Origin of the sequence: Streptomyces sp. SID5464 (genome assembly GCF_009862985.1) — a bacterium.
GTDB classification, from domain to species: domain Bacteria; phylum Actinomycetota; class Actinomycetes; order Streptomycetales; family Streptomycetaceae; genus Streptomyces; species Streptomyces chartreusis_D.
The window spans coordinates 23,671-79,403 of record NZ_WWIQ01000055.1; the positions used below are offsets into that span (position 1 = coordinate 23,671).

At 71.1% G+C, this 55,733-nt stretch carries 52 protein-coding genes, 9 tRNA genes and 1 other RNA gene (1 of these 62 running past the window's edge); 30 read left to right on the forward strand and 32 right to left on the reverse strand.

All coding sequences use genetic code 11. The annotated features are described in order from the left end of the window. Nucleotides 1-75 precede the first annotated feature (75 nt). Nucleotides 76-1,206, reverse strand: coding sequence for a dihydrofolate reductase family protein (locus GTY47_RS26810; protein ID WP_010044970.1), 1,131 nt, complete (start codon nt 1,204-1,206; stop codon nt 76-78). A gap of 90 nt (nt 1,207-1,296) precedes the next feature. Between GTY47_RS26810 and GTY47_RS26815 the strand changes: the two genes are divergently transcribed. From GTY47_RS26815 to GTY47_RS26825, 3 genes are all read left to right on the forward strand, one after another. Next, nucleotides 1,297-1,812, forward strand: a complete 516-nt coding sequence (locus GTY47_RS26815) for a MarR family transcriptional regulator (RefSeq protein ID WP_010044972.1) — start codon at nt 1,297-1,299, stop codon at nt 1,810-1,812. Nucleotides 1,813-1,954: 142 nt separating this feature from the next. Further along, nucleotides 1,955-2,596, forward strand: coding sequence for a GTP cyclohydrolase II (gene ribA / locus GTY47_RS26820; protein ID WP_010044973.1), 642 nt, complete (start codon nt 1,955-1,957; stop codon nt 2,594-2,596). A gap of 116 nt (nt 2,597-2,712) precedes the next feature. Then, a complete protein-coding gene (locus tag GTY47_RS26825; protein WP_029181533.1) occupies nt 2,713-3,210 on the forward strand; it encodes a MarR family transcriptional regulator in 498 nt (165 codons plus the stop codon). On the opposite strand, the gene GTY47_RS26830 is transcribed toward GTY47_RS26825, so the two are convergent. The 5 genes from GTY47_RS26830 to GTY47_RS26850 form a co-directional block, all read right to left on the reverse strand. Beyond that, nucleotides 3,192-4,262 (reverse strand): ATP-binding SpoIIE family protein phosphatase, encoded by a 1,071-nt coding sequence (locus GTY47_RS26830; protein ID WP_040903850.1) that lies wholly within the window; start codon nt 4,260-4,262, stop codon nt 3,192-3,194. The two genes, GTY47_RS26825 and GTY47_RS26830, sit on opposite strands and share 19 nt — an antisense overlap. Further along, nucleotides 4,262-4,705 (reverse strand): anti-sigma regulatory factor, encoded by a 444-nt coding sequence (locus GTY47_RS26835; protein ID WP_010044976.1) that lies wholly within the window; start codon nt 4,703-4,705, stop codon nt 4,262-4,264. The genes GTY47_RS26830 and GTY47_RS26835 overlap by 1 nt, the downstream gene beginning before the upstream one ends. Beyond that, nucleotides 4,705-5,118, reverse strand: a complete 414-nt coding sequence (locus tag GTY47_RS26840) for an STAS domain-containing protein (protein WP_010044979.1) — start codon at nt 5,116-5,118, stop codon at nt 4,705-4,707. The genes GTY47_RS26835 and GTY47_RS26840 overlap by 1 nt, the downstream gene beginning before the upstream one ends. Beyond that, nucleotides 5,115-6,020 carry an STAS domain-containing protein gene (locus GTY47_RS26845; protein WP_040903852.1) on the reverse strand — a complete coding sequence of 302 codons (906 nt, stop codon included), beginning with the start codon at nt 6,018-6,020 and terminating at the stop codon, nt 5,115-5,117. Before GTY47_RS26845 ends, GTY47_RS26840 begins: the two co-directional genes overlap by 4 nt. Before the next feature lie 102 nt (nt 6,021-6,122). Then, nucleotides 6,123-7,307, reverse strand: a complete 1,185-nt coding sequence (locus GTY47_RS26850) for a PP2C family protein-serine/threonine phosphatase (protein WP_173937395.1) — start codon at nt 7,305-7,307, stop codon at nt 6,123-6,125. 175 nt (nt 7,308-7,482) lie between these two features. Between GTY47_RS26850 and GTY47_RS26855 the strand changes: the two genes are divergently transcribed. After that, a complete protein-coding gene (locus GTY47_RS26855) occupies nt 7,483-7,977 on the forward strand; it encodes a MarR family transcriptional regulator (RefSeq protein WP_086012571.1) in 495 nt (164 codons plus the stop codon). A gap of 330 nt (nt 7,978-8,307) precedes the next feature. Further along, a complete protein-coding gene (locus tag GTY47_RS26860; RefSeq protein ID WP_010044987.1) occupies nt 8,308-9,168 on the forward strand; it encodes an RNA polymerase sigma factor SigF in 861 nt (286 codons plus the stop codon). 120 nt (nt 9,169-9,288) lie between these two features. Here the strand turns inward: GTY47_RS26860 and GTY47_RS26865 are convergent. From GTY47_RS26865 to GTY47_RS26880, 4 genes are all read right to left on the reverse strand, one after another. Beyond that, a tRNA-Lys gene (locus tag GTY47_RS26865) sits at nt 9,289-9,361 on the reverse strand. Nucleotides 9,362-9,546: 185 nt separating this feature from the next. Continuing rightward, nucleotides 9,547-11,622 (reverse strand): DEAD/DEAH box helicase, encoded by a 2,076-nt coding sequence (locus tag GTY47_RS26870; protein WP_010044990.1) that lies wholly within the window; start codon nt 11,620-11,622, stop codon nt 9,547-9,549. Nucleotides 11,623-11,941: 319 nt separating this feature from the next. Continuing rightward, entirely contained in the window at nt 11,942-12,481 is a 540-nt protein-coding gene (locus GTY47_RS26875; RefSeq protein ID WP_010044992.1) for a hypothetical protein, read from the reverse strand. An 87-nt stretch (nt 12,482-12,568) separates the two neighbouring features. Beyond that, a complete protein-coding gene (locus GTY47_RS26880; RefSeq protein WP_010044994.1) occupies nt 12,569-12,919 on the reverse strand; it encodes a metallopeptidase family protein in 351 nt (116 codons plus the stop codon). A gap of 83 nt (nt 12,920-13,002) precedes the next feature. Between GTY47_RS26880 and GTY47_RS26885 the strand changes: the two genes are divergently transcribed. The 4 genes from GTY47_RS26885 (at nt 13,003) to GTY47_RS26900 (ending at nt 14,952) form a co-directional block, all read left to right on the forward strand. Beyond that, nucleotides 13,003-14,589 carry a metallophosphoesterase gene (locus tag GTY47_RS26885; protein WP_010044995.1) on the forward strand — a complete coding sequence of 529 codons (1,587 nt, stop codon included), beginning with the start codon at nt 13,003-13,005 and terminating at the stop codon, nt 14,587-14,589. Nucleotides 14,590-14,669: 80 nt separating this feature from the next. Continuing rightward, a tRNA-Glu gene (locus GTY47_RS26890) sits at nt 14,670-14,742 on the forward strand. 37 nt (nt 14,743-14,779) lie between these two features. Beyond that, nucleotides 14,780-14,854, forward strand: a tRNA-Asp gene (locus tag GTY47_RS26895). 24 nt (nt 14,855-14,878) lie between these two features. Further along, nucleotides 14,879-14,952 (forward strand) — tRNA-Phe (locus GTY47_RS26900). A 76-nt stretch (nt 14,953-15,028) separates the two neighbouring features. On the opposite strand, the gene GTY47_RS26905 is transcribed toward GTY47_RS26900, so the two are convergent. Beyond that, on the reverse strand, nt 15,029-15,217 hold the full coding sequence (locus GTY47_RS26905; protein WP_010044996.1) for a hypothetical protein: 189 nt from the start codon (nt 15,215-15,217) through the stop codon (nt 15,029-15,031). 149 nt (nt 15,218-15,366) lie between these two features. Between GTY47_RS26905 and hrpA the strand changes: the two genes are divergently transcribed. From hrpA to GTY47_RS41260, 3 genes are all read left to right on the forward strand, one after another. Beyond that, nucleotides 15,367-19,311, forward strand: a complete 3,945-nt coding sequence (gene hrpA, locus GTY47_RS26910) for an ATP-dependent RNA helicase HrpA (protein WP_010044997.1) — start codon at nt 15,367-15,369, stop codon at nt 19,309-19,311. A 93-nt stretch (nt 19,312-19,404) separates the two neighbouring features. Continuing rightward, nucleotides 19,405-19,479 (forward strand) — tRNA-Asp (locus tag GTY47_RS26915). 350 nt (nt 19,480-19,829) lie between these two features. After that, the gene (locus GTY47_RS41260) at nt 19,830-20,030 is read left to right on the forward strand and encodes a DUF6274 family protein (RefSeq protein ID WP_010044998.1); all 201 of its coding nucleotides are present in this window, start codon (nt 19,830-19,832) and stop codon (nt 20,028-20,030) included. A 459-nt stretch (nt 20,031-20,489) separates the two neighbouring features. On the opposite strand, the gene bldC is transcribed toward GTY47_RS41260, so the two are convergent. Together bldC and GTY47_RS26930 are read right to left on the reverse strand one after the other, a co-directional pair. Continuing rightward, nucleotides 20,490-20,696, reverse strand: coding sequence for a developmental transcriptional regulator BldC (gene bldC, locus GTY47_RS26925; RefSeq protein ID WP_003949541.1), 207 nt, complete (start codon nt 20,694-20,696; stop codon nt 20,490-20,492). 596 nt (nt 20,697-21,292) lie between these two features. Then, nucleotides 21,293-22,138: a hypothetical protein gene (locus tag GTY47_RS26930; RefSeq protein ID WP_010045025.1), complete on the reverse strand. Its 846-nt coding sequence runs from the start codon at nt 22,136-22,138 to the stop codon at nt 21,293-21,295. A 223-nt stretch (nt 22,139-22,361) separates the two neighbouring features. On the opposite strand from GTY47_RS26930, the gene GTY47_RS26935 reads away from it, so the two are divergent. After that, a complete protein-coding gene (locus GTY47_RS26935; RefSeq protein ID WP_029181534.1) occupies nt 22,362-23,465 on the forward strand; it encodes a Glu/Leu/Phe/Val dehydrogenase dimerization domain-containing protein in 1,104 nt (367 codons plus the stop codon). 299 nt (nt 23,466-23,764) lie between these two features. Further along, nucleotides 23,765-24,016, forward strand: coding sequence for a DUF3073 domain-containing protein (locus tag GTY47_RS26940; protein ID WP_010045029.1), 252 nt, complete (start codon nt 23,765-23,767; stop codon nt 24,014-24,016). 69 nt (nt 24,017-24,085) lie between these two features. Here the strand turns inward: GTY47_RS26940 and purM are convergent, their stop codons facing one another. From purM to purS, 9 genes are all read right to left on the reverse strand, one after another. Then, entirely contained in the window at nt 24,086-25,153 is a 1,068-nt protein-coding gene (gene purM / locus GTY47_RS26945; protein ID WP_010045031.1) for a phosphoribosylformylglycinamidine cyclo-ligase, read from the reverse strand. A 45-nt stretch (nt 25,154-25,198) separates the two neighbouring features. Further along, on the reverse strand, nt 25,199-26,728 hold the full coding sequence (purF, locus tag GTY47_RS26950) for an amidophosphoribosyltransferase (RefSeq protein WP_010045033.1): 1,530 nt from the start codon (nt 26,726-26,728) through the stop codon (nt 25,199-25,201). A gap of 63 nt (nt 26,729-26,791) precedes the next feature. Then, a complete protein-coding gene (locus GTY47_RS26955) occupies nt 26,792-27,571 on the reverse strand; it encodes an META domain-containing protein (protein WP_010045035.1) in 780 nt (259 codons plus the stop codon). A 37-nt stretch (nt 27,572-27,608) separates the two neighbouring features. After that, nucleotides 27,609-28,406 carry a maleylpyruvate isomerase family mycothiol-dependent enzyme gene (locus GTY47_RS26960; RefSeq protein ID WP_010045036.1) on the reverse strand — a complete coding sequence of 266 codons (798 nt, stop codon included), beginning with the start codon at nt 28,404-28,406 and terminating at the stop codon, nt 27,609-27,611. A gap of 5 nt (nt 28,407-28,411) precedes the next feature. Beyond that, on the reverse strand, nt 28,412-29,245 hold the full coding sequence (locus tag GTY47_RS26965) for a M23 family metallopeptidase (protein WP_010045038.1): 834 nt from the start codon (nt 29,243-29,245) through the stop codon (nt 28,412-28,414). A gap of 22 nt (nt 29,246-29,267) precedes the next feature. Beyond that, nucleotides 29,268-29,768 carry a winged helix-turn-helix domain-containing protein gene (locus GTY47_RS26970; RefSeq protein WP_010045041.1) on the reverse strand — a complete coding sequence of 167 codons (501 nt, stop codon included), beginning with the start codon at nt 29,766-29,768 and terminating at the stop codon, nt 29,268-29,270. A gap of 103 nt (nt 29,769-29,871) precedes the next feature. Beyond that, complete coding sequence (gene purL, locus GTY47_RS26975; protein WP_010045043.1) at nt 29,872-32,130, reverse strand: phosphoribosylformylglycinamidine synthase subunit PurL; 2,259 nt, start codon at nt 32,128-32,130, stop codon at nt 29,872-29,874. Next, nucleotides 32,127-32,807, reverse strand: a complete 681-nt coding sequence (gene purQ, locus GTY47_RS26980; protein ID WP_010045044.1) for a phosphoribosylformylglycinamidine synthase subunit PurQ — start codon at nt 32,805-32,807, stop codon at nt 32,127-32,129. The genes purL and purQ overlap by 4 nt, the downstream gene beginning before the upstream one ends. After that, nucleotides 32,804-33,067, reverse strand: a complete 264-nt coding sequence (gene purS, locus GTY47_RS26985) for a phosphoribosylformylglycinamidine synthase subunit PurS (protein ID WP_010045045.1) — start codon at nt 33,065-33,067, stop codon at nt 32,804-32,806. The genes purQ and purS overlap by 4 nt, the downstream gene beginning before the upstream one ends. 267 nt (nt 33,068-33,334) lie before the next feature. On the opposite strand from purS, the gene GTY47_RS26990 reads away from it, so the two are divergent. The 8 genes from GTY47_RS26990 to GTY47_RS27025 all read left to right on the forward strand — a co-directional run bounded on the left by GTY47_RS26990 (nt 33,335) and on the right by GTY47_RS27025 (nt 37,928). Beyond that, a complete protein-coding gene (locus GTY47_RS26990; protein ID WP_010045046.1) occupies nt 33,335-33,652 on the forward strand; it encodes an Lsr2 family protein in 318 nt (105 codons plus the stop codon). Nucleotides 33,653-33,787: 135 nt separating this feature from the next. Then, nucleotides 33,788-33,859, forward strand: a tRNA-Gly gene (locus tag GTY47_RS26995). An 82-nt stretch (nt 33,860-33,941) separates the two neighbouring features. Then, a tRNA-Gly gene (locus GTY47_RS27000) sits at nt 33,942-34,014 on the forward strand. Between the two features lie 130 nt (nt 34,015-34,144). Then, nucleotides 34,145-35,113: an ABC transporter ATP-binding protein gene (locus GTY47_RS27005; RefSeq protein ID WP_010045047.1), complete on the forward strand. Its 969-nt coding sequence runs from the start codon at nt 34,145-34,147 to the stop codon at nt 35,111-35,113. Next, entirely contained in the window at nt 35,110-35,913 is an 804-nt protein-coding gene (locus GTY47_RS27010; protein ID WP_010045049.1) for an ABC transporter permease, read from the forward strand. The genes GTY47_RS27005 and GTY47_RS27010 overlap by 4 nt, the downstream gene beginning before the upstream one ends. A gap of 22 nt (nt 35,914-35,935) precedes the next feature. Next, the gene (locus GTY47_RS27015; RefSeq protein WP_010045050.1) at nt 35,936-37,213 is read left to right on the forward strand and encodes a histidine kinase; all 1,278 of its coding nucleotides are present in this window, start codon (nt 35,936-35,938) and stop codon (nt 37,211-37,213) included. Continuing rightward, the gene (locus GTY47_RS27020) at nt 37,210-37,830 is read left to right on the forward strand and encodes a response regulator transcription factor (protein WP_010045051.1); all 621 of its coding nucleotides are present in this window, start codon (nt 37,210-37,212) and stop codon (nt 37,828-37,830) included. Before GTY47_RS27015 ends, GTY47_RS27020 begins: the two co-directional genes overlap by 4 nt. Nucleotides 37,831-37,852: 22 nt before the next feature. After that, a tRNA-Gly gene (locus GTY47_RS27025) sits at nt 37,853-37,928 on the forward strand. A gap of 55 nt (nt 37,929-37,983) precedes the next feature. Here GTY47_RS27025 and GTY47_RS27030 read toward each other — a convergent pair. The 6 genes from GTY47_RS27030 to ffs all read right to left on the reverse strand — a co-directional run bounded on the left by GTY47_RS27030 (nt 37,984) and on the right by ffs (nt 46,973). Continuing rightward, complete coding sequence (locus GTY47_RS27030) at nt 37,984-38,883, reverse strand: phosphoribosylaminoimidazolesuccinocarboxamide synthase (RefSeq protein ID WP_010045054.1); 900 nt, start codon at nt 38,881-38,883, stop codon at nt 37,984-37,986. Nucleotides 38,884-38,952: 69 nt separating this feature from the next. Beyond that, a complete protein-coding gene (locus GTY47_RS27035) occupies nt 38,953-40,428 on the reverse strand; it encodes a N,N-dimethylformamidase beta subunit family domain-containing protein (protein ID WP_010045057.1) in 1,476 nt (491 codons plus the stop codon). A gap of 203 nt (nt 40,429-40,631) precedes the next feature. After that, complete coding sequence (locus GTY47_RS27040; RefSeq protein WP_010045059.1) at nt 40,632-42,500, reverse strand: hypothetical protein; 1,869 nt, start codon at nt 42,498-42,500, stop codon at nt 40,632-40,634. A gap of 390 nt (nt 42,501-42,890) precedes the next feature. Further along, nucleotides 42,891-44,141, reverse strand: coding sequence for a phosphoribosylamine--glycine ligase (purD, locus tag GTY47_RS27045; protein ID WP_010045061.1), 1,251 nt, complete (start codon nt 44,139-44,141; stop codon nt 42,891-42,893). Nucleotides 44,142-44,310: 169 nt separating this feature from the next. Beyond that, nucleotides 44,311-46,821 (reverse strand): DNA polymerase III subunit gamma and tau, encoded by a 2,511-nt coding sequence (locus tag GTY47_RS27050; RefSeq protein ID WP_010045063.1) that lies wholly within the window; start codon nt 46,819-46,821, stop codon nt 44,311-44,313. Nucleotides 46,822-46,874: 53 nt separating this feature from the next. Continuing rightward, an RNA gene (ffs, locus tag GTY47_RS27055) (signal recognition particle sRNA small type) lies at nt 46,875-46,973 on the reverse strand. A 72-nt stretch (nt 46,974-47,045) separates the two neighbouring features. Between ffs and GTY47_RS27060 the strand changes: the two genes are divergently transcribed. Continuing rightward, nucleotides 47,046-47,133: transfer RNA gene (locus GTY47_RS27060), tRNA-Ser, on the forward strand. Nucleotides 47,134-47,244: 111 nt separating this feature from the next. On the opposite strand, the gene GTY47_RS27065 is transcribed toward GTY47_RS27060, so the two are convergent. Further along, complete coding sequence (locus tag GTY47_RS27065; protein WP_010045065.1) at nt 47,245-47,667, reverse strand: arsenate reductase ArsC; 423 nt, start codon at nt 47,665-47,667, stop codon at nt 47,245-47,247. Between the two features lie 91 nt (nt 47,668-47,758). On the opposite strand from GTY47_RS27065, the gene GTY47_RS27070 reads away from it, so the two are divergent. From GTY47_RS27070 to gap, 4 genes are all read left to right on the forward strand, one after another. Then, nucleotides 47,759-48,067, forward strand: coding sequence for a metalloregulator ArsR/SmtB family transcription factor (locus GTY47_RS27070; RefSeq protein WP_010045067.1), 309 nt, complete (start codon nt 47,759-47,761; stop codon nt 48,065-48,067). Continuing rightward, nucleotides 48,064-49,176 carry an ACR3 family arsenite efflux transporter gene (gene arsB / locus GTY47_RS27075; RefSeq protein WP_010045071.1) on the forward strand — a complete coding sequence of 371 codons (1,113 nt, stop codon included), beginning with the start codon at nt 48,064-48,066 and terminating at the stop codon, nt 49,174-49,176. The genes GTY47_RS27070 and arsB overlap by 4 nt, the downstream gene beginning before the upstream one ends. A gap of 9 nt (nt 49,177-49,185) precedes the next feature. Beyond that, the gene (locus GTY47_RS27080) at nt 49,186-50,142 is read left to right on the forward strand and encodes a helix-turn-helix domain-containing protein (protein ID WP_010045073.1); all 957 of its coding nucleotides are present in this window, start codon (nt 49,186-49,188) and stop codon (nt 50,140-50,142) included. Nucleotides 50,143-50,305: 163 nt separating this feature from the next. After that, the gene (gene gap / locus GTY47_RS27085) at nt 50,306-51,304 is read left to right on the forward strand and encodes a type I glyceraldehyde-3-phosphate dehydrogenase (protein ID WP_010045075.1); all 999 of its coding nucleotides are present in this window, start codon (nt 50,306-50,308) and stop codon (nt 51,302-51,304) included. A 34-nt stretch (nt 51,305-51,338) separates the two neighbouring features. On the opposite strand, the gene GTY47_RS27090 is transcribed toward gap, so the two are convergent. Continuing rightward, nucleotides 51,339-51,716, reverse strand: coding sequence for a metalloregulator ArsR/SmtB family transcription factor (locus tag GTY47_RS27090; RefSeq protein ID WP_029181536.1), 378 nt, complete (start codon nt 51,714-51,716; stop codon nt 51,339-51,341). A 153-nt stretch (nt 51,717-51,869) separates the two neighbouring features. Here GTY47_RS27090 and GTY47_RS27095 point away from each other — a divergent pair, with 153 nt between their 5' ends. Together GTY47_RS27095 and GTY47_RS27100 are read left to right on the forward strand one after the other, a co-directional pair. Then, nucleotides 51,870-53,243, forward strand: coding sequence for an NAD(P)-binding domain-containing protein (locus tag GTY47_RS27095; protein WP_231911247.1), 1,374 nt, complete (start codon nt 51,870-51,872; stop codon nt 53,241-53,243). A gap of 29 nt (nt 53,244-53,272) precedes the next feature. After that, nucleotides 53,273-53,713, forward strand: coding sequence for an ArsI/CadI family heavy metal resistance metalloenzyme (locus GTY47_RS27100; protein WP_010045080.1), 441 nt, complete (start codon nt 53,273-53,275; stop codon nt 53,711-53,713). 14 nt (nt 53,714-53,727) lie between these two features. Here GTY47_RS27100 and GTY47_RS27105 read toward each other — a convergent pair whose 3' ends face one another. After that, complete coding sequence (locus GTY47_RS27105; protein ID WP_010045081.1) at nt 53,728-54,447, reverse strand: cation transporter; 720 nt, start codon at nt 54,445-54,447, stop codon at nt 53,728-53,730. Next, entirely contained in the window at nt 54,447-54,782 is a 336-nt protein-coding gene (locus GTY47_RS27110; protein WP_010045082.1) for a metalloregulator ArsR/SmtB family transcription factor, read from the reverse strand. Before GTY47_RS27110 ends, GTY47_RS27105 begins: the two co-directional genes overlap by 1 nt. Before the next feature lie 122 nt (nt 54,783-54,904). Between GTY47_RS27110 and GTY47_RS27115 the strand changes: the two genes are divergently transcribed. After that, on the forward strand, nt 54,905-55,733 hold the 5' portion of the coding sequence (locus GTY47_RS27115; protein ID WP_010045083.1) for a ribonuclease H. Its footprint extends 305 nt past the window's final position; the window shows 829 of its 1,134 coding nt (coding positions 1-829); the start codon lies at nt 54,905-54,907; the stop codon falls past the right edge of the window.

A 55,733-nucleotide genomic window follows, 5' to 3' on the forward strand; every position in this document is an offset into this window, starting at 1 on the left:
CCCCGCGTCGTTGTGACACCAGTGTACGCCATCCGCGGGACAGCTCGCGCACACCCGGTTCTCGGCGGCCCGCGCTCAGTGCGGCAGGTGGCGGTTCGGGGCCTTGGCGCGCTCCTCGTGCTCCGGGAGGACGAGGACCCGCACTCCCCCGGCCGCCAGGAGGCCGCTGCCGTCGGCGCCCGCCACGAAGGTGTCCGGCTCGCGCCAGGCCGTGACCACGCGTCGCACACCCGCGTCGAGGATCAGCCGGGCGCAGGGTGCGGGGCGGGAGGCCCGGCGGGCGCAGGGCTCCAGGCTGCTGTAGACCGTCGCGCCGGCGAGCCTGGGATCGGCCGGGTCGGTCTTCGCCAGGGCCGCCTCCTCGGCGTGCACGAGCGGGTCGCCGCCCTCGCGGGAGTGGCCGCGGGCCAGTTCCGTGCCGTCGGCCGCGACCACCACCGCGCCGACGCTGAACGCCGTGTCCGACGGCGGGCACTGTGCCGCCAGTTCGCAGGCGAGGGCCAGCCAGTGGTGGTCGGCGGCGGTGGGGAGGGAGCCGGTGCCGGGGGCGGTCGGCTCGTAGCGCATGAGGACCACGTCCTCGATCCGCCGGGTCTCCAGCAGCCGGAGCCGGCCGGACTGGTAGCCGCCGGGGCCGAAGAGGCGGGGTGCCTCGGGGTCGCCCACGAAGAGCGGGGCGAGGACCAACTGGAGTTCGTCGGCGAGTCCCTGGGTGAGGAGCTGGGTGTGGATCAGGCCGCCGCCCTCGACCATGAGCCGTCGTACGCCCCGGTCGTCGTGCAGGTGGGTGAGGAGCCGGCGCCAGTCGATGTCGGCGCCGAGCGGGACGACGCCGGTAGCGAGACCGAGGGCACGGGCGCGCTCGGCGCCCTTGTCGGTGGTGTACAGGACCTTCTCGCCGCCGGTGTGCCAGAACCGGGCAGCCGGGTCGAGGTCGCCGGAGCCGCTGACGGTGACCTTGAGGGGGTACTCCGGCCGGCCGGCGGCCGTGCGGGCGGCTCGTCGCCCGGGTGAGTTGACCAGCAGGCGGGGGTTGTCGGCGCGGATGGTGCCGGCGCCGATCAGGATCGCGTCGACGGACGCCCGGACCTCGTCGACCCGGTCGAAGTCGGCCGGGCTGGACAGCAGCAGGCGTTCGGGGCCGGTGTCGTCCAGGTAGCCGTCGAGGGAGACGGCGGCGGACAGCAGGACGTACGGATGGGGCATCGACGCTCCCGGTGGACGACGGGCGACTGGAAATCGGCGGACCGACGGGACGGCCTTGGTTCAAGTTTGAAACAAACCTACACTGGCGGCATGACGACTCGCTGGCTCACCCCCGAGGAGCAACGCGCCTGGCGCGCGTACATCGCCGCCTCCTTGCTCCTGGAGGACGCGATCGACCGGCAGCTCCAGCAGGACGCCGGCATGCCGCACCTGTACTACTCCATCCTGTCCGTCCTGTCGGAGTCCCCGGAGCGGCGGCTGCGCATGACCGATCTCGCCGAGCGGCTGAAGATCACGCGCAGTCGGCTGACGTACGCGGTGACGCGGCTGGAGAAGGACGGCATGGTGCGGCGCGAGGCCTGCAGGTACGACAAGCGGGGCAGCATCGCGGCCCTGACGGACGACGGCTTCGCCGTGCTGGACCGGGCGGCGCCCGGGCATGTCGAGACCGTGCGGAGCTTCCTGTTCGACCGGCTCAGCGCGGAGCAGGTGGGACAGCTGGAGGAGATCTCCAAGGCGATCGCACAGGGGCTCCAGGAGGACGGGACGCGGCCGGCGTCGGACGACGTGCCGTGGCGACGGAGGTCTTCCACGGCCTGTTCGTGACCCACATCACAACGCACTACGATCTCGTTGCTTCAAATTTAAAGCAAGGGTAGGGTTCCGGACGTGGATCTGCTTCAAATCTGAAGCAGACTGCAAGCCGACGGCTGTGCAGCCGAACAGGAACGGAACCCGGAGGCCCCGCATGCCCGACACCCCCGCTGTCATCGCCACCCCGCGCTCCCGCGTCCGGGTCCCGCTGCGCTTCCACGACGGTTACGAGGTCGACGCCGAACTCGTCACCTTCCACGGCCTGGCCGACGGCCAGGAACACGTGGCCGTCGTCCTGGGTGAGCCCGGCCCGGTTCCGCTGGTGCGGCTGCACTCCGAGTGCCTGACCGGGGACGTGTTCGGCTCCGCCCGCTGCGACTGCGGCCCGCAGCTGCGCGAGGCCGTCGAGCGCATAGCCGAGCGCGGCGGCGTGCTGCTCTACCTCCGCCAGGAGGGCCGGGGCATCGGCCTCTACAACAAGCTCGACGCGTACGCCCTCCAGGACGAGGGCCTCGACACCTACGAGGCGAACGCGGCCCTGGGACTGCCGGAGGACGCCCGCGACTACACGGCGGCGGCCCAGATGCTCCGGGCCCTGGGCATCGGCGAGCTGGACCTGCTCTCCAACAACCCCGACAAGGCCGATCAGCTGCGCGACCTGGGCGTGGGCGTCCGCGACCGCGTCCCCACGGGCGTCTTCACCACCGCGCACAACGTCCGGTACCTGCGCGCGAAGGTCCTCCAGACCCAGCACACCCTGCCGCTCGCCGCACTGACGGGGCTCAGCGCCGGCTGAGCCTCCGGCCCGGCCGGGCGCTCGAACGAGGCGGCTTGCCCCTCGGCTCATCGGGTACAGCCTTTGAAAGAGGGCGACCTCGGCAGTACCCGGAGCTTATGGAAAGTGACCGTTTCGTGACCGATCTCGACGGCCCCGGCGACCCCCGGGCGAGGAGACCGGGCGATGGCCCGGAGGCCGTCGCGGCACAGATCGCCGATGCCGTGGAGAGTCTGACGGCCCTGTGGTCGGTCGCCGCCCAGGACGCGTCCCTGCGGCTGTCCCTGCACCAGCTGCGGGCGCTGCGCACCCTGGAGGCGGCACCGGGCCTGAACCTGACGGCCCTGGCGGACCGGCTGGACATCGGCCTCCCCACGGCCAGCCGTCTCTGCGACCGCCTGGCGGCGGCCGGCCTCCTGGAACGCGCCCCGCACCCGGACACCCGCCGCGAGGTACAACTGCGGCTCACCGCGCACGGGCAGCACGTCCTGGGCGACGTCGCCGGCCGCCGGGCGCGGGCCCTGGCCACGGCACTGGCGGCGATGGAACCGGCGGAACGGGTGGCGCTGAGCCGGGGGTTGCGGGGGTTTCTGGCGGCGCGGGATCCCGAGGCCCGTCAGCTCCCCGAGCCATGACGACTCCGGCCGCTGCCGCCCCCGCCCAGCACCGCCACACACGTGTCGTCCCGCACCGGGCGGGCCGCGCTGCCCGCGTCGCGCAGGACCACCGATGCCACCACCGCCGGGTCGCAGCCCAGGAGCAGGGCGTCGTCGGGTGGCGTCCAGCGGCCGGGCAGGCCGTCGCTGTGCAGGACGAGCAGGCTGCCGTCCTGCCACGGCTCCCGCTGCACGGTCACGGACGCCGGGACCTGCGCGCCCACGATGCCGGGCTGGGACAGCATCGCCTTCCAGGTGCCGTCGGTGCGCAGCCGGGCGCCGACGTTGCCGATCCCGGCGAAGTGCAACCGGCCGGACGCGAGGTCCACTTGAGCCACGGCGACGGCCGCGCCCCGGGTGCGGCGCAGCGCCCGGCCCAGATGCCGCAGCATCTCGGCGGGCGGCCGGTCGGCCACGTCGCGCAGCGCCTCCACGGCGGCTCCGGACGCCTCGGCGGCCTTGGGCCCGTGGCCGAGCCCGTCGGCGAGCAGGAGGGTGTGGCGGTCGCCCGCGCAGACCCTGGTCCAGGCGTCGCCGGAGTAGTCGGCCCGGCCGAGGGGGACGTTGACGCCACCTGCGTGCGGCCCCCGAGGGGGCGTCCGATACCGGTCGGCGGGGGGTTCGTGGTCGATCCGGGCCATGGCCACGGTGCCCCGGCCGGGGACGCTGTGCAGGTCGAAGTCGTTCGCTGTGCGCCGGCACGTGCCGAGGCCGGCGCCCAGGGAAGCCGCGGTCGTGTAGCCGTCGCGCATCGCCGCCGCGACGTCCGGGATGCCCGGGCCGTGGTCGAGCGCGATGAGCTGCACGGACGTGCGCCGGTCGTCGGCGGGCGCTCGCTCGACGAGGTTGATGAGGACGTACCCGCCGTCCGCGTGCCGCACCAGGTTGGTCGCCAGCTCCGTCGCCACCAGCGCCGCGGTCGCGATGCGGTGCGGGCCGAGCCCGGCGCACGCGCCGGCCGCCTCGGCCGCGACCCGGACGTCCCGCACCCGGGTCGAGTCGTCGACGGGCACGTCCCACACCCTGCTCATCACAGCCCCGGCCGGGCCGACGGCACGACCGTGGCCCAGGCGGTGACGGTGACGGTGGTCCCCTCACCGGGCCGGCTGTCCACCTCGAACTCCTGGACCAGCCGCTTGGCCCCGCTCAGGCCGAGTCCCAGCCCGCCGCCGCTGGTGTAGCCGTCGGTCATCGCCTGGTCCAGGTCGCGGATGCCGGGCCCGGCGTCGACGAAGGCCAGCCGCAGGCCGGGCGACGGCCCGGTGTGCAGCGGGGTGATCTCCACATGGCCGCCGCCGCCGTGGACGAGGGTGTTGCGGGCCAGCTCGCTGGCGGCGGTGACGAGCTTGGTCTGCTGCACCAGACCGAAACCGAGCTCGGCGGCGGCCTGCCGGACCTGCTGCCGTACCCAGGCCAGGTCGGCGTCCGAGCCGATCGGCAGGCTGGCCGGGGCGGCATGGCGGGAGGCCCGCATCACGGACTCCCCTCGCCCCGCTGGTCACCGGCGGTGAGCAGCTCCATCGCGCGTTCGACGTCCAGGGCCGTACGCAATCCGGGCAGGGTGAGCCCCAGCTCGACCAGGGTGATCGCCACCGCGGGGCGCATCCCGGCCAGCACCGTACGGGCGGCCAGCAGTCCGGCTCCGGCGGCGATCTCCGCGAGGACCCGCCCCAGGAAGGAGTCGACGATGTCCACGCCGGAGATGTCGATGACCACACCGGTCACCCGGGTGTGCGCGATCCGCTCGGTGATGTCCTGCTGGAGCTGCTCGGCCATCCCGTCGTGCAGCTCCCCCTGGAGGGTGACCAGCAGGATGTCGCCCAGCCGGAGGACCGGCACCGTGAAGCCGTGCCCGCCGTAGGGCCCGTTCCCCGAGGGGCCGGTCATCGCGCGTCCGCGTCGGCCGCCCGGACCGGCGCGATCTCGACGCCCTGCCGGCTGAGCGCGTAGGCCAGGGCGTCCGCCAGGCTCGCGCGGGTGAGCACCGTGCCGAGGTCGATGCCCAGCTGGACGATGGTCTGCGCGATCGCGGGCCGGATGCCGGAGACGATGCACTCGGCGCCCATCAGCCGGGCCGCGGCCACCGTCTTCATCAGGTGCTGGGCGACCAGCGAGTCGACCGTGGGCACGCCGGTGATGTCGAGGATGGCGTACCGGGCACGCTCGGCGACGATCGCGTCCAGCAGGCTCTCCATGACCACCTGGCTGCGCGCACTGTCCAGCGTGCCGATCAGCGGTACGGCGACGGTGCTCTCCCAGAGCTTGATCACCGGGGTGGCCACTTCGTGCAGTTGCTCGCGCTGCCGTGCGATCACCTCCTCGCCCGCGCTGACCGTCGTCTCCAGTACGACCAGCCGCAGCGTGCCCATGAGCACGGTGAGGGCCAGCACGCACTCCTGGGCCTCGGGGGCGCCGGGGTCCGGGAACTCGGCGCGCAGCAGCTCGGTGACCGGCTCTCGCAGGGCGGCCACCTCGTCGGCGAGCCCGTCGGCGTCGATCCCCATGCGGGCGCGGGAGGCCGCCATCCGCCCCAACTGGTCGCGCACGGCCTCGAATCCGGGGGCCCGGAGGTCGTCCAGCCGCCCGGCGGCCGCCACCGCGGCCAGCGCCGCCGCCACGGACCTGCCCGCCTCCACCGCCTCGTCGCGGGACACGGTGAAGACCGTGCGGAACAGCGCGGCGTCCGCCCACCGTTGGGCGATCTGTTCCCGGCGCTGTTCGAGAAAGGCACTCACCTGCTGTGCGGGCGGCTCTTGTTCCGCGTTCTCTTCCGACACCGACACTTGCATCGCTCCCTTGCACAGGCCGGACCGAGGTCGCCCTGCGAAACCAGCCATTACTTGCCGTATGACAAACATTAGGCCCGGCGTACGGCTCCACCAAACAGCCGCTCACCCACACCCCCTGACCTCCGCCTTCCCTGGCCCCTCCCGCCCACGCCAGTCCAGGCACACCACCAGGGCGTCGTCGTCCGGGACGGGTCCGCCGCGGTGGCCGGACAGTTCGCGCAGCACGGCCCGGGGCACCTCGGCGGCCGGGAGCAGCCGGGTCGACTGGATCGCCCGGGCCAGGGCGTCGTCCCCGTACGCCTCTCCGCCCGGGGAGGCGACGCCGTACACCCCGTCGCTGACGAAGACCAGCCGGTCACCGGACTCGACCGTGAACTCCTGGGCCACGTAGTCGGTCTCCTCGAACATTCCCAGCGGCAGCTGGGCGTCGAAGGGCACCGGCTCCACCGCGCCCCGGCGCAGCCGCAGCAGCCGCGGGGAACCGGCGTCCACCGCCCGGACCCGCCCGGTGGCCAGCTCGATGTCCAGCATGAGCACGGACAGGTAGCAGCGACCCCGGTAGTGGGCGTACACCGCCTGGTCGGCCAGGGCCGCCTGGTCGGCGATGGGGAGACCGGCCCGGCGCGCGTTGCGCAGGGCGTTGATCGCCAGGTTCGTCAGCAGGGAGGCCTCTATGCCCTCGCCCATGCCGTTGGTGACGTAGAGGCTGAGCCGGTCGGCCGTGGCGGACCAGTCGAAGTTGTCGCCGAAGACCGCGTACGCCGGTTCCAGCTGGGCGCCCAGCTCGTACTCGGGGCGGACGCAGGAGCGGCCCGGCAGCAACTGCCACTGCATCTCGGCGGCCAGCGTGAGCCGGTCCCTGCGGCGCGCCTGGAGGTACAGGTCGGTGTCCCGCTCGGCCACGACGACCTCGTGCCCGAGCACCTCGGCGATCTCGGCCAGTTCGCCGAGGCAGCCGCCGGCGTGCTCGCCGCCCGGCAGGGTCACCGTCAGCACGCCGAGGCGGTCGCCGCGCACGGTGACCGGCAGGTGCACGCGTACGACGTCACCCGGCAGGGTTTCCACGTACGGCTCCTGCGCGCCGAAGGCCCGGCCCGCCGGGCTGTTGGCCACGGACACCGGCTGAAGGGTGTGCGGCAGCACGGACACCGGCTGAAGCACCGTCAGTCCGTAGTCGGCCAGGTACAGCTCGACGGAGTCCGCCGCGTACTGATCGGTCAGTACACGACGGACCGCGTCCAGCAGTTGATGGGGCGCCGCCGTGCGCAGGGCGCGCTCGGCGGTCACGAATCTGTTCACGATCGTCGTCACGATGTCGAAGCCCAATCCTTGATCCCTCGGTCGGACATCTCTTCGGACCTCTGCGGGGCCCTCGGGCAAGGCTCTCGGTGTGCGGGCCGGTGTCGGCCCCGGGTCGCGGCTCGCCTAGTACGCTGACGGCCATCCCGGTGCCTGCGAGAGTGTGACTGTGACTTCCCTCCGACCCCGCCCTGAGCCAGCAGAGGTCGCACGTGTGACCTCCACGGCCGCGGAGTTGCTGGAAGTCCTCTGGGGCCGTGCCTCCACCGCACCCGCCTCGGCGTCCCAGCTGCGCGTGCTGCTCATCCTGGAGCACCACGAGGGCATCAACCTGCGCACCCTCGCCGACTCCCTCGCCTCCACCCCGCCCTCGACCAGCCGGCTGTGCGACCGGCTCCAGGCCGCGGGGTTCGTCGAACGCGCGGTGAGCGCGGCGGACCGGCGCGAGGTACAGCTGCACCTCAGCGGGCGGGGCCGCGCCTTCCTGGCCGACCTGCGCATCCGCCGGGAACAGACGCTGCGCGCCGTGCTCGACCAGATGCCCGCCGCCAAGCGGGTCGCGCTGCTGCAAGGGCTGGAGGCGTTCTGCGACGCGGCCGCGGCCCAGATACACGACGCCTCCGACGACTCGTCGGCGCCCGGCACCCGCACCGCCTGAACTGCCCGTCGTGGCACCGGGACGAACATTCCGGATCCTCCCCCGCGCCCGCACGGCACGGCTAGATTGTTGTCTCACGACTATAGTTGCCGAACGACAACTGTCCGCTCCACGAGTCCCGCTGCCGAGTCCTCCGCACCGCACCGCCCCGCCCTCCTGCCCGTACCGTGAGCCGACCGTGCGGGTACCCCGTCACCGCCCCGACCTGCGCCGACTGTGGTCAACGTCTCGACGGGGAGGACACGGGGCATGAGCCGGGCGACTGCGGGTAGCGGCCTGGAGGTGGCCTGACGGGGGACGGGAGCGGGCCGGAACTACGAGGGAGGGCCCGTGACGGCGACCACGCGCATCGGTACGACGACGGATTCCGGCACCGACACCGGCGAGGAGCTGCCGCAGATCGCCGAGCCGCACAAGCTCGCCCCGCAGGACGCGCGCGATCTGACCGGACAGTTCCTCGACCGGCTCGCCGTGCTGGAGGAGGGCACTCCCGAATACCAGTACGCGCGCAACACGCTCATCGAGATGAACATGTCGCTGGTGCGGTTCGCGGCCCGCCGGTTCCGTGCGAGCGGCCAGTCGATGGAGGACATCGTCCAGGTCGGCGTCATCGGGCTGATCAAGGCCATCGACCGGTTCGAGGTCTCCCGCGAGGTCCAGTTCACCAGCTTCGCGGTGCCGTACATCATCGGCGAGATCAAGCGGTTCTTCCGCGACACGTCCTGGGCCGTGCACGTGCCGCGCCGCCTTCAGGAGGCCCGTACGGAACTCGCCAAGGCCACCGAGGAACTGGCCTCCCGCCTCGGCCGCGCGCCGAAGGTCGCGGAGCTGGCGGCGCTCATGAACCTCTCGGAGGAGGAGGTCGTCGAGGCCCAGGTCGCGGCGAACGGCTACCTCTCCTCGTCCCTGGACGCCGCGGTCACCGGCGACTCGGAGGACAGCGACACCGCGCTCTCCGAGTTCATCGGCGAGGAGGACCCGGCCCTCGAACTCGTCGAGGACTTCCACGCGCTGGCTCCCCTGGTCGCCGAACTCGACGAGCGCCAGCGCCTCATCCTCCACCTCCGCTTCGTCGAGGAACTCACCCAGGCGGACATCGGCAAGCGCCTGGGCATCTCCCAGATGCACGTCTCCCGCCTGATCTCCCGGACGGTGGCCCGCCTGCGGTCGGGGATGCTGGCGACGGGCTGAGGCCCACACACGCCCGCTCACGCACGCACGCATCCGGAAACGACGAAGCGCCCCGACCGGCTCTGACCGGTCGGGGCGCTTCGCAGCAAGTCGAAGGCCGTGTCCTCCGCCCGCTGCCGGTAGGCCCTGTGGGACTCGAACCCACAACCAATGGATTAAAAGTCCACTGCTCTGCCAATTGAGCTAAGGGCCCAGGCGATGTTGCCCCCACGAGCATAGCCGGACGAGGCCGAGTCTCCGATCGGGTATCGGTCACCGGCCGCGCCGGAGGGGGAACTGACCCCGTGACGGCCGCGGATCCACCCCTGCGGGACGGGAACGGCAGAGCGCCGTGGCCCGCCCGCAGGAGGGATCCACGGCGCTCGTCACGCGTCTGTGTCAGCCGTTGCGCTTCCAGCGCGGCTTGTCCTCGCGGCGACCGAAGGAACCGCCGCCACGGTGGTCGTCACGACGGCCGTTCGGACGGTCGTGGCCGCCGGCGCGGTAGCCCGGACGGTCGTCCCGGCGGTCGCGGTTGAACGGACGGTCGCTGCCACGGTGCCCACCGCGCTCGTCCCGGCGGAAGCCGCCACGGTCGTCACGGCGCTCGAACGGACGCCCGCCGCGGTCGTCACGACGCTCGAACGGACGGCCGCCACGGTCGTCACGACGCTCGAAGGAACGACCACCCCGGTCGTCGCGCCGGAAGCCGCCGCGCTCACCCCGGTCGCCCCGGTCAGCCCGGTCGTCCCGGCGGAAACCGCCACGGTCGTCACGACGCTCGAACGAACGGCCACCACGGTCGCGGTCCCGGTCGCGGTTGAACCCGCCGCGGTCGTCACGACGCTCGAACGGACGGCCGCCACGGTCGTCACGACGCTCGAAGGAACGACCACCACGGTCCCGGTCGAAGGACCGGTCCCGGTCACGGCTGAACCCGCCGCGGTCGTCACGACGCTCCCGCCGCTCGTACGGCGCGGTGGCAGCCTCGGCACGCTCGACGTCCTGCGCGGTCCGCTGCTCGGGCACGGACACCTCGACGCCGGCCGGAACCTCCGCGGACTCCCCGGACACCGCCGCCTGCGGCTCCTCGCCCCGCTCGCGAGCGACCCGCGCGAGCAGCCGGTCGGACTCCTCGCGCAACTCGTTCGCACGCCGCTGCGCCCGCTCCAGCTCCTTGGCGAGCTGGGCGACCTCACGCTCGGCCTGCTGAGCGGCGTTGCCCACGGACTCGGCCTGGACCTCGGTCATCGACCGGGCACCGGTGATCTCGGCGACCTCCGGGTCGAAGGCCGCGCCGCCCTGGATGATGTGGCGCGTGGCGTCGACGCCCGCGTCCTCCATCAGCCGGAAGATCTGACGCCGCTGGTGCGGCAGGGAGAGGGAGACGACGGTGCCGGTACGGCCCGCGCGCGCCGTACGGCCGGCGCGGTGCAGGTAGTCCTTGTGGTCGCCCGCCGGGTCCACGTTCAGCACCAGGTCGATGCCGTCGACGTGGATACCGCGCGCCGCCACGTCGGTCGCGACGAGCACGTTGACGTACCCGTCCTTGAAGTCGGCCAGGGTCCGCGTCCGCGCGCCCTGCGTCATGCCGCCGTGCAGCGCGTCGGCCTTCACCCCGGAGTCGCGCAGCTGCTCGGCGACGCGGTCGGCGCCCAGCTGGGTGCGGACGAAGATGATCGTGCGGCCCTTGCGGGACGCGATGGCCGCGGTGACCGGCGCCTTGTCCTTGGGCTTCACGATGAGGATGTGGTGCGACATGGTCGTCACGGCGCCCTGGGCGGCGTCGACCTCGTGGCTCACCGGGTTGTTCAGGTACCGGTCGACGAGGGTCTTGATCTCGTTCTCCATGGTCGCGGAGAAGAGCATCCGCTGACCGCCCGCGGGGACCTGGTCCAGCAGCTCCGTCACCTCGGGCATGAAGCCCAGGTCGGACATCTGGTCGGCCTCGTCGAGAACGGCGATCTGCACGTTCTCCAGCGAGCAGGCGCCGCGGTTGATGATGTCGCGCAGCCGGCCCGGGGTGGCGACCAGGACGTCGACGCCCTTCTCCAGGGCGTAGATCTGGTTGCCCATGGACGTACCGCCGCAGACGACCTTCATCTTGAGGCCGAGGACGTCGCCGTAGGGCTGGAGCGCGTCGGCGACCTGCATGGCGAGCTCACGCGTCGGCGTGAGGATGACGGCCCGCGGCTTGTGCTTCTCGGTACGGCCGCCGGCGAGCTGGGCCAGGGCGGGCAGACCGAACGACAGGGTCTTGCCGGAGCCGGTGCGGCCCCGGCCGAGGATGTCCTTGCCGTCCAGGGCGTCCGGGATGGTCGCGGCCTGGATCGGGAAGGGGGTGGTCACGCCGTTCTGTGCGAGCTTGCGGACGACGCCCTCGGGGAGACCGAGGTCGGCGAAAGTGACCTCGGGGGCGTCCTCGGTTGCCTCGTTCTCGGGCACGACGACGTGATCAGTACTGGCGATGGACATGCGAATGCGAAACCTTCCGGAGTCTCGTCGGCACGCGCCCGTCAACTCCGTGATTCGCGATTCGCAATACGACCGCCTCAATGCGGTCCACCACGGCAAGGGAGAGAGTACGCGCCACACGGCGCGCTCTGCAGTGGCGCCGGGCAAGATGGGATCAAACGATCTGCCACCATACGCACTCCGGGCCCCACAAGGCAAACCGGACTCCGCAGGAGACAGTTGGGACGCCCTCCGTGACCCAGTGGCCCGGAGAACCTCCCGTCGGTGCCAACCAGCCACCCCCCGAGATTGTTCCCGCCCGACGGCACTCACCGCGCGGCTACGCCGGCGCCCCCGCCTCGGGTGCCGGCTCCCGCTGGGCGAGCTGCGGCCCGGGCGGCTCGTGCGCCGACGACGACGGCTCCGGCTTGTCCGTGGGCTCCGGCGACGCCGTCACCTCGGTCGGGGTCGGCGTGGGCTCGGGTTCGGCCGTCCGGGTGGGCGTCGGCGGAGCCGGCGGCTTCGGCGTCGGCTTGGCCGGCTTCCCCGGCTTGGCGCGCCCCGGCGCGGGCGCGCTCACCACGGCGGACGGCGACACCCCGGGAGACGCCGACTCCCCCGGCCCGCCGTCCTTGCCCTTCTTCCCCTTCTCGCCCTTGCCGTGCCCGCGCTCGCCGTCGGCCGCCGCCGCACCGAACCCGGTACCGCCGCCCGACGCCGCCGACCCGCCGTCGGGCGCCTCCCCGCCGCGCTGTCCGGCGGAGTGCGACGGCTTGGCGCTCCCTCCCGCGCCGTCGTCGCCGACGCTCATACAGCCGGCGGCGGCGGCGACGGCCACGACCGTGGCGGCCAGGCGGACGGGTACGTACAAGGGGCGCACGGGGCCACCTCCGGGAAGGGTGATGGAGTCAACACCTCCAACTCCCGCCGCCCACAAGAGGACACGCGCCCCGCATTCACAACCCGCTCAGCCGTAACCCAGGGCGTGAAGGCGCGCGTCGTCGATGCCGAAGTGGTGCGCGATCTCGTGCACCACCGTGATCTCCGTCTCGGCGACGACGTCCTCCCGCGACTCGCACATCCGCAACGTCGGATTCCGGTAGATGGTGATCCGGTCCGGCAGCACACCGGCGTACCACTCGCCCCGGTCGGTCAGCGGAGTCCCCTCGTACAGCCCGAGCAGCTCGGGATCGTCCGACGGCGGTTCGTCCTCGACGAACACCGCGACGTTGTCCATCAGTCGCGTCAACTCCGGCGGGATCCGGTCGAGCGCCTCGGCGACCAGCTCCTCGAACTCCTCACGCGTCATCTCCAGCACAGGCCCATTGTCGGCCACGACACAGCAGTACGAGAGCCTTCCGGCGTCGCATATCCGGCCCGGGACTTGGGCATACGGGACCAATGGCCCGCGTCCCCGCCGCAGTCCTGAGTGTCCTGAACCCGATCCGCAAGGGCCCGCGCGCCCTCGCCCGCCGCTACCGCTCCCGCCAGGCCCCGGCCACGATCGAACTCGTGCCGCAGCCGCACCCGTGGTCCCGTGCGGTGGGACTGGTGGCCGTGGTCCTCCTCGGCGCCTGGCTGGGCCTGCTGGTCGTGGGCAATGTCCGGGTCCCGGTCGGCCCCATGAACACCACCATGACGCTGCGCCCCTCCTTCACCGGCGGCACCAAGATCAACATCTCGCCGCTGGGCGCCCTGCAGCTGGACAGCCACATCGCCCCCGTCCGTCTGGACGTGAACGTCGACCAGCTCGACCCGGTCCGCTCCCAGGCCCTGGTCGACCACCCCGAGCGGCTCTCCGGCCTCCAGGACGAGGTCACCGAGGACGTCGGACGCGGCACCCTCGACCTGGCCGTACGGTCATCCGTCGCCGTCGTCGGCGGCGCCACCGCGCTCGGCCTCGCGGTCTACCGCCGCCCCCGCCGCGCCCTGGCCGCCGGCGGCCTCGCGCTCACCCTCCTCGCCGCCTCCGGCGGCACGGCGTACGCCACCTGGCGCCCCGACTCCGTCCTGGAACCCAAGTTCTCCGGACTGCTCACCTCGGCCCCCTCCCTGGTCGGCAACGCGCGCAGCATCGTCACCGAATTCGACGTCTACCAGAAGGAATTGGCCCGCCTGGTCACCAACGTCACCAAGCTCTACGACGCCACCTCGACCCTCCCGGCCTACGCGCCCGACCCCTCGACCATCCGGGTCCTGCACGTCTCCGACATCCACCTGAACCCGGCGAGCTGGAAGATCATCGCCTCGCTGGTGGAGCAGTACAAGGTGGACGTGATCGTCGACTCGGGCGACACGATGGACCACGGCACGGCCGCCGAGAACGGCTTCCTGGACCCCATCGAGGACCTCGGGGCCCCCTACGTCTGGGTCCGCGGCAACCACGACTCGATGATCACGCAGCGCTATCTGGAGGGCCTGAAGAACGTCCACGTCCTGGACGACGGCCGGGCCAAGACGATCAAGGGTCTGCGCTTCGCGGGCATCGGCGACCCGCAGTTCACCCCGGACCGCTCGAAGCAGCCCGGCGCCGAGCAGTCCCAGGAGCTGGCCGGCGCCCGCCTGGCCACGGCCCTGCGCGACCAGCGCACCGCCGGCACCCCGGTGGACGTCGCCATCGCCCACGAACCGTCGGCGGCCCGCGAGGTCGACGGCGAGGTGCCGCTGGTGCTGGCCGGCCACCTCCACCACGACGAGATGGAAGTCCTGAAGTACGGCACCCGGCTGCGCATCGAGGGCTCCACGGGCGGCAGCGGCCTGCGTGCCATCGAGGGCAAGCACCCGGACCCCATCGAAGCGTCGATCCTCTACTTCGACCGGAACACCCGCCACCTCCAGGCCTGGGACGAGATCGAACTGGGCGGCCTGGGCCTCACGACAGCCGAGGTCAGTCGCCACCTCCCGGAGGAGAACCAGCCCGGCGCGACACAGTCCCCGACCACCCCCGCGACGGAGCCGCCGACGGGGTCCCCCGCCGGCTCCCCCTAAACCGTTTTGGCGATAGCTCCCGCCATCCCATATGCTTCTCACGTCCCCGACGCGCTGAGAAGCGCCCAGGCGGGCCGATAGCCCTCATCGTCTAGCGGCCTAGGACGCCGCCCTTTCAAGGCGGTAGCACGGGTTCGAATCCCGTTGGGGGCACGCACCACCCTGTGCGACACTGTCGTACGACACGCTTGGTCCTGTGGAGCAGTTTGGAGTGCTCGCCACCCTGTCAAGGTGGAGGCCGCGGGTTCAAATCCCGTCAGGACCGCTGAGGTTTCACGTGAAACCTCGTGGCTGGGTAGCTCAGTTGGTACGAGCGTCCGCCTGAAAAGCGGAAGGTCGCCGGTTCGACCCCGGCCCCAGCCACAACCGCCCTCACCAGGGCTTGAGCCCCTCTCCGACTCTCACCGGAGAGGGGCTCTTTCGTGTCGTCTGGCAGCGCCTAGTCGTCCCCGCCGCTTTGCCGTGAGCCGGAATTCCGGCTCGCACTGCGGGCCAGTTCGCTGCCGAGCAGCGTCACCTTGGCCACACCACGTGCCCAGCGCGGGGCGTCCCCCCGGGCCGCCCAGAAGACGCAGACACAGCCGCCGATGACGAGCAGGACGACGAGCGACAGTATGAGCACGAGCATGATGGACCCCGTTTTCGTGTGATGAACCGCGCCATCGTCTCAGGCGGGCCTCCCTCCGGCAGGCCCGGGCCGAGGGGCCGGCCTGGTCGGACCGCCCGAGACAAAAGCGTTAGCCACAAAAATCGGCGGGATGAGATCCTGGATCGCGTATGTCTACGCAATCCGCCCCCGCCCTCGGCGCCCTCGCCCCCCGCCTGACCGAGCTGTCCCTGCGCGACGCGCACCGGCTCGGGCGCAGGCTCGAAGGTGCGCGCAAGATCCGTAAGCCGGAGGCACGCGCCGCCGTGCTGGCCGAGATCGAGGCGGAGATCGGCAAGGCCGAGGAGCGGATGGCCGGGCGCCGCGCCCGCGTGCCCGGGATCACGTACCCCGAGCAGCTGCCGGTCAGCCAGAAGAAGGACGAGATCGCCGACGCCATCCGCGACCACCAGGTCGTGATCGTCGCCGGTGAGACCGGTTCCGGGAAGACCACGCAGATCCCGAAGATCTGCATGGAGCTCGGCCGCGGGGTCCGCGGCATGATCGGGCACACCCAGCCCCGCCGGATCGCCGCCCGCACCGTCGCCGAACGCGTGGCGGAGGAGCTGGACACCCCGCTGGGCGAGGCCGTCGGCTGGAAGGTCCGTTTCACGGACCAGGTCGACCCGGACGCCACGTTCGTCAAGCTCATGACGGACGGCATCCTGCTCGCCGAGATCCAGACCGACCGCGAGCTGCGCGCCTACGACACGATCATCATCGACGAGGCCCACGAGCGGTCCCTCAACATCGACTTCCTGCTGGGCTACCTCGCCCAGCTGCTGCCGAAGCGCCCCGACCTCAAGGTCGTCATCACCTCGGCCACCATCGACCCCGAGCGCTTCTCCCGGCACTTCGGCGACGCCCCGATCGTCGAGGTCAGCGGCCGTACGTACCCCGTGGAGGTCCGCTACCGGCCGCTCCTGGAGGAGGACGGCGACGACGCCGACCGCGACCAGATCACCGCGATCATCGACGCCGTCGAGGAGCTCCAGAAGGAGGGTCAGGGCGACATCCTGGTCTTCCTGTCGGGCGAGCGGGAGATCCGGGACACGGCCGACGCCCTGACCAAGAAGAACTACCGCTTCACGGAGATCCTGCCGCTCTACGCCCGGCTCTCCCACGCCGAACAGCATCGCGTCTTCCAGCCCCACACCGGACGCAGGATCGTTCTGGCCACGAACGTCGCGGAGACGTCCCTCACCGTCCCGGGCATCAAGTACGTCATCGACCCGGGCTTCGCACGGATCTCCCGCTACAGCCACCGCACCAAGGTCCAGCGCCTCCCCATCGAGCCGGTCTCCCAGGCCAGCGCCAACCAGCGCAAGGGCCGCTGCGGCCGTACGTCGGACGGCATCTGCATCCGCCTCTACAGCGAGGACGACTTCAACGCCCGCCCGGAGTTCACGGACGCGGAGATCCTCCGGACGAACCTCGCCTCCGTCATCCTGCAGATGACCGCGGCCGGCCTCGGCGACATCGAGAAGTTCCCCTTCATCGACCCGCCGGACCACCGCAACATCCGCGACGGCGTGCAACTCCTCCAGGAACTGGGCGCCCTCGACCCGGCGCAGAAGGACCCCCGCAAGCGGCTCACGGACACCGGCCGCAAGCTCGCCCAGCTGCCCGTCGACCCGCGGCTGGCCCGCATGGTCCTGGAGGCGGACAAGAACGGCTGTGTGCGCGAGGTCATGGTCATAGCCGCCGCGCTGTCCATCCAGGACCCCCGCGAGCGCCCCGCCGACAAGCAGACCCAGGCCGACCAGCAGCACGCCCGCTTCAAGGACGAGACCAGCGACTTCCTGGCCTACCTGAACCTCTGGCGCTACATCCGCGAGCAGCAGAAGGAGCGCGGCTCGTCCTCCTTCCGCCGGATGTGCAAGCAGGAGTACCTCAACTTCCTTCGCATCCGCGAATGGCAGGACATCTACAGCCAGCTGCGCACGGTCGCGAAGCAGATGGGCATCCACCTCAACGAGGACGATGCCCCGGCCGACCGCATCCACGTCTCCCTGCTCGCCGGCCTGCTGTCCCACATCGGGATGAAGGACGTGAAGGAGGGCGCGAAGAACGAGTACCTGGGCGCCCGCAACGCCAAGTTCGCGGTCTTCCCCGGCTCGGCCCTCTTCAAGAAGCCCCCGCGCTTCGTGATGTCCGCCGAACTCGTCGAGACCTCCCGCCTCTGGGCCCGGGTCAACGCCAAGATCGAGCCCGAGTGGGTCGAACCCCTCGCCGGCCACCTCCTCAAGCGCACCTACAGCGAGCCGCACTGGGAGAAGGACCAGGCAGCCGTGATGGCGTACGAGAAGGTCACGCTGTACGGCGTGCCGATCGTGGCCCAGCGGAAGGTCAACTACGGGCGGATCGACCCGGAGACCAGCCGCGAGCTGTTCATCCGGAACGCGCTCGTCGAGGGCGACTGGCGCACGCACCACAAGTTCTTCTCGGACAACCGCAGACTCCTCACCGAGGTCGAGGAGCTGGAGCACCGGGCCCGGCGCCGGGACATCCTGGTCGACGACGAGACGCTGTTCGACTTCTACGACCAGCGGATCCCCGAACACGTCGTCTCCGGCGCCCACTTCGACTCCTGGTGGAAGCACAAGCGCCACGAGCAGCCCGACTTCCTCGACTTCGAGCGCGAGATGCTCATCAACGAGAAGGCGGGCGAGGTCACCAAGGCGGACTATCCGGACTCCTGGCGGCAGGGGAACCTCAAGTTCCGCGTGACGTACCAGTTCGAGCCGGGCGCGGACGCGGACGGTGTGACCGTCCACATCCCGCTCCAGGTGCTCAACCAGGTCACGGACGAGGGCTTCGACTGGCAGATCCCGGGCCTGCGGGAGGAGCTCGTCACGGAGCTCATCCGGTCCCTGCCCAAACCGATCCGCCGCAACTACGTGCCCGCGCCGAACTACGCGAAGGCGTTCCTGGACAGGGCCGTCCCGCTCCAGGAACCGCTCACCACGACCATGACCCGCGAGTTGAGGCGCATGGTCGGGGTGCCCTTCGAGGCCGAGGACTTCGACTGGTCCAAGGTCCCCGACCACCTCAAGGTCACGTTCCGGATCGTCGACGAGCGGCGCCGCAAGCTCGCCGAGGACAAGGACCTGGAGGCGCTGAAGCTCAGACTCCGGCCGAAGGCCCGCAAGGCCCTCTCCCAGGCCGCGGCCGCGACGGCGGAACGCCAGGGCGGCGAGTCCCTGGAGCGCAAGGGCCTCACGGACTGGACGATCGGCACGCTCACCCGCGTCTTCGAGACCCGGCGGGCCGGCCAGCCGGTGAAGGCGTACCCGGCGCTGGTCGACGACGGCGACACCGTCTCCGTACGGCTCTTCGACACGGAGGCGGAACAGGCGCAGGCCATGTGGAAGGGCACCCGCCGCCTGATCCTGCGCAACATCCCGGTGAACCCGGCGAAGTTCGCCTCCGAGAAGCTGACGAACGCGCAGAAGCTGGCGCTGTCCGCGAATCCGCACGGCTCCGTCCAGGCGCTGTTCGACGACTGCGCGATGGCGGCCGCCGACCGGCTGATCGCGGACTTCGGCGGGCCGGCGTGGGACGAGGAGTCGTACCGGAAGCTGTACGACAAGGTGCGCGCCGAGATCGTCGACACGACCGTCCGCACCGTGGGCCAGGTGCAGCAGGTGCTGGCCGCCTGGCAGGCCTGTGAACGCCGTCTGAAGGCCGTACGCAGCCCCGCGCTGCTGCCGAACCTCCAGGACGTGCGGAAGCAGCTGGACGCCCTCGTGAAGCCCGGCTTCGTGACGGAGGCGGGTCTGCGCCGCATGCCGGACCTGATGCGCTACCTGGTGGCCGCGGACCGGCGTCTGACGCAGATGCCGACGAACGTCCAGCGGGACACCTCGCGGATGCAGAAGGTCCACGAGATGCAGGACGAGTACGCCTGGCTCCTGGAGCAGATGCCGCAGGGGAGGCCGGTGCCGTCGTCGGTCCTGGACATCCGCTGGATGATCGAGGAGCTCCGGGTCAGCTACTTCGCCCACGCGCTGGGCACGGCGTACCCCGTCTCCGACAAGCGGATCGTGAAGGCGATCGACGCGGCAGTGCCGTAATCACGTGCGCACGCAGGGTGAGTTCGACCAGGGCCCCACCCTCCTGTACAGTCTCTTCTCGCAGCGCAACGCAGAAATCGCGCCGCGAAACCTGGTCCTGTGGAGCAGTTTGGAGTGCTCGCCACCCTGTCAAGGTGGAGGCCGCGGGTTCAAATCCCGTCAGGACCGCAGTGAGAGAAAGAGGGCTCGCACCCCGCAAGGGGCGCGAGCCCTTTCTCGTGACCAACGACCGCGCTCCCTCGCCACCCTGCCGAGGTGGAGGCCGCGCCCGCGGCGCAGCCGCAATCAAGCACAGCAAATCCCGTCAGGACCGCAGTGAAAGAGCCCGGGTCTTCCGGATCCGGGCTCTTCTGTCGTCCGAGCTTCACTCGTCCGGACCTCCCGCATCCAAGTTCGTTTGTGCGCCCCTGACCTGTGCGATGCCCCCTCGGGGGCCCTCACGCCGTCTTGACGGCCTCTCGTTCCCTCGGTACCCAGAAACCAGGGCCGTTCCCGGTTCGGCCTTCCGGAGGTGGCGTATGGCGGCATCGGCTAGGCACGAGACGCGGGCCCTGCTCCGTGCACACCTGGCGGCCGCGTCGTCGTACCGGCATCTCACTCGCCACTGTCCGATCTGCCATCACCTGCTGCGGCTGGCGATGGAGTCCGCCCAGACCGCTCCACGCACCGCCCAGACCTCCCAGGAGCCCGTCGAGAACGAGAGTCCGGCGCGAGCCTGACCGAAGCCGGCCTCAACGCCCGTTCGTACACGGGGTGCTGGAGCCGGTGGCTCCACTACCGCACCCGCGGCGGAGCTAACAAGCCGCTCGGTATGTGACGGGTGTCACTGCATGAGTTTTGGAAAGTGCGGTACTTACACCCCGCCTACAACGGGTCAATTTAATATGTGCAATTGCACCCCTTCGACGGTGCCGCACACAAGGGATCCCACGCCCCTCCCCAGACTCCGACAAGGCCGCTCACAGCCACGCCACGAGACCGACAGCCGGCGCACAAAAAAGATCGCGCTGGACCCGGCGGAGTCCAGCGCGATCGACGACGCACCCTGTCATATGCCTGGAAAGCTCTGACTGGCGTGGGCGTGGGGCCTGTTGGGGCAGGACCCGCGTCGCTTGGAGCTGTGGTTCGGACGTCTCGGCTGATGGGGGACCAGCCGGTTCGCCCGGTTATTCAGTTGTTCAGGCCTCGCTGCGCTGCTGCGGAATGCCCGCGAGCAGAGCGCGGACCTCTGCCTCGCGGTAGCGGCGATGCCCGCCGAGCGTGCGGATCGACGTGAGCTTGCCGGCCTTCGCCCACCGCGTGACCGTCTTGGGGTCGACGCGGAACATGGTGGCGACCTCAGCCGGGGTCAGCAGCGGCTCGGCATCAGGGGTGCGAGCGGTCATGAGCGGCCTCCTCGGGAGAACCGAACCTTCTCGGTTCTTTCCTCTAAATTCTGCACCTTGACCCGCGTTGCCCGAAATGGCGGACGCGAGTCGAGTCGGTTATAGGACGAACGGCTTGTCCTCGGCACTACAACTACACCATCTGTCCAGCCGCGTCGGCCAAACCGATGGAATTGCCCTCCCAGGTGTTCATCAGCGACGGAAGCCGATGGACCATGCCATAGCGGACAGTCACGCCACTGTGACGATCAGTCACAGGGCGATCAGGAGTCACAAGACCCCCCAAAGCGTGCAATGCTGAGATTCCGCCCACAATGCAGCACAACGGGACGGAAGGAGCCCCCCGGACTCCTTGTCCTATTTTGGCATGAGGAGGGGCAAGGGGCGCAAGGGCCACGTACGTGTAGTCCGTCACGCTTGGCCTACTTGAGAGGTACGCCCGGATCGGGACCTACGTCCGTTGTTGACAAGGCTTCAGCGCACGCAGAGCGCTCTTCAGGAACGCCGGTGCGAGGACGTAACCCCAAAACGGGCGATACGTCAAACGCCTGTTCGTGACCGGTCACGAGCGGTCCGTAGGAACCGAAGGTCAGAGGTCAGTTCGCCGACCGCAGATCCCGCACGGAACGCCACCGGTCCACCAGGCGGGCGTACGCCTCCCCGGCCGCCGCCCCGTCGCCCCGGCGCAGCGCGGCGATCCCCTCGGCGACGTCCGCCGCCGAGTGGTCGTCCTCCAGCGCCCCGGCCGGCACGGCGTGCACCAGGCCGCCGTAGTCCAGCTCCACGAGCGAGCGCGGGTGGAACTCCTCCAGCCAGCGCCCGACGTCCACCAGGCCGTCGATCAGCGGCCCCTCGTCCATGGCCTCCTTCAGGGCCCGCAGGCCCCGGGCCACCCGGCGCCGGGCCTGGACCATGGGCGTGCGGTAGCGCAGCACCGGCGGGCTGTGCACGCTGTCGCCCTTGTCGTACTCGCGCTCCTCGTCGGAGACCAGCACGAACCAGTTGATCGGCACCTGCCAGGTCGCCGTACGGATCCACGGCCGGGCGTCCGGGTTGTCCGCCAGCCAGCGTTCGTAGTCCTGGGCCGCCTGGCGGCGCAGGAAGGGCGGCAGGACCGCGTCCAGGACGGGCGGCGGCAGCTCCTCGGAGAGCTCGTCCAGGGCCTGCCAGCCGCGCAGCCGGGTGCGCCAGGGGCAGACGCAGACGACGCCGTCGACGTCCAGCACGAAGGCGTCCTCGCTCTCGTGCACCGGCACGAGGACCGGCGGGGTGGGCGCCAAGTCGGCCAGGGCACGGCGGAGTTCGTCCTGGTACGAGGGACGGTCCGGACGGCGGGCGTAGCGGGCCCAGTGGCTGCGCTCCGGCTCGGCGAAGGCGGCCAGCGGCTCGTACACGCGCAGATAGGTCGCGTAGGGGACGATCACCGAGGACACCTTGGGCACGCCTGCTCCCTCCCCCGCGCACCGTCGCGAAAACCTGCGGAACCCACTCACAAACGCGCGGGAAATCTATGCAAATCGTCGCACGGGTGTACTCCGGTCGGAGGTGATCCTGAGCACTGTGCGGCCGGCGGGCCCACCAGGCTCTAATCTCATGCTCAGCAGCCCCCGCCACCCGCACGGGAGCTGGTCTCCACCCGCCGCAACTTACTCAGGAGTCACCACAGTGACCGACGTAACCGGCGCACCTGCTGATGTACTGCACACCCTGTTCCACTCGGACCAGGGGGGTCATGAGCAAGTCGTGCTCTGTCAGGACCGCGCGAGCGGCCTCAAGGCCGTCATCGCCATCCACTCCACCGCCCTGGGCCCCGCGCTCGGCGGTACGCGCTTCTACCCGTACGCGAACGAGGCCGAGGCGGTCGCCGACGCGCTGAACCTCGCCCGCGGGATGTCGTACAAGAACGCCATGGCCGGTCTCGACCACGGCGGCGGCAAGGCCGTGATCATCGGCGACCCGGAGCGGATCAAGAGCGAGGAGCTGCTCCTCGCCTACGGCCGGTTCGTCGCCTCCCTCGGCGGGCGCTACGTCACCGCCTGCGACGTCGGCACGTACGTCGCCGACATGGACGTGGTGGCCCGCGAGTGCCGCTGGACCACCGGCCGCTCCCCGGAGAACGGCGGCGCCGGGGACTCCTCCGTCCTCACCGCCTACGGCGTCTACCAGGGCATGCGGGCCTCCGCGCAGCACCTGTGGGGCGACCCGTCGCTGCGCGCGAAGCGGGTCGGCATCGCCGGCGTCGGCAAGGTCGGCCACCACCTGGTGGAGCACCTCGTGAAGGAGGGCGCCGAGGTCTTCGTCACTGACGTGCGCGAGGACGCCGTACGGCGGATCACCGAGCGGCACCGGGACGTCATGGCCGTGAAGGACACCGACGAGCTGATCCGCATCGACGGGCTGGGCATCTACGCCCCCTGCGCGCTGGGTGGGGCACTGGACGACGACACCGTGCCGGTGCTGACCGCCGAGGTGGTCTGCGGCGCGGCCAACAACCAGCTCGCCCACCCGGGCGTGGAGAAGGACCTCGCCGACCGCGGGATCCTCTACGCGCCGGACTACGTGGTGAACGCCGGCGGTGTCATCCAGGTGGCCGACGAACTGCACGGCTTCGACTTCGAGCGGTGCAAGGCGAAGGCGGCGAAGATCTTCGACACCACGCTGGCCATATTCGCACGTGCGAAGGAGGACGGTATTCCGCCGGCTGCCGCGGCCGACCGGATCGCCGAGCAGCGCATGCACGACGCGGCAGCGGCCCGCCGGGCGCGCTGATTCGGCAGCGCGCTCGCACGTTTGGCCGGTACCCGTCGGTGGGCAGTTAGAGAGAACTCTCACTTCTACCGGCGGGTCGACCGCCGAGAAGTGGTTAAAATCGCGGTTGACCAGCGAGGACGGGGCGCCTCGAAGGTCCTGGGCGCGGGCACGTCATACGGGCGACGTACCGTATGGGCGCGGGCTCAGGTACCGTGGAAGCCCTACGGGCCGGTCTCTCTGCGGAGAGGCCGTTCCGGACCATGAACGCGTGTCAAGACTCTGGGGCCGTCGAGCCCCGTCGTTGAGGGGGTCGAGCCATGGGGCGCGGCCGGGCCAAGGCCAAGCAGACGAAGGTCGCCCGCCAGCTGAAGTACAACAGCGGTGGGACTGACCTCTCACGCCTGGCCGAGGAGCTGGGTGCATCGCCTTCGAATCCGCAGCCGCCTAACGGCGGGCCGTTCGAGGACGATGATCAGGACGACGACCTGTACGCACGGTACGCCGACCTCTACGAGGACGACGACGAGGACGAGGACACCCAGTCCTCGCAGCATCGTCGCGGCGCTTGACCTTGCACTGAGCATTTGCCCGGTCGGTGACCTCGGTCACCGACCGGGTTCTGTGCTGCGTTCAGGTCTTCAGCCGGCGTAGTCACCGATCAGGGCGGCACCAGTGGTGTGCTCGCCCCTGTCCGTGATCTCTCCGGCCACCCAGGCGTCCACACCACGGTCGGCCAGGGTCGCCAGGGCCACGTCCGTGGACTCCTGCGGCACGATCGCGATCATGCCGACGCCCATGTTCAGGGTCTTCTCCAGCTCCAGGCGCTCGACCTGACCCGTCGTGCCGACGAGGTCGAAGATCGGGGCCGGGGTCCAGGTGGAGCGGTCGACGATCGCGTGCAGGTCGTCCGGGATGACCCGGGCCAGGTTCGCCGCGAGTCCGCCGCCGGTGACGTGGCTGAAGGCGTGCACCTCGGTGGTGCGCATCAGGGCCAGGCAGTCCAGCGAGTAGATCTTCGTCGGCTCCAGCAGTTCCTCGCCGAGGGTGCGGCCGAGCTCGTCGACGTGGGTGTCCAGCGCGAGGCCGGCCTGGTCGAGCAGGACGTGCCGGACGAGGGAGTACCCGTTCGAGTGAAGACCGGAGGACGCCATGGCGATCACCGCGTCACCCGTCCGGATACGATCCGCGCCGAGCAGCCGGTCGGCCTCCACGACGCCCGTACCGGCGCCGGCGACGTCGAAGTCGTCCTCGCCCAGCAGGCCCGGGTGCTCGGCCGTCTCGCCGCCGACCAGGGCGCAGCCGGCCAGCACACAGCCCTCGGCGATGCCCTTGACGATGGCTGCGACGCGCTCGGGGTGGACCTTGCCGACGCAGATGTAGTCGGTCATGAACAGCGGCTCGGCGCCACACACCACGATGTCGTCCATGACCATGGCGACCAGGTCGTGGCCGATCGTGTCGTAGACGCCCAGCCGGCGGGCGATGTCGACCTTGGTGCCGACGCCGTCCGTGGCGGAGGCGAGCAGGGGCCGCTCGTAGTTCTTCAGGGCGGAGGCGTCGAAGAGGCCGGCGAAGCCGCCGAGGCCGCCGAGGACCTCGGGGCGCTGGGCCTTCTTCACCCACTCCTTCATCAGCTCGACGGCGCGGTCGCCCGCTTCGATGTCGACGCCCGCGGCTGCGTAGCTGGCACCAGTTGTCTCAGACATGGCTAATGAGAACCTTCGTGTCGTACAGCAGGTTTTGCGGGCTGCCTACGGGCGGCGGATCGCGTCGGCGGCGGCCGTGGCGGCCGGGCCGGCGGCCAGCTCCGTCTCCAGGAGCTGCTTGCCGAGCAGCTCGGGGTCCGGGAGATCCATCGGGTACTCGCCGTCGAAGCAGGCGCGGCACAGGTTCGGCTTGGCGATGGTGGTCGCCTCGATCATGCCGTCGATGGAGATGTAGGCCAGGGAGTCGGCGCCCAGGGAGGTGCCGATCTCCTCGATCGTCATGCCGTTGGCGATGAGCTCGGCGCGGGTGGCGAAGTCGATGCCGAAGAAGCAGGGCCACTTCACGGGCGGCGAGGAGATCCGGATGTGGACCTCGGCGGCGCCCGCCTCGCGGAGCATGCGGACCAGGGCCCGCTGGGTGTTGCCGCGCACGATCGAGTCGTCGACGACGACCAGGCGCTTGCCCTTGATGACTTCCTTCAGCGGGTTCAGCTTCAGGCGGATGCCCAGCTGTCGGATGGTCTGCGAGGGCTGGATGAACGTACGGCCGACGTAGGCGTTCTTCACCAGGCCGGCGCCGAAGGGGATGCCGGAGGCCTCGGCATAACCGATGGCCGCCGGGGTGCCGGACTCCGGGGTCGCTATCACCAGGTCGGCCTCGACCGGGGACTCCTTCGCCAGGCGGCGGCCCATCTCCACGCGGGAGAGGTAGACGTTCCGGCCGGCGATGTCGGTGTCGGGACGGGCCAGGTACACGTACTCGAAGACACAGCCCTTGGGCTTCGCTTCCGCGAACCGGGACGTGCGCAGGCCGTTCTCGTCGATGGCGACGAACTCGCCCGGCTCTATCTCGCGGACGTAGGAGGCGCCGCAGATGTCGAGGGCCGCGGACTCGGAGGCCACGACCCAGCCGCGCTCCAGCCGGCCGAGGACCAGGGGGCGGATGCCCTGCGGGTCGCGGGCCGCGTACAGGGTGTGCTCGTCCATGAAGACGAGCGAGAAGGCGCCCTTGACCTGCGGGAGGACGCTGTGCGCGGCCTCCTCGATGGTCAGCGGCTTGCCGTCCTCGTCGACCTGGGCCGCGAGGAGCGCGGTGAGCAGGTCCGTGTCGTTGGTGGCCGCGACGCGCGGCGTACGGCCGCCTTCCTGCTTGGGCAGGTCGGCGACCATCTCGGCGAGCTGGGCGGTGTTGACGAGGTTGCCGTTGTGACCGAGCGCGATGGAGCCGTGTCCGGTCGCGCGGAAGGTCGGCTGGGCGTTCTCCCACACGGAGGCGCCGGTGGTCGAGTAGCGGGCGTGACCGACCGCGATGTGACCCTGGAGCGAACCGAGTGAGGTCTCGTCGAAGACCTGGGAGACCAGGCCCATGTCCTTGAAGACGAGGATCTGTGAGCCGTTGCTGACCGCGATTCCCGCGGATTCCTGGCCTCGATGCTGGAGGGCGTAGAGCCCGAAGTACGTGAGCTTGGCGACCTCTTCGCCCGGAGCCCAGACACCGAAGACGCCACAAGCGTCCTGGGGGCCCTTCTCACCGGGGAGCAGGTCGTGGTTGAGTCGTCCGTCACCACGTGGCACGCCACCGAGTGTAGGCGAGGTCGTCCACTGGTCCGAATTGGGGATACCGGACTTTTCAGTGGATCACCGCTCGGCGACGGCTCGCACACTCGTACCGTTTTCGCTGGTCAGCGTCAGGGTTTGGTGATCGACTCCGTACTTCAGCTTCCCGTCGAAAAGTCGCAGCAGGGCCTTCTCGTCGGACATGAGTGAGTCTTCGCACATCATTCGGGTCGTGGACGGGGGGCCGAGGGTGATATCGCCGTCGCGGACGGTGGCCTCGGCGTTCACCTTGTTGCAGCCGAGGCTGCCGGAGACCGTGCCCTTCTTCGCGTCGAAGGTGAGGTGGGCGCGGCCGTCGGTTTCCGGGGTCGTGACGGTCCACTTGGTGCCGCTCAGCGGGGCGTCCTTCGCCTTGGTCAGGCGGACGGTGTCGCCCTGGCCGGTGGTGAGGGTGAGGCGGTCGCCGTCCATCCGGGCCTCGAACTCCCGGCCGGAGAGCGTGCGGGCGAGGGTCTCCTCGAACTCCACGGGCGTGTTCTCGCAGGCCATCTGGGTGGACCTGGTCATGCCGAGCTTGACGCGGTCGCCGTCGACGGTGGCCTCGGCGCCGAACTTGTTGCAGCCGAGACTGCCCTCGGCCCGGCCCTTGTCGATGGTCACGTGGGCGCCGGTGGGGGCCTTCTGGGTCTTTCCGTCGGCGGTGACGCTGTCCACGCTCCACCGCACGCCTGTCACCGTCACCGGCTTCTCGGCACCGACCGAACCGCTGCCGCTGCCCGCCTTCTCGTTGCCGCAGGCCGCCATGAGCGGGACGAGCATGGCGGCGGCCGTCAGGGTCATGCGCTGCTTCTGCCTGTCCATGCCACTTCGACGGGGGACCCGGGGGGATCGGTTCCCCTTATGTCATCAGGGGCAGGTGGGCCGACAGATCCGCCCGCTCCCCGCTCGCGCTGACCTTGGCGTCCTCCAGAGCCTGCGCCCAGGACACCCGCCCGGTCGCGAGCCGGATCCAGGTCAGCGGGTCCGTCTCGACGACGTTGGGCGGCGTGCCGCGGGTGTGCCGGGGCCCCTCCACGCACTGCACCACCGCGTACGGCGGCACCCGCACCTCCGTCGAGCCGCCGGGGGCCTTCACGGCGAGCGCGTCGGCCAGCAGCCGGGTGCAGGCGGCCAGGGCCTGACGGTCGTAGGGGATGTCCAGGCCGGGGACGGCGGCGTTGAGGTCGTCGGTGTGGACGACGAGTTCGACGGTGCGGGTGACGAGGTAGTCGGCGAGGGTCATGGCGCCGGTGCGCGCGGCGAGGACGCGGGTGCCGGGGGCGGCCGCGAGCTTCTCGGCGAGGCGCTCCTCGGTCCTGTCGTACAGGGTGTCGAGGTCGGGGTTGGCCTCGGCGAGCTGCCGGGTGCCGTCGTCGATGTCGGCGGCTCGGACGGCGGTGGCGAAGGGCCAGTCGAGGAGGCCGAGTTCCGGTTTCGCCGGCTCGTCGCGGTCGAGGTTGCGGCTGACGGTCTCCACGGCCATGGTCACGTGGGCCGCCAGCTCCCGGACCGTCCAGTCACCGAGCCTGGTCGGCAGGTCGAGCTGCTCGGGGGTGAGGGTGCGGACGGCCTGCCGCACGTTCCCGAACTGGGCGAACACGGCCGCCTGGATCTTGACGGGATCGTAGCTGCGGGTGCGCTTCTTGGCCGGAGGCATGGGGGTCAGCCTAGAGCGACGGCCGCCGGCGGCGCCTCGAAGATCTCTCCGTTGCGCGGCACGCCGATTCCGCGCCAGGTGAAGGGCGCGCCCCGGGCCGCGTCCGGGTCCGGGCCGTCCATCAGCTGGAAGTGCAGGTGCGGCTCGGAGGAGTTGCCCGAGTTGCCGCAGCGGGCGATCGGCTGCCCGGCGCGGACGCGGTCGCCCTCGCGGACGGTGAGGGAGCCGCGCTGGAGATGGGCGTAGGCGGCGTGGGTGCCGTTGCCGAGGTCGAGGACGAGGTGGTTGCCGAGGATGCGCCCGGTGCCGGCCAGCTCGCGCACCGAGCCCTCAACGAGCAGCAGGTACAGCAACCCCGGCAGGGAGGTGCGGCTCAGGTGGTCGCGCTGCCCGTCGGCGGCCCGGACGACCGTGGCGTCGGCGACCGCGAGGATCGGGGCGCCGAAGGCCGGGAAGTCCTGGGGGCGGCGGGCGAGCGGCCACAGCCACCGGAAGGCGGGGCGGGCGCCCGGCTCGGGCTCGGCGAGGATGTCGATCGCGTATGTCTGACCGTGGGCGTGGACGCCGTGGCTCGGGGTGCGGTCGGCCGGGCTGTTCAGCGCGGACCAGCGGCCGGTGACCGGCGGATCGACCTCGACGGGCTCGCGGGCCGCCCGGGGGCTGTCCGGGGCACCGCCCCACCGGTTGGCGACGGTGACGACGACGTACGCCAGGACCAGCGGCAGGCAGTTCCACAGGGCGTGGTAGCCCCAGTCGAAGCAGATGTGCGCGACCACCAATGCGATGAAGGCCAGCTGCAGCCCCCGGAAAGCCACCATGCCGAGCTTGCGTGCGGACATCCTGTTCCCCCTCGACGCGCTTCTACGGACGGGCCGTCGCCAGCGCCACCAGCAGCGGTACGACCCGCCCCGGCGGCACCTCGTGGCGGCCCCGGCCGGTCGTGTGCAGCCAGCCGGTGCCGGTGAGCTGGCGCAGGTGGTGGTAGATCTGGCCGGTCGTGCCGACCTCGTCCAGCTCGGCGAGTTCCGCCGCGGTGCGCCGACCGCCGAGGATCTCGCGCAGCAGCCGGAGCCGGACCGGGTGGCCGAGGGCCGCGAACGACTCGGCGGCCGCCGTCCAGTCGCCCTCCAGCAGGTTTTCCGTGAGGGCGCCCAGCTGCCAGGCGTACTCCTCACCCGTCGGCAGCCGCACGGAGCCGGTGTACAGGACGCCTCCGTCGGTGGCCCCTGTCTCGGACAGTTGCTCCTTCAGCCCGTTCAGGGCCCAGAAGTCGCCGCCGTCCAGACGAGGTCCGGTGCGCTGGGCGCCTTCCAGTGCCGCCAGTCGGCGCTCCAGGTCGGCGACGCGTTGTTCGAGTTCCACGCCACCCGAGATTACGGAACTACGTAATTACGTTCAAGAGCGGAATCCGGACACGGCGAAGCCCCCGCCCGGCGGCCCGGACGAGGGCTTCGGAGCGAGTTGCCTACGCCAGCAGGGCCGGGATGGTCCCCTCGTGGAGCTCGCGCAGCTCGGAGAGGGGGAGCGTGAACTCGCCCTGGACGTCCACCGAGTCGCCGTCCACGACACCGATACGGGTGGCCGGCAGGCCCCGCGCACCGCACATGTCGTTGAAGCGGACCTCCTCCGAACGCGGCACGGCCACGACCGCGCGGCCCGCCGACTCGGAGAAGAGGAACGTGAAGGCGTCCAGACCGTCCGGGACGATCAGGCGCGCGCCCTTGCCGCCCAGCAGTGCCGACTCGACGACCGCCTGGATCAGACCGCCGTCGGAGAGGTCGTGCGCGGAGTCGATCATGCCGTCGCGGGAGGCGGCGATCAGGATCTCGGCGAGCAGCCGCTCGCGCTCCAGGTCGACCTTGGGCGGCAGACCACCGAGGTGGTCGTGCACGACCTGCGACCAGGCGGAACCGCCGAACTCCTCACGCGTGTCGCCGAGGAGGTAGAGCAGCTGCCCCTCCTCCTGGAAGGCGACCGGCGTGCGGCGGGCCACGTCGTCGATGACGCCCAGGACCGCGACCACCGGGGTCGGGTGGATGGCGGCCTCGCCCGTCTGGTTGTACAGGGAGACGTTGCCGCCGGTCACCGGGGTGCCGAGCTGCTGGCAGGCGTCCGCCAGACCGCGCACGGCCTCCGCGAACTGCCACATCACCGCCGGGTCCTCGGGCGAACCGAAGTTCAGGCAGTCGGACACGGCGAGCGGCTTGGCGCCCGTCGTGGCGACGTTGCGGTACGCCTCCGCCAGCGCCAGCTGCGCGCCCGCGTACGGGTCGAGCTTGGCGTACCGGCCGTTGCCGTCCGTGGCGAGGGCCACGCCGAGGCCGGTCTCCTCGTCGATGCGGATCATGCCGGAGTCCTCGGGCTGGGCGAGGACCGTGTTGCCCTGCACGAAGTGGTCGTACTGGGAGGTGATCCAGGACTTGGAGGCCTGGTTCGGGGAGCCGACCAGCTTCCGGACCTGGTCCTTCAGCTCCTCGCTCGTCGCCGGTCGCGGCAGCTTGTTCGCGTCGTCCGCCTGGAGGGCGTCCTGCCAGGACGGACGGGCGTACGGGCGCTCGTAGACCGGGCCCTCGTGGGCCACCGTGCGCGGGTCGACGTCGACGATCTTGCCGCCGTGCCAGTAGATCTCCAGGCGGTCGCCGTCGGTCACCTCACCGATGACGGTGGCGATGACGTCCCACTTCTCGCAGATCTCCAGGAAGCGGTCGACCTTCTCCGGCTCGACGACCGCGCACATGCGCTCCTGCGACTCGCTCATGAGGATCTCCTCGGGCGAGAGCGTGGAGTCGCGCAGCGGGACGTCGTCCAGCGTCACGCGCATGCCGCCCGAGCCGTTCGAGGCGAGCTCGGAGGTGGCGCAGGACAGGCCGGCCGCGCCGAGGTCCTGAATGCCGACGACCAGCTTCTCCTTGAAGGCCTCCAGGGTGCACTCGATGAGGAGCTTCTCCTGGAAGGGGTCGCCGACCTGGACGGCCGGGCGCTTGGAGGGCTTGGCGTCGTCGAAGGTCTCGGAGGCCAGGATGGAGGCGCCACCGATGCCGTCGCCGCCGGTGCGGGCCCCGTAGAGGATGACCTTGTTGCCCGCGCCGGACGCCTTCGCGAGGTGGATGTCCTCGTGCCGCATCACGCCGATGCATCCGGCGTTGACCAGGGGGTTGCCCTGGTAGCAGGAGTCGAAGACGACCTCGCCGCCGATGTTGGGCAGCCCCAGGCAGTTGCCGTAGCCGCCGATGCCCGCGACGACGCCCGGCAGGACGCGCTTGGTGTCGGGGTGGTCGGCGGCGCCGAAGCGCAGCGGGTCGACGACCGCGACCGGCCGGGCGCCCATGGCGATGATGTCGCGGACGATGCCGCCGACACCCGTGGCCGCGCCCTGGTAGGGCTCGACGTACGACGGGTGGTTGTGCGACTCGACCTTGAAGGTGACCGCGTAGCCCTGGCCGACGTCCACGACACCGGCGTTCTCGCCGATGCCGACGAGCAGGGCGTCGTTCTCGGGTGCCTTCTCGCCGAACTGGCGCAGGTGCACCTTGCTGCTCTTGTACGAGCAGTGCTCCGACCACATCACCGAGTACATGGCGAGCTCGGCCCCGGTGGGCCGGCGGCCGAGGATCTCGACCACGCGCTCGTACTCGTCCTTCTTCAGGCCCAGTTCGGCCCAGGGCAGCTCGACGTCGGGGGTCGCGGCCGCGTGCTCGACCGTGTCCAGAGGCGTCCGGCTCATGCGTTGACCAGCTTCTTGAGGATCGAGGTGAAGAACGGGAGGCCGTCGGTACGACCGGTGCCGATCAGCGGCTCGACGGCGTGCTCGGGGTGCGGCATGAGGCCTACGACGTTGCCGGCCTCGTTGGTGACGCCCGCGATGTCGTTGTTCGAGCCGTTGGGGTTGACGTCCAGGTACCGGAAGGCGACCCGGCCCTCGGCCTCCAGCGCGTCCAGCGTGTGCCGGTCGGCGACGTACTGCCCGTCGATGTTCTTCAGCGGGATGTGGATCTCCTGGCCGGCGGTGTAGTCGCTGGTCCAGGCCGTCTCGGCGTTCTCCACCCGCAGCTTCTGGTCGCGGCAGATGAAGTGCAGGTGGTTGTTGCGCAGCATCGTGCCGGGCAGCAGGTGGGCCTCGGTGAGGATCTGGAAGCCGTTGCAGATGCCGAGGACCGGGAGGCCGGCCTTCGCCTGCTCGATGAGCGGCTCCATGACCGGCGAGAAGCGGGCGATGGCCCCGGCGCGCAGATAGTCGCCGTAGGAGAAACCACCGCACAGCACCACGGCGTCGACCTGCTTGAGGTCCTTGTCCTTGTGCCACAGGGCGACCGGCTCGGCGCCCGCGAGGCGGATCGCGCGCTGCGTGTCCCGGTCGTCCAGACTGCCGGGGAAAGTGACGACGCCAATACGAGCGGTCACTTCACGGCCTCCGCGACTTCCTCGACCCGGACGGTGAAGTCCTCGATCACGGTGTTCGCGAGGAAGGACTCCGCAAGATCGTGAATGCGGGCGAGGGCGGCCTCGTCGACCGGCCCGTCAACTTCCAGTTCGAAACGCTTTCCCTGGCGGACGTCCGAGATCCCTTCGAAACCCAGCCGCGGCAGTGCGCGCTGCACCGCCTGGCCCTGGGGGTCGAGGATCTCCGGCTTGAGCATGACGTCGACTACGACGCGTGCCACTGGCACTCCCGGTGTGTGGTGCTGAGCAGGTTCCTTCAGACTACCCGCACAAAATTTCTACGCGCGTTGACTTGTAGGAAACTACGTGACGGTCATCACGATCCTGCATCGACGGACCCACACGCGAAAATTTCCGGGAAAGATTCCGGGTCGACACCCGGAACCTATTGCGTTCGGACACGCGGGCAGATTTAGTCGGGTTTCACATTGCATTGTCAGGCACTGTAGAAATGAATTGGCAAGTGCCGCAGGAAGGGACCGATATTCGTGGCGCAGAAGGTCGTGGTCACTCTCTTTGACGACATCGACGGCTCGGAAGCGGCGGAAACGATCGCCTTCGGACTGGACGGCAAGTCGTACGAGATCGACCTGAACGAAGTCAATGCCGGCGAACTGCGGAAGGCGCTCGCGCCCTACGTGGAGGCCGGTCGCAAGCGGTCCCGCTCGGGCAGGGCGTACCGGCAGACGGAGGTCGCCCCCGACCCGTCGGCGGTGCGGGCCTGGGCCCAGGCCAACAAGATGGAGGTCCCCGCGCGCGGGCGCATCCCCAAGAAGGTCTACGAGGCGTTCACCGCCGCGCAGTGAACAGCCCGGTGAGCCCGGCCGGACGACCGGTCACGCGCCCCTCGCGGCAACCGACTTGCGCAGCACCCCGGCTGATCAGCTAGAGTCTGGAGCACGCCGAGGGGCGAGGCCGAAAGGCCCGGCTCACGGAAACATGCGGGTGTAGTTCAGTAGTAGAACATCCCCCTTCCAGGGGGAAGGCGCAGTGTGCGATTCCTGTCACCCGCTCTGCATCGCCAGTACCTACCACTCTGGTGGATCAGGTAGGCTGGTGCCCGCACCGATCGGTGAGAGCCGGTCGGGAGCACATGCGGACGTAGCTCAGTTGGTAGAGCGCAACCTTGCCAAGGTTGAGGTCGCGAGTTCGAGCCTCGTCGTCCGCTCGGGAATGAGACCCCGGTCCTGATGGACCGGGGTCTTCTTCGTGTTTCCCTCTCCGCTTCTGACATTTGTCATGCCGACTGATGACAGCGCGCACTGCTCCCGGAACCACGGGGCCGGAACGCTGAGGACATGGAAACCAACGGACACGAACACGTGATTGAGGTCACTGACCTGCGGCGTGTGTACGGGGGCGGGTTCGAGGCGGTAAGCGGAATCACCTTTTCCGTAGGACGCGGGGAGATCTTCGCCCTGCTGGGCACCAACGGCGCGGGCAAGACGTCGACCGTCGAACTGCTGGAGGGACTCGCGGCGCCGGCGGGCGGCAGGGTGCGGGTCCTCGGGCACGACCCGTACACCGACCGGGCCCTCGTACGGCCGCGCACCGGCGTGATGCTCCAGGAGGGAGGCTTCCCGTCGGAGCTGACCGTCGCGGAGACCGCGCGGATGTGGGCGGGGTGTGTGAGCGGGGCGCGGCCACCGGCGGAGGTCCTGGCGCTGGTCGGGCTCGAGTCGAAGGCCGGCATCCGGGTCAAGCAGTTGTCCGGCGGCCAGCGGCGCCGGCTGGATCTGGCGCTCGCGCTGCTCGGCGACCCCGAGGTGCTCTTCCTGGACGAGCCGACCACCGGGCTGGACGCCGAAGGCCGCCGCGACACCTGGGAGTTGGTGAGCGCGCTGCGCGACGGCGGAACGACCGTGCTGCTGACCACGCACTACCTGGAGGAGGCCGAGACCCTCGCCGACCGGCTGGCGATCATGCACGAGGGTCGCGTCGCCACCACCGGGACCCCGGCCGAGGTGACCGCCGCCGAACCCTCGCGGATCTCCTTCGAGCTGCCCGAGGGCTACTTCGTGGGCGATCTCCCGCCGCTCGGCGAGCTGGGCGTGACCGGGCACGAGACCGACGGCCGGACCGTCCGGCTCCGCACCCACGAACTCCAGCGGACGGCCACCGGGCTGCTGATGTGGGCCGCGCGGGTCCGGGTGGAACTGCGCCGCCTGGACGTGCGGTCGGCCTCCCTTGAGGAGGCGTTCCTCAGGATCGCCAAGGAGGTCTCCGCGGAACAGGCCAGGGGGACGACGAAGGAGTACGCGGCATGAGCGCCACCCGGACGACGTCCCGCCCGGTGTCGGCGGCGACCACTCCACTGAGCCGGATGACAGCGCTCGCCCGTGCCGAACTGACCCTGCTCGGGCGGACCAGGGGGGCACTCGTCGCGGCGCTGTTCTTACCGCTGGTGATGCCGGTCAGCGTGCGGTCGGCGGCCAAGGAGATGGACCTCGCCGAAGCCGGGCTGAACACCGGCACGCTGGTGCTGCCCGCAGCGGTCGGCTTCTCCCTGCTGTTCGCCGTCTACTCGGTGCTCGTCGGCGCCCTCGTCGTCCGGCGTGAGGAACTCGTCCTCAAGCGGCTGCGCACCGGTGAGCTACGGGACGTCGAGATCCTGGCCGGTACGGCGCTGTCGGCAGTACTCATCGGGATCGTGCAGTGCCTGCTGCTGGCGGCGGGTTGCTCGGTCCTGCTGGATCTGTCCGCGCCGTCCGCGCCCCTTCTGGCCGTCGTCGGGCTGCTGTTGGGGCTCGTGATGTGCGCGGCCCTCGCCGCGGCCACCGCCGCCGTGACCAGGACCGGCGAGAGCGCCCAGGTCACGCCGATGCCGCTGATGCTCGTCTCGACGCTGGGCTCCGGCATGTTAGTCCCGCTGGAGCTGCTGCCGGACCGGGTGGCCTCCGTCTGCGAACTGCTGCCGCTGACGCCCGTCGTCACCCTGGTGCGCGGCGGCTGGACCGGCGATCTGTCGGCGTACGAGGCGCTGGGCGCCCTGGCGACGGCGATGGCCTGGATCGTCATCGCGGTGTTTGCTGTACGGCGGTGGTTCCGCTGGGAACCGCGGCGCTGACCGAAGGGGGAGTGACGGGCTGATGCGCGGGCCGGGCAGGTGGTGGCGGCGCAAGACCACGCCGGAGAAGGTCGAGACGTACACGCGGTGGTCGTTCCACTTCTTCGCGGTGATGGAGTTCTTCTCCGTCGGGCTCACGTCCGTGGCTCCGCTGGGGGCACGGCTGGGCGGCGTGGTGCTGGTGATGGTGGGTGTGCACGCCGTCTTCTGCTGCGTGACCGTCTCACGGTCGGTCGACTGGACGCGTGGCCGCAGGCCCCAGCCCGTACGGCTGATGTGGACCCTGGCGGCCGTCTCGGCGGCGGTCGCCGTCGCCGCGATCGGCATCGCCGAGCACGGGCCGGACGGCGAAAGCGTGGAAACCGCCGCGGGTGGGGTCTTCGGAGTCGTCCTGATCTTCAGTCCCGCCATCATCGCGCTCGGCGTCCGCGACCGGCGGCGGGTGTTCGGGATCACGGGCGGCTTCGCCGCGGGCTCCTGGGCCTCGGCGTTCGCGCTGGGCTTCTCCGCGCTCGCGGCACTGATCATGGCGGTGATCGTGCTGGTCGGCGGCATGTTCCTCGCCTTCACGGCCGCCTTCTCCGTGTGGCTCCTCAACGCCGTCTACGAACTCGACGAGGCCCGCGAGACCCGGGCCCGGCTCGCCGTCGCCGAGGAACGGCTGAGGTTCGGGCGGGATCTGCACGACGTCATGGGGCGCAACCTCGCCGTCATCGCGCTCAAGAGCGAGCTGGCCGTGCAGCTGGCCCAGCGAGGGCGACAGGAGGCCGTGGCGCAGATGGTCGAGGTGCAGCGGCTCGCCCGGGAGTCGCAGCGGGAGGTGCGCGAGGTCGTGCGCGGCTACCGCGAGGCCGACCTCGCGACGGAACTGGCCGGGGCGCAGGGCGTGCTGGCAGCGGCCGGCATCGAGTGCGCGGTGAGCGGGGCGACGCCGTCCGGGCTGCCGGTCGCGGTGCAGTCCGCCCTGGGATGGGTGGTCCGGGAGGCGGCGACGAACGTCCTGCGGCACGGGGACGCCCGTCGGTGCACGGTGAGGCTGCGGGTGCTGCAGGGGCGCGTGGTGCTGTCCGTGGAGAACGACGGGGTGAGCGAGGAGGCGACGGCCGGCGGCGGTTCCGGCTCCGGGCTCGCCGGGTTGCGGGGGCGGCTGGCGGAGATCGGCGGAGCGCTGGAGGCCCGGCCGGTGGGGAAGGGGCGGTTCCTGCTGACGGCCGAGGTTCCGCTGGCGTCGGGGCCTGCGCCTTCCGGCCCCGTCCCGGCCGCTGCCGCCGTGCGTGCTGTGAGTGAGGTCACGCCATGACGGCCGTAGAGCCGGTGCGGCTGCTGCTGGCCGATGACGAGCACCTCATTCGTGGGGCGCTCGCCGCGCTGCTGTCACTGGAGGACGACCTGATGGTCGTCGCCGAGGCGGCCACCGGGCCGGAGGCGTTGGCGATGGCCCGGGCGCACAAGCCCGACGTCGCCGTGCTGGATCTCCAGATGCCCGGCGCCGACGGTGTGAAGGTCGCCACATCACTGCGGACCGAACTGCCCGGGTGCAAGGTGCTCATCGTCACCAGCCACGGGCGGCCCGGGCATCTGAAGCGGGCGCTGGAGGCCGGGGTGCGGGGGTTCGTGCCGAAGACCGTGAGTGCGCAGCGGCTCGCGGAGCTCATTCGCACCGTGCACGCCGGGAACCGTTACGTCGACCCGGAGTTGGCCGCCGACGCGATCGCCGCCGGGGACTCGCCGCTGACCGCCCGGGAGGCCGAGGTGCTGGAGCTCGCGGCCGACGGTGCGCCCGTGGCGGAGATCGCGGAGCGGGCCGCGCTGTCGCAGGGGACCGTGCGGAACTACCTGTCGTCGGCCGTGTCGAAGCTGGGGGCGGAGAACCGGCATGCCGCGGTGCGGCTCGCGCGGGAGCGAGGTTGGGTATAGTGGTTCCCGCGCCACGGCGCAGGCGAACGTAGCTCAGTTGGTAGAGCGCAACCTTGCCAAGGTTGAGGTCGCGAGTTCGAACCTCGTCGTTCGCTCCAGCGAGAAGCCCCCCGGTTCCGGCCGGGGGGCTTCTCCGCGTCCTGCGTGCGGGTCCTACGTCCAGCTCATGCCGGTCAGGCGCTCGTACGCCTCCACGTACTTGGCGCGGGTGGCGTCGACGACCTGCTGCGGCAGCACGGGCGGCGGCTGCTCGCTCTTGCGGTCCCAGCCGGACTCCGCCGAGGTCAGCCAGTCGCGGACGTGCTGCTTGTCGTACGACGGCTGCGAGCGGCCCGGCTGCCACTGGTCGGCCGGCCAGAAGCGCGAGGAGTCCGCGGTGAGGACCTCGTCCGCGAGGACCAGGGTGTCGCCGTCGAAGCCGAACTCGAACTTCGTGTCCGCGAGGATGATGCCCCGGTCGCGGGCGATGTCCCGGCCCCGGGAGTAGACGGCGAGGGTCGCCTGGCGCAGCCGGGCGGCGGTGTCGGCGCCGACCTGGCGGGCGACCTCCTCGTAGGAGACGTTCTCGTCGTGGTCGCCGACGGCGGCCTTGGTGGCCGGGGTGAAGATCGGGGCGGGCAGTTCGCTGCCGTCGACCAGGCCCTCCGGCAGGGCGAGGCCGCAGACCGTGCGGGACTCGTTGTACTCGACCAGGCCCGAGCCGGTCAGGTAGCCGCGGGCCACGCACTCCACGGGGACCATCTGGAGCGACTTGCAGACGAGCGTGCGGCCCTCCCAGTCGGCGGGGGCGCCGGCCGGCAGTTCGGTGCTCAGGACGTGGTGGGGGATCAGGTCGGCGAGCTGGTCGAACCACCACAGGGAGAGCTGCGTGAGGATCCGGCCCTTGTCGGGGATCTCGGTCGGCAGCACCCAGTCGAATGCGGAGATGCGGTCGCTGGCAACCATCACGAGGTCGCCCGCCTCGTTCTGGTACAGCTCGCGCACCTTGCCGGTGTGCAGATGCACCAGGCCCGGAACCTGGATCGGCTCGGGCTTCTCTACGAATCCGGACACGGTTCCTCCCCGTGGTTCTGTCCAATGAGGTCGATTCTCCCGTATGCGGGGGTGATCGCGGACAGTGGGTCAGTCGCGTTTGCAGATGCGGTCCAGGAGATTTGCGGTGGCCCGCTGGATGCGGGCGTCGACGTGGCCGGGGCGGTCCAGGGCCGGGGTCCAGGCGAACGTCCCGGAGGCGAAGACCCAGGCGCCGGAGGGGGCGCGGTACAGGGACGTCTCCTGGTGGCGCGGCGCGCCCTCCTTGTCCGTGTACGGCGAGTGGGCGAGCAGCACGCGCTCCTCGTGCTCGGGCAGTGGGGTGCGTGGGAAGTAGCGGTCGGCCTCGCCCGCCACCAGGCCCTCGATCTCGTCCCCCTCGTGCGCCCCGGTCGCCTCCCACAGCCAGTGGCCGGCGTTGCGCACGATCAGCGGATGCGGCACGGGGACGGGCCCGGCGTACTGGATGCCGAGGAGCTGCTGCTCCGCCCGGTCGATCTCCCGCCACAGCACCGGCTTGCCGGGGCCCCGGCGCTTGCGGCAGGTCAGCAGGCGGTCGGGGACGCCGGACGGGGAGGGGCCCAGTTCCACCTGCCAGTACATCGTGTTGGCGGAGAGGAAGACGAGCGAGGTGCCGGCGTCGCGGGCGAGCTCCACGGCGCCGCGCATCGCGGCCGACCAGTACTCGTCGTGGCCCGGGAAGACCAGGCCGCGGTAGCGGGTGGGGTCGACGCGGCCCGCGTGCAGGTCGCCGGCCGTGGCGTAGGCGACGTCGTAGCCGTAGCGCTCGGCCCAGCGGATGAAGTCGTAGGCGTGGCCGACGTGCAGCGGAAGGCCCGCGCCCGCGTACGGGCGGTCGAAGGAGACCGTGGTGGCGGCCTCGGACTCGCCCAGCAGACGGCCCTTCTCGTCCCAGGCGTGGTAGAGGCTGGCGCCGGTGCGGCCGTCCTCCGGGTAGAGGTTGTACGCCTGCCAGGTGATGTCGGGCAGGACGAGGAGCAGGTCGGCGGGCTGGTCGTGGCGGACCGTGAAGGGGACGTGGGAGCGGTAGCCGTCGGCGGTGGTGAGGACGGCGACGTACGCGCCGATGTTCCAGTACGACGGGATCTGAAGCCGCCAGGACAGCCACCAGTGGTGGCAGGAGACCGTGCGGTCCGCCGTGAGCGGCGGGGGCTGCACGATGCCGGACAGGCGCGGACTGGTGGTGATCTTCGCGGCGCCGTCACCGCCGTAGTGGCCGATGCGGTAGATGTCGACGCTGAACTCCTGCGGCGGGTCGACGGTGATGTGGAAGTCGATGGCCTCGCCGGGTGCGACCGCACCGGTGGAGGTGAAGCCCTTGATCTGGCGGTGGACGTCGTCGGCCGCGCGGGGGCCGCTGGAGCGGCTGCCCTTCTTCGGAGCCTGATCCGGGTCCTGGTCCACGTACCAGGGGACGACCTGGCCGCTGTCGTCGAAGTACGTCACGTTTCCGCGCAGCCACGGAACGGGGCCCTGCCCGAAGGGATCCGTCACGGCGTGCGCCAGCGCCCCCGACTCCCAGCGGCGGATCTGCTCCGAACCCATGGTTGCTTCCCCTCCCCTTCGCCCCCGTGGTGTGCGTGCTGTGTGGTGGGCTGCGACCTGTGTGGTTCCTTCGTGCTTATGTGTTTGTCGTATGTCGCAAGCCCTTGCCATGTGCGCGAACGGTCCAAGCACATCACATAATGCGCGCACTTCGTCACTGTTCGTTTCGAATTGGCCAGAAGCGGAAGCTGGTGCTCCGGCGGTCAGGCGAGCCGGACCGGCTTCTCGGGTCGTATCCCCAGCTCGGCCAGCCAGGCCCGCAGGGGCGTGGAGTCGCCGTCCTCGATCAGGGTGAGGACCTTGGGCGCCAGGTCGGCGGTGCGTTCGCCGTTGTGGAGGAGGGTCGGGCCGTCCAGCCAGTCCAGGCCCGGTGTCGCGCCCGCGGTGTCCATCGCGGCACAGCAGATCATCGCCGTGAGGTGGTCGGCGAGCAGTTCACGGGCCGTACGCGGGGGCTGGAGGGGGAAGAGGGGAAGGGTCCGGTCGTCCCAGAGGGCTGCGGGGTCCGGGGTGGGCGGGGTGTCCACGGAGCTGGCCGGCGGAGGGGCCGGGGTCGTGGGGGCGGAGGCCGACGGGCTTGGCGTCGCGGTGGCGGCGGCTGAGGTGCCGACGGCCGAGGCGGCGGCGGCCGAAGTGGCGGAGGCCGACGGGCTTGGCGCCGCCGTGGCTTCCTCGCGGGACAGTTCGGCCCTGAGCCGGGCGGCGAGCGTGGCACTGCGGGGGGTCGTACCGGAGAGGTCCTCTTCGTCGTCCGGGGGTCGTTCCGGGCCTCGGGGGGTGAAGGGTGTCTCTCCGGCCTGGTCCGTCAGGTGGTCCAGGACGCGGGACAGGGTCGGGCCGCCGGTGTCGGGGGCCGTGCCTCCCGGGGCCGGGTGGACGCCCATGGCGTCCAGGACGCGGTGGAGCCGGGCCGCGTCGATGCGCCACTTGCGGTCCACGACCTCCTCCGGATACTCGCTCCAGCCCACCGGCGACCAGTCGGGACCGGGCCCCGCCGGGCCTCCGTGGAAGAGGCGGGCGGCGAGCAGGGAGGCCGCCTCGTCGACCGCGCCCGGCTCCTCCAGCAGATCGCAGGCGGGCCGCTCACCGAGACGGGACGCGAAGCCCTCGGCCAGGCGGTCGCGCCGGGACAGCTCCGTGAGCGCCGCCACCACACCGGCGTCCAGCCGGGACGGCCAGCGGCCCATCCGCCAGGCGGGCAGCGCGACCCGGGTCAGCAGCCGGTCCCAGCCCGCGTACGCCAGGCCCACCTGCTCCTGGGCGACGATCCGCAGCCCGTAATCCACAGCCTGTGCACGCTCCGCGGCCGCGGCCGCCACGCCCCGCTCCATCTCGGCGGCGTGCACACGGCAACTGCGCAGCAGCAGCCGGGCCACCCAGCCGACACCGGCCAGGACGGCCCGCGACACCGGCCCGCGTTCCGGCGCCGAGGCCACGGCCACCGCGGCGTCGAGACCCCGGACGAAACGCCGGGCGGCGGCTATGTCCGGGTGCGCCGAGGGGCCCGTACCGGCGACGACCGGAGCGAGGACCGCACGCAGTTCGCCGACCCGCATCCACCACAGGAAGGGGGAGCCGATGACGAGGACCGGCGCGACCGGGTGACGGCGGTGCGCGTGTCCGCCACCGCCCGCTATGTCGTCGTGCTCCTCGGCGGGGGGCGGGCCGTGGGCCCGGTGGGTGCGGTCCTCCAGCCAGCTGTCGCAGTCCGGTGTGAGCGCTATCGCGGAGGGCGTGGGGACATCGAGGCGGTCGGCGAGGTCGCGCACCATCCGGTACAGGTCGGGGGCCGCTTCCTCGGTGATCGGGATGGTCGGGCTCATGGCGGGACGGGCCCGGGCGACGACCAGGGCGATACCGGCGGCGGCGAGCAGCACGAGGACCGCGACGGGCGTCAGGATCCAGCGGGCGGCATCCCAGCCGGGGCCGACGAGACGGCCGGTGGCGGCGCCCGCGAGCAGGATCACGGCGACGGCGGCGGGCAGCAGGGCGACGGCCAGCGCACGGCTGCGCATGCGCAGCACGACGAGTGCCCGTGACCGCGCGGCCTGCGCGCCTGCCTCCACACCCATTCCGGTCACGACCGACCTCACCCCCTCCCCGTTGACCTGACGCTTTCCTTGCTCACTCCCCCACTGTGGCACCGGCCACTGACATCGCAATGTCGGTGGGCCAAGTGCCGGAACGCTTTGCGCCGCACCCTAGTTGGGGCTCCGCCCCACGTCAGCCCGATAGGTCATTGGTCACTCGATGGAATGGCTTTGGGGAGAGGTGGATGACGGACAGCGAGGATCAGGCCCCGCATACCGAAACTTCAGGCCCCGGATCCTGAGACGGATCCGGGGCCTGTGAGGTTCAGCGAGCGGGTCGGATTCCCGCGATGGTGTGATGCCGAGTGCCGGGGTTGACGAGTGGTGGTGACGCCGGGTGCCGGTGGTGACGCCGGGTGCCGGAATCGCCGGTTACGCGCCTGCCGCCTTCGCGGCGATGTCCGTGCGGTGCTGGGAGCCGTCGAGGTGGATGCGGGCGACGGCCGCGTAGGCGCGGTCGCGGGCCTCGGTGAGGTCCTTGCCGGTGGCCGTGACGGACAGGACGCGGCCGCCCGCGCTGACGATCGCGTCACCGTCGCGCTTGGTGCCGGCGTGCAGCACGTAGGCGTGCGGGGCGTCCTGGGCGGCGACCTCGTCGAGACCGGTGATCGGGTCGCCGGTGCGGGGGGTGCCGGGGTAGTTGTGCGAGGCGACGACCACCGTCACGGCCGCGTCGTCGCTCCAGCGCAGCGGCTCCAGGTGGGCGAGGTTGCCGGTGGCCGCGGCCATCAGGAGACCGGCCAGCGGCGTCTTCAGCCGGGCGAGGACGACCTGGGTCTCGGGGTCGCCGAAGCGGGCGTTGAACTCGATCACGCGCACCCCGCGGGAGGTGATCGCGAGACCGGCGTAGAGCAGCCCGGAGAACGGCGTGCCGCGGCGCTTCATCTCGTCCACGGTCGGCTGGAGGACCGTCTGCACCACCTCGTCGACCAGCTTCGGGTCGGCCCACGGCAGCGGCGAGTACGCCCCCATGCCGCCGGTGTTCGGCCCCTCGTCGCCGTCCAGCGCGCGCTTGAAGTCCTGGGCGGGCTGCAGCGGTACGACCGTCTCGCCGTCGGTGACGGCGAACAGGGAGACCTCTGGGCCGTCCAGGTACTCCTCGATGACCACGCGCTCGCAGGCGGCGGCATGGGCCCTGGCCGCCTCGATGTCGTCCGTGACGACGACACCCTTGCCGGCGGCCAGCCCGTCGTCCTTGACGACGTACGGAGCACCGAAGGCGTCGAGGGCCGCGTCGACCTCCTCCGGAGTCGTGCAGACGTACGACCGTGCCGTGGGCACCTCGGCCACCGCCATGACGTCTTTCGCGAAGGCCTTGGAGCCCTCCAGCTGCGCGGCCTGGCCGGACGGGCCGAAGACCGGGATGCCGGCCTCGCGGACGGCGTCGGCGACACCGGCGACGAGCGGCGCCTCCGGGCCGACGACCACGAGGTCCGCGCCGAGCCGCGTGGCCAGCGCGGTGACGGCCGCGCCGTCCAGGGCGTCGACCTGGTGCAGCTCGGCGACCTCCGCGATGCCGGCGTTGCCGGGGGCGCAGTGCAGCGCGGTGACGTCGGGGTCGTGGGACAGGGAGTGGCACAGGGCGTGTTCGCGGGCGCCGCTGCCGATGACGAGGACCTTCACGGGGTCAGCCTAACGGGAGGTGGCGGGTTCCCTTTGTGCGGGCTTCCGAAGGGGGCGGGGATCTTGGGTTGGAGGTTTCTCCAACCCGGGCTCTTCGGCGCTGGTCGCCCGAGGCCCCTTCGACCGGGGCTTCTCCGGCTGCCTCGGGCGCGTAGGGCTCGTCGGCCGCCTAGGGCTCGTTCGAGAACTCCTCCACCACCGTCGCCCCGAGCTCCCGCACGATCAGCTCCTGGCCGGAGAGGGCCGACTCGTCGAGGTCGGGATCGTCGTCCTCGGGGATGTCGTCCTCGACGGAGACGGACCGGGGCGCCGGGGCGGAGGGCTGGGGTACGGGGGCGGTCGGTGCGGGGGCCGCGGCGGAGCCGCGGGTGGGTGCGCTCGACTGCTGGGCTGGGGCGGACGGGGCCGTCGACTGGGAGGGGGCGGAGCGCTGGGCGGTCGCCGTACCGCCGCTACCGCTGCCGGTGCCGGCGGTGTAGCCGCCACCTCCACCGCCGGCGTTGTAGCCGCCACCGCCGCCGTAGCCGCCGGTGCCGCCGTGACCGCCCTGGCCGCCTCCGAACCCGGAAGGGCCGCCCGGGGCCTGCGGCGCGGAGCCGCCGGACGGATCGACGATCGCCTCGATCTTCCACTGGACGTTGAACTGCTCGCCCAGCGCCTGCCGCAGCACGTCCTCACTGCCGCTGCTCAGGAAGTTGTCACGCGCGCCGGCGTTGACGAAGCCGAGCTGGAGGGTGGTGCCGTCGAATCCGGTCACCTGGGCGTTCTGGCTGAGCAGGATCCAGGTGAATCGACGGCGGTTCTTGACCGCTTCCAGGATGTTCGGCCAGAGCATGCGGGGGTCGAGACCGCCGGGCGCCGGGGCGTGGGCGGGGGCCGGAGCGGTCGGTGCCGGGGCCGAGGGCGCCGGTGGGGGGCTGCTGGGTGTGGGCGCGCTCGGAGCAGGGGTGCTCTGAGCTGGGGTGCTCGCTGCCGGGGGGTTCGACGCGGGTGTGGGTGCGCCCGAGCTGGCCGTGGGCCAGCCGCCCGGGCGACGGCCGCTGCCGGCGGAGGCCGCGGTGGGCCAGGCACCGGGGGCCGGGGCGGAGGCGGCTGCGGGAGCGTCGGAGGGAGCGGGAGACTGAGCGGGCGGTGTCCGGGGCGGCTGGGCAGGCTGGGCCTGGGCAGGCTGGGCGCGCCCGCCGTCGGTGGGGCCGGAGGTCGGCGCGGGCTCGGCGGGAGCGGGCGGGCCCGAGACCGCCGACTGCTGGGCCTCCTGGCGTGCCGCAGCGGGGGCTTGCGCAGGCCCGCCCGCGGCCGGCGCGTGACCGCCACTGCCGCTGCCGACACCGGGCCCGCCGGGGGCCCCGGGGGACCCGCCGCCCGGCGCTCCAGAGGCGCGGACCGCCGCCCGGGCCGCGGCCGGACCGCCACCCGGCGGCACGGGAGCGGCCGCCGGAGCAGCCGCCGCTGCCCCATGCCCCTCCGGCCCTGGCGCGTACCCCATGGCGGGCATGCCGGCGGGCCCCTGCGAGGAGAAGTTCACGCCGCGCTCGATCCGGTCCAGACGGGCCATGACGGACCGCTCGTCGCCGTAGGCGGCGGGGAGCAGGACGCGCGCGCAGATCAGCTCCAGCTGGAGACGGGACGAGTGGGCGCCGCGCATCTCGGTCAGGCCCTCGTTGACCAGGTCGGCGGCCCGGCTCAGCTCGGCGGCGCCGAAGGTGCCGGCCTGGGCCTGCATGCGCTCGACGACGTCGGCGGGGGCGTCGATGAGCCCCTTCTCGGCCGCGTCCGGGACGGCGGCGAGGATCACCAGGTCACGCAGGCGCTCCAGCAGGTCGGCGACGAACCGACGCGGGTCGTTCCCGCCCTCGATCACGCGGTCGACGACCTCGAAGGCCGCGGACCCGTCACCGGTGGCGAAGGCCTCGACGACGGAGTCGAGGAGGGAGCCGTCGGTGTATCCGAGCAGGGCGGTGGCCATGGCATACGTCACACCGTCCGCCGCGGCGCCGGCCAGCAGCTGGTCCATGACGGACATGGAGTCACGCACGGACCCGCCACCGGCGCGCACGACGAGGGGGAGGACACCGTCCTCGACCGGGATGGCCTCCTTCTGGCACACCTCGGCGAGGTACTCCCGCAAGGTCCCGGGCGGAACGAGCCGGAACGGGTAGTGATGGGTCCGCGACCGGATGGTCCCGATGACCTTCTCGGGCTCGGTGGTCGCGAAGATGAACTTGAGATGCTCCGGCGGCTCCTCGACGACCTTCAGCAGCGCGTTGAAACCGGCCGACGTGACCATGTGGGCCTCGTCGATGATGTAGATCTTGTACCGGCTGCGGGCAGGTCCGAAGAAGGCCTTCTCGCGCAGGTCACGGGCGTCGTCCACGCCACCGTGGGAAGCGGCGTCGATCTCGATGACGTCGATGGAACCGGGTCCGTTGCGCGCGAGGTCCTGACAGGACTGGCACTCACCGCACGGCGTGGGGGTAGGGCCCTGCTCGCAGTTCAGACACCGCGCCAGGATCCGCGCACTGGTCGTCTTGCCACAGCCGCGCGGCCCGCTGAACAGGTACGCGTGGTTGACCCGGTTGTTGCGCAGCGCCTGCTGCAACGGGTCGGTGACGTGCTGCTGCCCGATGACCTCGGCGAAGGTCTCCGGGCGATAGCGGCGGTACAGAGCGAGAGACGACACGCATACGAGGTTATAGGCGCCCACTGACAACGGACCCCGCCACCGGAGGCCGGAACGCAAACGCCCCCCACGCACCCGCCAGAGCCAACCTACCCTTGCTGCCTTCCGGCCCTGGGGGAGTTCAGTCAGATAGCGCCGCGTGAGGGGCTGCGCCAAGGCTACCTGATGTCTGGGGCAGGGAACGAGTTCGCGAGCACTCCTCTCGGTCATGTAATGTTTCCGGCGGAGGATTCGCCTAGAGGCCTAGGGCGCACGCTTGGAAAGCGTGTTGGGGGCAACCCCTCACGAGTTCGAATCTCGTATCCTCCGCCAGTGCCTCACCGGGCACGATGTCGAAGGGCCCCACCGCTTGCGGTGGGGCCCTTCGACGTGCGTGGTTGCAGTTCTCGACGGCTGGAAGATCCCGGCCTGTCTCGCCCGTGCTCACGCCGGCTTCTCCGGCTTCTCCGGGGCGATCTCCTCGATCAGGTCCTCGACCAGCTTCCTGATGTCGTCGCGGATCGGGCGGACCGCCTCGACGCCCTGGCCGGCCGGGTCCTCCAGCTGCCAGTCCAGGTAGCGCTTGCCGGGGAAGACCGGGCAGGTGTCGCCGCAGCCCATGGTGATGCAGATGTCCGACTCCTCGACCGCGTCGACCGTCAGGATCTTCGGGGTCTCGGAGGAGATGTCGATGCCGACCTCCCGCATCGCTTCGACGGCGGCGGGGTTGACCTGGTCGCCCGGGTCGGAGCCGGCGGAGCGGACCTCGACGCGGTCCCCGGCCAGGTGGCTCAGCCACGCCGCGGCCATCTGGGAACGGCCCGCGTTGTGGACACAGACGAAGAGCACGGAGGGCTTGTCGGACATCAGAGGTCTCTCTTGTCTCACGACGGCATCAGGAGCGAATGACATCAGCACCCGATGGTGTCAGCCACCGCCGGCGTGACAGTATCAGCGCATGCTGACGTCAGTCGACACTGATCTGATGCGGGCTCTGGCCGACCCGCTTCGGCTCCGGATCGTGACCCTGCTCGCCGAAGAGACGCTGTGCACCACCCACCTGGTGGAGGAGACCGGTGCCCGGCAGACCAACCTCTCCAACCATCTGAGAGTGCTGCGCGAGGCCGGGGTCGTCGAGACCGAGCCTTGCGGCCGATGGACCTACTACAAGCTCAGGCCGGACGTCATCGCCCAGCTCGCCGGGCAGCTCGCCGACCTGGCCGCGGTCGCTCGCACCGCCGCCGACAACAAGAGGGCCTGCCCGTGACCTCCACCGAAGCGCCCGCGACCACCGAGGAGCCCTCGGTCGCCGCGAAGCTGTCGACGCTCGACCGCTTCCTCGCCGTATGGATCCTGCTCGCCATGGCCCTCGGCCTCGGGCTCGGCCGGCTGATCCCCGGCCTGGACGACGCCCTGGCGAAGGTGGAGATCGGTGGCATTTCGCTGCCCATCGCCGTCGGATTGCTGATCATGATGTATCCGGTCCTGGCGAAGGTCCGCTACGACAAGCTCGACGCTGTCACCGGCGACCGGAGGCTGATGGTGTCGTCGCTGGTCATCAACTGGGTCCTCGGCCCGGCCGTGATGTTCGCGCTGGCGTGGACCTTCCTGCCGGACCTGCCCGAGTACCGCACCGGCCTGATCATCGTGGGCCTGGCGCGCTGCATCGCCATGGTCGTCATCTGGAACGACCTCGCCTGCGGCGACCGCGAAGCCGCGGCCGTCCTGGTCGCCCTCAACTCGGTCTTCCAGGTCGTCGCCTTCGGCCTGCTGGGCTGGTTCTACCTCGACCTGCTGCCCGGCCGGCTCGGCCTCGGCGACGGCGAACATCTCGACATCTCCCTGTGGAAGATCGCGCTGAACGTCGTCATCTTCCTCGGCATCCCGCTGCTGGCCGGGTTCCTCACCCGCCGCGTCGGCGAGAGGAGGCTCGGCCGCGACACGTACGAGAACACCTTCCTGTCGAGGATCGGCCCGTGGGCGCTGTACGGACTGCTCTTCACGATCGTCGTCCTCTTCGCGCTGCAGGGGAAGACGATCACCTCGCAGCCGCTGGACGTCGCCCGCATCGCCCTGCCGCTGCTCGTCTACTTCGCCGTGATGTGGTTCGGCAGCTTCGCCCTCGGCAAGGCCATCGGTCTGGCCTACGACCGCACCGCCACGCTCGCCTTCACCGCGGCGGGCAACAACTTCGAGCTGGCCATCGCGGTCGCCATCGCCACCTTCGGCGTGACCTCCGGGCAGGCGCTGTCCGGTGTGGTCGGGCCGCTGATCGAGGTGCCGGTGCTGGTCGCGCTCGTGCATGTGTCCCTGGCCTGGCGGCGCAGGTTCGCGCGGTGGACGGAGCGGAGTCACGGCCCGCACAACCTCTTCTAACCTCTTCCTGTGCCAGCCTCCCGCCTGCATCGCGTCGCCGTCCTGGTGCTCAAGGGTGCGAAGCCGCTCGATGTCGGAATTCCCGCGCAGGTCTTCACGACCCGCGCGAGCATGCCGTACGAGGTGCGGGTGTGCGGGGCGACACCCGGTGTCGTGACCGGCGGCGACGGCCTCGCGTACTACGTCGCCCACGGCCTCGACGCCCTTGCGTGGGCCGACATCGTCTTCGTCCCCGGCTACCGGTTCCCGGACCGCGACGACCCGCCGCAGGCCGTCCTCGACGCACTGATCGCGGCGCACGACCGGGGTGCGCGGCTCGCCGCCATCTCGACGGGCGCCTTCGCGCTCGCCGCCACAGGCCTGCTCGACGGCAGGCGCGCCACGACGCACTGGCACTACACACGAGCCCTCATGGCCAGGCATCCGCTCGTCCAGGTCGACGAGAACGTGCTGTTCGTCGACGAGGGCAGCCTGCTCACCTCGGCCGGCGCCGCCTCCGGCATCGACCTGTGCCTGCACATCCTGCGCGCCGACCACGGGGTGGCCGCGTCCAACCACGCGGCCCGCCGTCTGGTCGCGGCCCCCTACCGCAGCGGCGGCCAGGCCCAGTACGTGCCGCGCAGCGTCCCCGAGCCGCTCGGCGAGCGCTTCGGCGCCACCCGCGAGTGGGCGCTGCGCCACCTCGGCGAGCCCCTCACCCTCGACGTACTGGCGCGGCAGGCCGGGGTGTCGCCGCGTACGTTCTCCCGGCGCTTCGTCGAGGAGACCGGCTACACGCCGATGCAGTGGGTGCTGCGCGCCCGCATCGACCTGGCCCGCGAACTGCTCGAGCGGTCGAAGCGGAGTGTCGAGCAGATCGCCGCGGACGTCGGTCTCGGTACCGGCGCGAACCTGCGCCTGCACTTCCAGCGCGTCCTCGGCACCACCCCGAGCGAGTACCGGCGAACTTTCACCCGGGGCGAGTAGCACCGTGGCGGGATCCCCTTGAACCTCCTGGCGGGGTCCCTTGACCCCCTGGCGGGGTTTTCGTGAACCCCTTGGCGGGATCCTTTTGAACCGTGGCGATCGCGCCACTGTCCGCGGCGTGAGCCGCGCGCGAGCCTGGTGGTGAAGGGAAGGGACATCACTCATGACTCGCATCGCCATCAACGGATTCGGCCGCATCGGACGCAATGTGCTGCGCGCCCTGCTGGAACGCGACAGCGCCCTGGAGATCGTCGCCGTCAACGACCTCACCGAGCCCGCCACGCTCGCCCGGCTGCTCGCCTACGACAGCACCGCCGGCCGGCTCGGGCGTCCGGTGACCGTCGACGGGGACGTCCTCGTCGTCGACGGCCGTCGGATCACGGTGCTGGCCGAGCGCGAACCGGCGCAACTGCCGTGGGCCGACCTCGGCGTCGATGTCGTCCTGGAGGCGACGGGCCGTTTCACCTCGGCCGAGGCCGCCCGCGCGCACCTCGACGCGGGCGCGAAGAAGGTGCTCGTCAGCGCGCCGTCGGACGGCGCCGACGTCACGCTCGCGTTCGGGGTCAACACCGAGGCCTACGACCCGGACCTGCACACGATCGTCTCGAACGCCTCCTGCACGACCAACGCGCTCGCTCCGCTGGCCTGGGTGCTCGACGAACTCGCCGGTATCGAGCACGGCTTCATGACGACGGTGCACGCCTACACGCAGGAGCAGAACCTTCAGGACGGTCCGCACCGCGACGCCCGCCGTGCCCGTGCCGCCGGGGTCAACATCGTGCCGACCACGACCGGCGCCGCCAAGGCGATCGGCCTGGTGCTGCCGAACCTCGACGGCAAGCTGTCGGGCGACTCGATCCGCGTACCGGTGCCGGTGGGCTCGATCGTCGAACTCAACACGACCGTCGCCCGCGACGTGACGCGCGACGACGTGCTGGCGGCCTACCGGAACGCGGCAGAGGGACGGCTCGCCGGCATCCTCGAGTACTCCGAGGATCCGCTCGTCTCCTCCGACATCACCGGCAACCCGGCCTCGTCGATCTTCGACTCCGCCCTCACCCGTGTCGACGGCCGCCACGTGAAGGTCGTCGCCTGGTACGACAACGAGTGGGGCTTCTCGAACCGCGTGATCGACACGCTGGAGTTCCTCGCCACCCGCTGAAGATTCGACTCGCGGGTCGGACTGCGGCCGGCAGTCAGACTGCGGCCGGCGCGATGGTCAGCAGCTTGCCCATCGCGGCCAGCACGGACGGCTCGACCCGGTAGTAGACCCAGGTGCCGCGCCGCTCGGAGGTGAGCAGCCCCGCCTCCTTGAGCTTCTTCAGGTGGTGGGAGACGGTCGGCTGGGAGACGCCGACGTCGGAGATGTCGCACACGCACGCCTCGCCGCCCTCGTGCGAGGCCACCGCCGAGAACAGCCGCAGCCGCACCGGATCACCCAGGGCCTTGAACATCCGGGCGGCCGTCTCGGCCTCCTCGGCGGTGAACGGGCGCTCGGTGAGCGGCGGGCAGCACGGCGCCACAGCCTCGGCACCTTCGGGTTCCAGCAGCGGCAGCACCTTCGTATTCGACATGCATCTATGTTGACACACGTCGAACCAAGCGAAGAAGGAGGAACCAAGAGGCTTCGATTTCGATGAACGTCTATGTTGACGCTTGTCGAAGCAGGTGTCATGCTGGCTCCACAGGTCATCGACGAACGTCGAAGCAAGGGGAGTCTCGTGGCCGTGTCCATCAAGAACGTGCCCACCACCGACGAGCCGCCCGTCGTGGTCATCGGCGCCGGCCCGGTCGGCCTGGCCGCCGCCGCCCGCCTCGTCGAGCGCGGTGTCGAACCCCTGGTCCTGGAAGCCGGGCCGTCGGCCGGCACCGCCGTACGGGAGTGGTCACACGTGCGGCTGTTCTCCCGCTGGGCAGAAATCACCGACCCCGCCGCCGAGAAGCTCCTCGCCCCGACCGGCTGGGTCCGCCCCGACGGCGCCGCGTATCCCACCGGCGGTGACTGGGCGAAGCAGTACCTCCAGCCCCTCGCCGACGTCCTCGGCGACAAGGTCCGCTACGGCGCCACCGTCACCGGCGTCGCCCGCGCCGGACGCGACCGCGTCGTCGGCTCCGGCCGCGACGAGCAGCCCTTCGCCGTGCACATCCTGTCGGCCGACGGCCGCGAGGAACGGATCAGCGCCCGCGCGGTCATCGACGCCTCGGGCACGTGGTCCCTCCCCGGCCCGCTGGGCGCCGACGGTCTGCCCGCCCTCGGCGAGAAGGCCACCGCCGGACGCATCTCCTACCGCATCCCCGACCTGGGCGACCCCGCCGTCCGCGCCCGGTACGCGGGTCGGCGCACCGCCGTGGTCGGCTCCGGCGCCTCCGCCTTCACGGCCCTCGCCGTCCTCGCCGACCTCGCGAAGGAGGAGCCGGGCACGCACGCGGTGTGGATCCTGCGCCGCGGCATCACCGGCTCGACGTTCGGCGGCGGCGAGGCCGACCAGCTGCCCGCGCGCGGCGCCCTCGGCCTGCGCGCCAAGGCCGCGGTGGACGAAGGCCGCGCGAGCGCGGTCACCGGGTTCCGTACGCAGGCCGTCGAGCGGGACGGTGCCAGGGCGGTCCTGGTCGCCGAGGACGGGCGCCGCCTGGACCCGGTCGACGAGCTGATCGTCCTGACCGGTCTCCGTCCGGACCTGTCCTTCCTCTCCGAGCTCCGCCTCGGCCTGGACGACCGCCTCCAGGCGCCCACCGCCCTGGCCCCGCTCATCGACCCCGACGTCCACTCCTGCGGCACCGTCCACCCGCACGGCGTGAACGAGCTCTCCCACCCGGAGCAGGGCGTCTACCTGGTCGGCATGAAGTCCTACGGCCGCGCGCCCACATTCCTCGCGATGACCGGCTACGAGCAGGTCCGCTCCGTCACCGCCGCGATCGCCGGAGACCGTGCGGCCGCCGAGCGGGTCGAGCTGACCCTGCCTCAGACCGGCGTGTGCGGCGGGGCCGGCCTGTTCGACGAGCCCGGCACCGCCCCGGCTGAGAACGGAGGCTGCTGCGCCACTCCGGTCACCGCGCAGACCGGCACCGGCACGCCGGCCACCGCCTCCAGCGGCTGCTGAACTCCCCGCCCACTCCAGGAGGTTCCGCCATGACGTCCCGTGTCCAGCTCGCCCTCCGTGTCCCCGACCTCGCCGAATCCGTGGCCTTCTACACGAAGCTCTTCGGTGCGGAGCCCGCCAAACTCCGCGACGGCTACGCGAACTTCGCCATCGCCGAGCCGCCGCTGAAGCTCGTTCTCATCGAGGGCACCGCAGGAGAGACGACCCGCATGGACCACCTCGGCGTCGAGGTCGAGACGACCGAGGCGGTGCACGCCGCCACCGCCCGCCTGGGCGAGGCGGGCCTGACCACCGACGTGGAGAACGACACGACCTGTTGCTACGCCGTCCAGGACAAGGTCTGGGTCCACGGCCCCGGCCAGGAACCCTGGGAGGTGTACGTCGTCAAGGCCGACGCCGACTCGCCGGCCAGGCAGCAGGACAGCACCTGCTGCAGCGAGCCGGCCTCGGTCGGACCCGGTGGCCTCTGAGCGTCTGCGGACGGTCAGTTGCAGCAGTCGCAGCCCGGGCGACAGCCGCACACACCGTCCGCGTCAGCACCGATGACCGGCGCGGCGGGAACCGACGGCGCGCAGCAGCCCTTGCCCTGCCAGGCGTCGCGGCCCTCCTTGAGGGCGATGGCCGCGATGACGAGGGCGGCGATGGGGTCGGCCCACGACCACCCCTGGGTGGCGTTGAGCACCAGGCCGACCAGGAGCACTGCTGAGAGGTACGTGCACAGCAGCGTCTGCTTGGAGTCGGCGACCGCGCTGGCGGAGCCGAGTTCACGGCCCGCGTGGCGTTGGGCCGCTGACAGGAACGGCATGACCGCGAGGGAGAGGGCGGCGAGCACGATGCCGGGAAGGGAACGCTCCGCCTCCCCCGCCCCGGCCCCGGTCAGCGCGCGGACGGCGTCGACGGTGACGTAGGCGGCGAGCGCGAAGAACGACACCGCGATGATCCGCAGGACCGTCTTCTCCCGGGCCTCGCGCACGGCGTGCTCGCGGGCGGAGAACTGCCAGGCCACCGCGGCGGCGGAGGAGACCTCGATGGCCGAGTCCAGGCCGAAGCCGATCAGGGCGGTCGAGGAGGCGAGAGTGCCGGCGGTGATGGCGACGACCGCCTCGATGACGTTGTAGGTGATCGTCGCCGTGACCAGCAGACGTATCCGACGGGCGAGCACGTCCCGGCGGGCCGGGGAAGGCCCGAGGGATGTCGCGGTCATCAGCAGCAGCCCTTGTCGCCGGCCTCCGCACAGGTGCGGTCGGTCTCGACGGCGACCACGGCCGCACGCAGGTCGTCCAGCGCGTGACCGAGACGCTCGTCGGCCAGTTCGTAGCGGGTACGGCGGCCGTCGGGCACGGTGACGACCAGTCCGCAGTCGCGCAGGCACGCGAGGTGGTTGGAGAGCCGGGTGCGCGAGATGCCGAGGGTGTCGGCGAGATCGGCGGGGTAGACCGGGGCCTCGCGCAGCGCGAGCAGGATGCGGCAGCGGATCGGATCCGCGAGCGCGCGGCCGAAGCGGGCCAGCACTTCGATGTCGGGGGCAAGAGTCAGCACAGCGCGAGAGTACATGGATTCCTGAATTCAGGAAACCGTGGATCATCGACCAGCCCGCCTTCTTCCACCGGATGCGTCGCGGTGAGATCATCGCGTCGTCTCGGCGCGCTTCGGGAGGGCGAATGGGTCTTGCCTCGGCGGAGGTCGTGCTGCACGCGGCCGGGAAGTGCGAGGACGGATACGGCGGGTGGGCTGCGGTCCTGACGTACGGAGCTCACCAGCGCGAGATGAGCGGCAGCGGCAACGGCACCGGCGTGACGTCCCACCGGATGGCGTTGACGGCCGTCGTGGAAGGGCTCACGGCGCTGACCCGCCCGTCGCGGGTACGGATCTGCGTGGCCGACGAGGCCCTGCACGAGAAGCGCGCCAAGCGCCGCCCGCCCGACGAGCCGGACCTGTGGCAGAGGCTGCGTCCGCTGCTCGCCCGGCACCACGTCGAATGGACGGAGCCCGGCTCCTGGGCCGGCGTGGACGACGAGGACAGCGAGTACGACGGGGACGGCGAAGGCGACGCGTACGACGAGTGGGCGGCCGAGGGGCCCTGCGACCTGGCCGCCGAACTGGCTTTTCACCAGCACCGAGGCGAGGCGGTCAGGGCGGGAGCGCAGGGCGAGGGGAACACACTGGCCGTCGCGGTGGCGCGGTTCCTGGCCGAGCGGTGGGACGACATGCACGCGTTCGAGGCCGCCGACGACGTCATCTCGACGCTGCGTTTCAGTATCGGCTGGTACGGCGACACGCCGTTCACCGAGATGGCGCCCGCCGAGATCGTCGATGAGCTGGGCCCCTTCTTCAGCAGCACCCTGCCCCACAAGCAGCACGCGTCGCCCCACGAACTCCGGGCGGCGAAACGCGTGGTGACGGACCTGCTGAACTGGCTGGTCGCGAACGGCCACGTCGACGCCGACGCGGCCCGGGACCGCCTGGAGGACATCGACATCACCGTGGACG

Bases quoted from the DNA above. Each gene is read 5' to 3' on its own strand.
- GTY47_RS26810 (WP_010044970.1), bottom strand. From the start codon at position 1,206: ATGCCCCATCCGTACGTCCTGCTGTCCGCCGCCGTCTCCCTCGACGGC.
- GTY47_RS26815 (WP_010044972.1), top strand. From the start codon at position 1,297: ATGACGACTCGCTGGCTCACCCCCGAGGAGCAACGCGCCTGGCGCGCG.
- ribA (WP_010044973.1), top strand. From the start codon at position 1,955: ATGCCCGACACCCCCGCTGTCATCGCCACCCCGCGCTCCCGCGTCCGG.
- GTY47_RS26830 (WP_040903850.1), bottom strand. From the start codon at position 4,262: ATGAGCAGGGTGTGGGACGTGCCCGTCGACGACTCGACCCGGGTGCGG.
- GTY47_RS26835 (WP_010044976.1), bottom strand. From the start codon at position 4,705: ATGCGGGCCTCCCGCCATGCCGCCCCGGCCAGCCTGCCGATCGGCTCG.
- GTY47_RS26840 (WP_010044979.1), bottom strand. From the start codon at position 5,118: ATGACCGGCCCCTCGGGGAACGGGCCCTACGGCGGGCACGGCTTCACG.
- GTY47_RS26845 (WP_040903852.1), bottom strand. From the start codon at position 6,020: ATGCAAGTGTCGGTGTCGGAAGAGAACGCGGAACAAGAGCCGCCCGCA.
- GTY47_RS26870 (WP_010044990.1), bottom strand. From the start codon at position 11,622: ATGTCCATCGCCAGTACTGATCACGTCGTCGTGCCCGAGAACGAGGCA.
- GTY47_RS26885 (WP_010044995.1), top strand. From the start codon at position 13,003: ATGGCCCGCGTCCCCGCCGCAGTCCTGAGTGTCCTGAACCCGATCCGC.
- GTY47_RS26905 (WP_010044996.1), bottom strand. From the start codon at position 15,217: ATGCTCGTGCTCATACTGTCGCTCGTCGTCCTGCTCGTCATCGGCGGC.
- hrpA (WP_010044997.1), top strand. From the start codon at position 15,367: ATGTCTACGCAATCCGCCCCCGCCCTCGGCGCCCTCGCCCCCCGCCTG.
- GTY47_RS41260 (WP_010044998.1), top strand. From the start codon at position 19,830: ATGGCGGCATCGGCTAGGCACGAGACGCGGGCCCTGCTCCGTGCACAC.
- bldC (WP_003949541.1), bottom strand. From the start codon at position 20,696: ATGACCGCTCGCACCCCTGATGCCGAGCCGCTGCTGACCCCGGCTGAG.
- GTY47_RS26940 (WP_010045029.1), top strand. From the start codon at position 23,765: ATGGGGCGCGGCCGGGCCAAGGCCAAGCAGACGAAGGTCGCCCGCCAG.
- purM (WP_010045031.1), bottom strand. From the start codon at position 25,153: ATGTCTGAGACAACTGGTGCCAGCTACGCAGCCGCGGGCGTCGACATC.
- GTY47_RS26955 (WP_010045035.1), bottom strand. From the start codon at position 27,571: ATGGACAGGCAGAAGCAGCGCATGACCCTGACGGCCGCCGCCATGCTC.
- GTY47_RS26960 (WP_010045036.1), bottom strand. From the start codon at position 28,406: ATGCCTCCGGCCAAGAAGCGCACCCGCAGCTACGATCCCGTCAAGATC.
- GTY47_RS26965 (WP_010045038.1), bottom strand. From the start codon at position 29,245: ATGTCCGCACGCAAGCTCGGCATGGTGGCTTTCCGGGGGCTGCAGCTG.
- purL (WP_010045043.1), bottom strand. From the start codon at position 32,130: ATGAGCCGGACGCCTCTGGACACGGTCGAGCACGCGGCCGCGACCCCC.
- GTY47_RS27005 (WP_010045047.1), top strand. From the start codon at position 34,145: ATGGAAACCAACGGACACGAACACGTGATTGAGGTCACTGACCTGCGG.
- GTY47_RS27010 (WP_010045049.1), top strand. From the start codon at position 35,110: ATGAGCGCCACCCGGACGACGTCCCGCCCGGTGTCGGCGGCGACCACT.
- GTY47_RS27015 (WP_010045050.1), top strand. From the start codon at position 35,936: ATGCGCGGGCCGGGCAGGTGGTGGCGGCGCAAGACCACGCCGGAGAAG.
- GTY47_RS27020 (WP_010045051.1), top strand. From the start codon at position 37,210: ATGACGGCCGTAGAGCCGGTGCGGCTGCTGCTGGCCGATGACGAGCAC.
- GTY47_RS27035 (WP_010045057.1), bottom strand. From the start codon at position 40,428: ATGGGTTCGGAGCAGATCCGCCGCTGGGAGTCGGGGGCGCTGGCGCAC.
- GTY47_RS27040 (WP_010045059.1), bottom strand. From the start codon at position 42,500: ATGGGTGTGGAGGCAGGCGCGCAGGCCGCGCGGTCACGGGCACTCGTC.
- GTY47_RS27065 (WP_010045065.1), bottom strand. From the start codon at position 47,667: ATGTCCGACAAGCCCTCCGTGCTCTTCGTCTGTGTCCACAACGCGGGC.
- GTY47_RS27070 (WP_010045067.1), top strand. From the start codon at position 47,759: ATGCTGACGTCAGTCGACACTGATCTGATGCGGGCTCTGGCCGACCCG.
- gap (WP_010045075.1), top strand. From the start codon at position 50,306: ATGACTCGCATCGCCATCAACGGATTCGGCCGCATCGGACGCAATGTG.
- GTY47_RS27090 (WP_029181536.1), bottom strand. From the start codon at position 51,716: ATGTCGAATACGAAGGTGCTGCCGCTGCTGGAACCCGAAGGTGCCGAG.
- GTY47_RS27100 (WP_010045080.1), top strand. From the start codon at position 53,273: ATGACGTCCCGTGTCCAGCTCGCCCTCCGTGTCCCCGACCTCGCCGAA.
- GTY47_RS27105 (WP_010045081.1), bottom strand. From the start codon at position 54,447: ATGACCGCGACATCCCTCGGGCCTTCCCCGGCCCGCCGGGACGTGCTC.